The 56,214-nt window shown below is 65.0% G+C and carries 56 protein-coding genes (2 of these 56 only partly in view); 27 read left to right on the forward strand and 29 right to left on the reverse strand.

Translation table 11 applies throughout. The features are described 5' to 3' along the window. From ASE49_RS12445 to ASE49_RS12465, 5 genes are all read left to right on the forward strand, one after another. A protein-coding gene (locus tag ASE49_RS12445; protein WP_056772860.1) for a nitroreductase family protein crosses the window boundary here: on the forward strand, window positions 1-3 show its end. It extends 576 nt beyond the left edge of the window; 3 of the gene's 579 nt are visible here — the last part of the coding sequence; the start codon falls outside the window, past its left edge; it ends in the stop codon at window positions 1-3. A gap of 125 nt (window positions 4-128) precedes the next feature. Then, window positions 129-458, forward strand: coding sequence for a hypothetical protein (locus tag ASE49_RS12450; protein WP_056772862.1), 330 nt, complete (start codon window positions 129-131; stop codon window positions 456-458). A 124-nt stretch (window positions 459-582) separates the two neighbouring features. Beyond that, entirely contained in the window at window positions 583-1,908 is a 1,326-nt protein-coding gene (locus ASE49_RS12455) for a dihydroorotase (protein ID WP_056772864.1), read from the forward strand. A gap of 150 nt (window positions 1,909-2,058) precedes the next feature. Continuing rightward, entirely contained in the window at window positions 2,059-2,487 is a 429-nt protein-coding gene (locus ASE49_RS12460; protein ID WP_056772866.1) for a glycine zipper 2TM domain-containing protein, read from the forward strand. 265 nt (window positions 2,488-2,752) lie between these two features. Further along, window positions 2,753-3,466, forward strand: coding sequence for a hypothetical protein (locus tag ASE49_RS12465; protein ID WP_056772869.1), 714 nt, complete (start codon window positions 2,753-2,755; stop codon window positions 3,464-3,466). Window positions 3,467-3,499: 33 nt separating this feature from the next. On the opposite strand, the gene ASE49_RS12470 is transcribed toward ASE49_RS12465, so the two are convergent. Together ASE49_RS12470 and ASE49_RS12475 are read right to left on the reverse strand one after the other, a co-directional pair. Continuing rightward, complete coding sequence (locus tag ASE49_RS12470) at window positions 3,500-4,969, reverse strand: succinylglutamate-semialdehyde dehydrogenase (protein WP_082456452.1); 1,470 nt, start codon at window positions 4,967-4,969, stop codon at window positions 3,500-3,502. A gap of 97 nt (window positions 4,970-5,066) precedes the next feature. After that, complete coding sequence (locus tag ASE49_RS12475; protein WP_056772873.1) at window positions 5,067-6,458, reverse strand: protein adenylyltransferase SelO family protein; 1,392 nt, start codon at window positions 6,456-6,458, stop codon at window positions 5,067-5,069. Window positions 6,459-6,533: 75 nt separating this feature from the next. Between ASE49_RS12475 and ASE49_RS12480 the strand changes: the two genes are divergently transcribed. The 5 genes from ASE49_RS12480 to ASE49_RS12500 all read left to right on the forward strand — a co-directional run bounded on the left by ASE49_RS12480 (window position 6,534) and on the right by ASE49_RS12500 (window position 12,305). Next, window positions 6,534-7,415 (forward strand): alpha/beta fold hydrolase, encoded by an 882-nt coding sequence (locus tag ASE49_RS12480; protein ID WP_056772875.1) that lies wholly within the window; start codon window positions 6,534-6,536, stop codon window positions 7,413-7,415. Continuing rightward, entirely contained in the window at window positions 7,416-8,546 is a 1,131-nt protein-coding gene (locus ASE49_RS12485) for a glycosyltransferase (RefSeq protein WP_056772877.1), read from the forward strand. Window positions 8,547-8,665: 119 nt separating this feature from the next. Further along, window positions 8,666-9,469, forward strand: a complete 804-nt coding sequence (locus ASE49_RS12490) for a tetratricopeptide repeat protein (RefSeq protein WP_056772879.1) — start codon at window positions 8,666-8,668, stop codon at window positions 9,467-9,469. Between the two features lie 67 nt (window positions 9,470-9,536). Further along, complete coding sequence (locus ASE49_RS12495) at window positions 9,537-10,904, forward strand: outer membrane protein assembly factor BamB family protein (protein ID WP_056772883.1); 1,368 nt, start codon at window positions 9,537-9,539, stop codon at window positions 10,902-10,904. A 63-nt stretch (window positions 10,905-10,967) separates the two neighbouring features. Then, a complete protein-coding gene (locus ASE49_RS12500) occupies window positions 10,968-12,305 on the forward strand; it encodes a methyltransferase family protein (RefSeq protein WP_056772886.1) in 1,338 nt (445 codons plus the stop codon). A gap of 5 nt (window positions 12,306-12,310) precedes the next feature. Here the strand turns inward: ASE49_RS12500 and ASE49_RS12505 are convergent, their stop codons facing one another. Then, on the reverse strand, window positions 12,311-13,411 hold the full coding sequence (locus ASE49_RS12505; RefSeq protein ID WP_056772888.1) for a GGDEF domain-containing protein: 1,101 nt from the start codon (window positions 13,409-13,411) through the stop codon (window positions 12,311-12,313). A gap of 443 nt (window positions 13,412-13,854) precedes the next feature. Between ASE49_RS12505 and ASE49_RS12510 the strand changes: the two genes are divergently transcribed. Next, complete coding sequence (locus tag ASE49_RS12510; protein WP_056772891.1) at window positions 13,855-14,253, forward strand: hypothetical protein; 399 nt, start codon at window positions 13,855-13,857, stop codon at window positions 14,251-14,253. Window positions 14,254-14,376: 123 nt separating this feature from the next. Here the strand turns inward: ASE49_RS12510 and ASE49_RS12515 are convergent, their stop codons facing one another. The 15 genes from ASE49_RS12515 to ASE49_RS12590 form a co-directional block, all read right to left on the reverse strand. Then, complete coding sequence (locus ASE49_RS12515; protein ID WP_156370294.1) at window positions 14,377-15,756, reverse strand: ATP-binding protein; 1,380 nt, start codon at window positions 15,754-15,756, stop codon at window positions 14,377-14,379. Continuing rightward, on the reverse strand, window positions 15,750-16,478 hold the full coding sequence (locus ASE49_RS12520; protein WP_056773252.1) for a response regulator: 729 nt from the start codon (window positions 16,476-16,478) through the stop codon (window positions 15,750-15,752). Before ASE49_RS12520 ends, ASE49_RS12515 begins: the two co-directional genes overlap by 7 nt. Before the next feature lie 698 nt (window positions 16,479-17,176). Beyond that, window positions 17,177-17,584 (reverse strand): RidA family protein, encoded by a 408-nt coding sequence (locus tag ASE49_RS12530; RefSeq protein ID WP_056772900.1) that lies wholly within the window; start codon window positions 17,582-17,584, stop codon window positions 17,177-17,179. A 24-nt stretch (window positions 17,585-17,608) separates the two neighbouring features. Further along, a complete protein-coding gene (locus ASE49_RS12535; protein ID WP_056773256.1) occupies window positions 17,609-18,097 on the reverse strand; it encodes a VOC family protein in 489 nt (162 codons plus the stop codon). A gap of 108 nt (window positions 18,098-18,205) precedes the next feature. Then, window positions 18,206-19,612: an FAD-dependent oxidoreductase gene (locus ASE49_RS12540; RefSeq protein WP_056772904.1), complete on the reverse strand. Its 1,407-nt coding sequence runs from the start codon at window positions 19,610-19,612 to the stop codon at window positions 18,206-18,208. Next, window positions 19,609-19,920: a (2Fe-2S)-binding protein gene (locus ASE49_RS12545; protein WP_056772906.1), complete on the reverse strand. Its 312-nt coding sequence runs from the start codon at window positions 19,918-19,920 to the stop codon at window positions 19,609-19,611. Before ASE49_RS12545 ends, ASE49_RS12540 begins: the two co-directional genes overlap by 4 nt. Next, window positions 19,917-21,128: an NAD(P)/FAD-dependent oxidoreductase gene (locus tag ASE49_RS12550; protein ID WP_056773259.1), complete on the reverse strand. Its 1,212-nt coding sequence runs from the start codon at window positions 21,126-21,128 to the stop codon at window positions 19,917-19,919. The genes ASE49_RS12545 and ASE49_RS12550 overlap by 4 nt, the downstream gene beginning before the upstream one ends. Window positions 21,129-21,130: 2 nt before the next feature. Next, window positions 21,131-22,057: a dihydrodipicolinate synthase family protein gene (locus tag ASE49_RS12555; RefSeq protein ID WP_056772909.1), complete on the reverse strand. Its 927-nt coding sequence runs from the start codon at window positions 22,055-22,057 to the stop codon at window positions 21,131-21,133. 189 nt (window positions 22,058-22,246) lie between these two features. Continuing rightward, on the reverse strand, window positions 22,247-23,701 hold the full coding sequence (locus ASE49_RS12560; protein ID WP_056772912.1) for a sodium:solute symporter family protein: 1,455 nt from the start codon (window positions 23,699-23,701) through the stop codon (window positions 22,247-22,249). Then, complete coding sequence (locus ASE49_RS17840) at window positions 23,698-24,030, reverse strand: DUF3311 domain-containing protein (RefSeq protein ID WP_082456467.1); 333 nt, start codon at window positions 24,028-24,030, stop codon at window positions 23,698-23,700. The genes ASE49_RS12560 and ASE49_RS17840 overlap by 4 nt, the downstream gene beginning before the upstream one ends. Window positions 24,031-24,068: 38 nt before the next feature. Further along, window positions 24,069-24,983: a LysR family transcriptional regulator gene (locus ASE49_RS12570; RefSeq protein WP_235522974.1), complete on the reverse strand. Its 915-nt coding sequence runs from the start codon at window positions 24,981-24,983 to the stop codon at window positions 24,069-24,071. 31 nt (window positions 24,984-25,014) lie between these two features. Continuing rightward, window positions 25,015-27,540 (reverse strand): glycoside hydrolase family 3 protein, encoded by a 2,526-nt coding sequence (locus ASE49_RS12575; protein WP_056772920.1) that lies wholly within the window; start codon window positions 27,538-27,540, stop codon window positions 25,015-25,017. A gap of 101 nt (window positions 27,541-27,641) precedes the next feature. Beyond that, on the reverse strand, window positions 27,642-29,864 hold the full coding sequence (locus ASE49_RS12580) for a TonB-dependent receptor (RefSeq protein ID WP_162234247.1): 2,223 nt from the start codon (window positions 29,862-29,864) through the stop codon (window positions 27,642-27,644). A gap of 191 nt (window positions 29,865-30,055) precedes the next feature. Continuing rightward, a complete protein-coding gene (locus tag ASE49_RS12585; protein ID WP_056772926.1) occupies window positions 30,056-30,697 on the reverse strand; it encodes a flavin reductase family protein in 642 nt (213 codons plus the stop codon). A gap of 5 nt (window positions 30,698-30,702) precedes the next feature. Continuing rightward, window positions 30,703-31,659 carry a carbon-nitrogen hydrolase family protein gene (locus ASE49_RS12590; protein WP_056772929.1) on the reverse strand — a complete coding sequence of 319 codons (957 nt, stop codon included), beginning with the start codon at window positions 31,657-31,659 and terminating at the stop codon, window positions 30,703-30,705. Window positions 31,660-31,781: 122 nt separating this feature from the next. Between ASE49_RS12590 and ASE49_RS12595 the strand changes: the two genes are divergently transcribed. After that, window positions 31,782-32,909 carry a cupin domain-containing protein gene (locus tag ASE49_RS12595; RefSeq protein WP_056772931.1) on the forward strand — a complete coding sequence of 376 codons (1,128 nt, stop codon included), beginning with the start codon at window positions 31,782-31,784 and terminating at the stop codon, window positions 32,907-32,909. A 55-nt stretch (window positions 32,910-32,964) separates the two neighbouring features. Beyond that, window positions 32,965-33,888: a fumarylacetoacetate hydrolase family protein gene (locus tag ASE49_RS12600; RefSeq protein WP_056772934.1), complete on the forward strand. Its 924-nt coding sequence runs from the start codon at window positions 32,965-32,967 to the stop codon at window positions 33,886-33,888. An 88-nt stretch (window positions 33,889-33,976) separates the two neighbouring features. On the opposite strand, the gene ASE49_RS12605 is transcribed toward ASE49_RS12600, so the two are convergent. The 4 genes from ASE49_RS12605 to ASE49_RS12620 form a co-directional block, all read right to left on the reverse strand. Next, window positions 33,977-34,393, reverse strand: a complete 417-nt coding sequence (locus ASE49_RS12605) for an acyl-CoA thioesterase (protein WP_235522975.1) — start codon at window positions 34,391-34,393, stop codon at window positions 33,977-33,979. A 7-nt stretch (window positions 34,394-34,400) separates the two neighbouring features. Then, window positions 34,401-34,871, reverse strand: coding sequence for a MarR family winged helix-turn-helix transcriptional regulator (locus ASE49_RS12610; protein WP_056772936.1), 471 nt, complete (start codon window positions 34,869-34,871; stop codon window positions 34,401-34,403). Window positions 34,872-34,976: 105 nt separating this feature from the next. Continuing rightward, window positions 34,977-37,283: a bifunctional salicylyl-CoA 5-hydroxylase/oxidoreductase gene (locus ASE49_RS12615; RefSeq protein ID WP_056772939.1), complete on the reverse strand. Its 2,307-nt coding sequence runs from the start codon at window positions 37,281-37,283 to the stop codon at window positions 34,977-34,979. 94 nt (window positions 37,284-37,377) lie between these two features. After that, entirely contained in the window at window positions 37,378-37,842 is a 465-nt protein-coding gene (locus tag ASE49_RS12620) for a MarR family winged helix-turn-helix transcriptional regulator (RefSeq protein WP_056772942.1), read from the reverse strand. Between the two features lie 104 nt (window positions 37,843-37,946). On the opposite strand from ASE49_RS12620, the gene ASE49_RS12625 reads away from it, so the two are divergent. The 5 genes from ASE49_RS12625 to ASE49_RS12645 all read left to right on the forward strand — a co-directional run bounded on the left by ASE49_RS12625 (window position 37,947) and on the right by ASE49_RS12645 (window position 44,578). Further along, a complete protein-coding gene (locus ASE49_RS12625; RefSeq protein WP_056772945.1) occupies window positions 37,947-38,720 on the forward strand; it encodes a cyclase family protein in 774 nt (257 codons plus the stop codon). 6 nt (window positions 38,721-38,726) lie between these two features. Then, the gene (locus tag ASE49_RS12630; RefSeq protein WP_056772949.1) at window positions 38,727-40,886 is read left to right on the forward strand and encodes an indolepyruvate ferredoxin oxidoreductase subunit alpha; all 2,160 of its coding nucleotides are present in this window, start codon (window positions 38,727-38,729) and stop codon (window positions 40,884-40,886) included. A gap of 45 nt (window positions 40,887-40,931) precedes the next feature. After that, the gene (locus ASE49_RS12635) at window positions 40,932-42,410 is read left to right on the forward strand and encodes an indolepyruvate oxidoreductase subunit beta family protein (protein ID WP_056772952.1); all 1,479 of its coding nucleotides are present in this window, start codon (window positions 40,932-40,934) and stop codon (window positions 42,408-42,410) included. Between the two features lie 225 nt (window positions 42,411-42,635). Then, window positions 42,636-44,282 (forward strand): FAD-dependent oxidoreductase, encoded by a 1,647-nt coding sequence (locus ASE49_RS12640; protein WP_056772955.1) that lies wholly within the window; start codon window positions 42,636-42,638, stop codon window positions 44,280-44,282. Then, a complete protein-coding gene (locus ASE49_RS12645) occupies window positions 44,279-44,578 on the forward strand; it encodes a UBP-type zinc finger domain-containing protein (RefSeq protein ID WP_056772959.1) in 300 nt (99 codons plus the stop codon). The genes ASE49_RS12640 and ASE49_RS12645 overlap by 4 nt, the downstream gene beginning before the upstream one ends. A 147-nt stretch (window positions 44,579-44,725) precedes the next feature. Here ASE49_RS12645 and ASE49_RS12650 read toward each other — a convergent pair whose 3' ends face one another. After that, window positions 44,726-46,891 carry a putative bifunctional diguanylate cyclase/phosphodiesterase gene (locus tag ASE49_RS12650; protein WP_162234248.1) on the reverse strand — a complete coding sequence of 722 codons (2,166 nt, stop codon included), beginning with the start codon at window positions 46,889-46,891 and terminating at the stop codon, window positions 44,726-44,728. A 433-nt stretch (window positions 46,892-47,324) separates the two neighbouring features. Between ASE49_RS12650 and ASE49_RS12655 the strand changes: the two genes are divergently transcribed. Beyond that, a complete protein-coding gene (locus tag ASE49_RS12655) occupies window positions 47,325-48,041 on the forward strand; it encodes an alpha/beta fold hydrolase (protein ID WP_056773268.1) in 717 nt (238 codons plus the stop codon). Window positions 48,042-48,061: 20 nt separating this feature from the next. On the opposite strand, the gene ASE49_RS12660 is transcribed toward ASE49_RS12655, so the two are convergent. Continuing rightward, window positions 48,062-48,796, reverse strand: a complete 735-nt coding sequence (locus ASE49_RS12660) for a GntR family transcriptional regulator (RefSeq protein ID WP_056772963.1) — start codon at window positions 48,794-48,796, stop codon at window positions 48,062-48,064. 31 nt (window positions 48,797-48,827) lie between these two features. Then, complete coding sequence (locus ASE49_RS12665) at window positions 48,828-49,931, reverse strand: aromatic ring-hydroxylating oxygenase subunit alpha (protein ID WP_056772966.1); 1,104 nt, start codon at window positions 49,929-49,931, stop codon at window positions 48,828-48,830. Between the two features lie 298 nt (window positions 49,932-50,229). Here ASE49_RS12665 and ASE49_RS18270 point away from each other — a divergent pair, with 298 nt between their 5' ends. From ASE49_RS18270 to ASE49_RS17845, 8 genes are all read left to right on the forward strand, one after another. Beyond that, window positions 50,230-50,403 carry a hypothetical protein gene (locus tag ASE49_RS18270; protein WP_156370295.1) on the forward strand — a complete coding sequence of 58 codons (174 nt, stop codon included), beginning with the start codon at window positions 50,230-50,232 and terminating at the stop codon, window positions 50,401-50,403. Between the two features lie 15 nt (window positions 50,404-50,418). Continuing rightward, window positions 50,419-50,928 carry a hypothetical protein gene (locus ASE49_RS18275; protein ID WP_156370296.1) on the forward strand — a complete coding sequence of 170 codons (510 nt, stop codon included), beginning with the start codon at window positions 50,419-50,421 and terminating at the stop codon, window positions 50,926-50,928. Further along, on the forward strand, window positions 50,925-51,254 hold the full coding sequence (locus ASE49_RS18280; RefSeq protein WP_156370297.1) for a hypothetical protein: 330 nt from the start codon (window positions 50,925-50,927) through the stop codon (window positions 51,252-51,254). The genes ASE49_RS18275 and ASE49_RS18280 overlap by 4 nt, the downstream gene beginning before the upstream one ends. A gap of 112 nt (window positions 51,255-51,366) precedes the next feature. Continuing rightward, window positions 51,367-51,594: a hypothetical protein gene (locus tag ASE49_RS12675; protein ID WP_156370298.1), complete on the forward strand. Its 228-nt coding sequence runs from the start codon at window positions 51,367-51,369 to the stop codon at window positions 51,592-51,594. A gap of 72 nt (window positions 51,595-51,666) precedes the next feature. Next, on the forward strand, window positions 51,667-52,869 hold the full coding sequence (locus ASE49_RS18975; protein ID WP_200922033.1) for a hypothetical protein: 1,203 nt from the start codon (window positions 51,667-51,669) through the stop codon (window positions 52,867-52,869). A gap of 390 nt (window positions 52,870-53,259) precedes the next feature. After that, window positions 53,260-53,559: a hypothetical protein gene (locus tag ASE49_RS12685; protein WP_056772975.1), complete on the forward strand. Its 300-nt coding sequence runs from the start codon at window positions 53,260-53,262 to the stop codon at window positions 53,557-53,559. Between the two features lie 33 nt (window positions 53,560-53,592). Beyond that, entirely contained in the window at window positions 53,593-53,874 is a 282-nt protein-coding gene (locus ASE49_RS12690; RefSeq protein WP_056772979.1) for a hypothetical protein, read from the forward strand. Window positions 53,875-54,179: 305 nt separating this feature from the next. Continuing rightward, the gene (locus ASE49_RS17845) at window positions 54,180-54,722 is read left to right on the forward strand and encodes an HNH endonuclease signature motif containing protein (protein ID WP_082456457.1); all 543 of its coding nucleotides are present in this window, start codon (window positions 54,180-54,182) and stop codon (window positions 54,720-54,722) included. 265 nt (window positions 54,723-54,987) lie between these two features. On the opposite strand, the gene ASE49_RS12700 is transcribed toward ASE49_RS17845, so the two are convergent. The 4 genes in view from ASE49_RS12700 to ASE49_RS12715 are tightly spaced (each overlapping or abutting the next) and all read right to left on the reverse strand, a layout consistent with a single transcriptional unit that may run on beyond the window. Further along, complete coding sequence (locus ASE49_RS12700) at window positions 54,988-55,407, reverse strand: hypothetical protein (RefSeq protein ID WP_056772987.1); 420 nt, start codon at window positions 55,405-55,407, stop codon at window positions 54,988-54,990. After that, on the reverse strand, window positions 55,404-55,592 hold the full coding sequence (locus ASE49_RS12705; protein ID WP_056772989.1) for a hypothetical protein: 189 nt from the start codon (window positions 55,590-55,592) through the stop codon (window positions 55,404-55,406). The genes ASE49_RS12700 and ASE49_RS12705 overlap by 4 nt, the downstream gene beginning before the upstream one ends. Next, window positions 55,589-55,924 carry a hypothetical protein gene (locus ASE49_RS12710; RefSeq protein WP_156370299.1) on the reverse strand — a complete coding sequence of 112 codons (336 nt, stop codon included), beginning with the start codon at window positions 55,922-55,924 and terminating at the stop codon, window positions 55,589-55,591. Before ASE49_RS12710 ends, ASE49_RS12705 begins: the two co-directional genes overlap by 4 nt. Beyond that, window positions 55,921-56,214, reverse strand: the end of a protein-coding gene (locus ASE49_RS12715) for a glycoside hydrolase family 19 protein (RefSeq protein WP_056772993.1). The gene runs 300 nt beyond the window's last position; the window shows 294 of its 594 coding nt (coding positions 301-594); the start codon falls outside the window, past its right edge; it ends in the stop codon at window positions 55,921-55,923. The genes ASE49_RS12710 and ASE49_RS12715 overlap by 4 nt, the downstream gene beginning before the upstream one ends.

The raw sequence follows: 56,214 nt of genomic DNA on the forward strand, positions 1-56,214 counted from the left end.
TGACCTCCCTGCCTCAAAGCGCCCGGCCTTTCACGCAAGGGTCGGGCGCGATGAGGTCCATAGCTGGCCCGCCTCGAAATGGCCGCAGTTGTCGGGCCTGATCGGCAATCAGGCTGCTGCGAGGTGCCATGCCGATTGCCGAACCACCCGTGATCGCCGCCTTTCAGGACCTTGCCGCTTTCGATTTGAAGCCGGCGACCGCGTCCGGTGGGATGGACTTGCGGGCCATCAAGCCGCGCTGCGCGCCTGCCGCCGGCGGCGAGATCGTGGTTTGTGCCCCGGACCCGGAAAAAGAGCGGCTGCGCGCGCTGCCCGATACGTTCGTGGCTGACGAGGCGCTGCCGCGCGCCCGCCGCGATCTGGGCGGCGGCGCGGATATCGGCGTTCGCCTGGACCAGCAGCGCCTGGGCGGAGTGCAGAGCAACCGGGTGATGGTGGACCTCAACTTCAAGTTCTGAAACCCCTGCGGTGCCGGGACAGGGTGCGATAACCGCGCTCGCGTGGCCGGCTTGCCTTGAAAGGGCGCGGTGCGGGGGCTAGGTCGTTGGCATCGTCCTGCAAGCCGCCAGAAAGGCCATCACCATGAGCGCACCTGCACCCGAACTGGTCCTGTCCGGCGGCACCGTCCATACGCCCAATGGTCCGGTGGTGGCCGATGTCGCGGTGCGCGATGGCAGGATCGTCGGCGTCGGATCATACCCGGACGCGGCGCGGCGGATCGATTGCACCGGGCTGGATGTGCTGCCCGGCGTGATCGACAGCCAGGTTCATTTTCGCGAGCCGGGGCTTGAGCACAAGGAAGACCTGGAAAGCGGCAGCCGCGCGGCGGTGCTGGGCGGGATCACGGCGGTGTTCGAAATGCCCAACACCAACCCCAACACTGACACCGAAGCGCGAGTGCATGACAAGCTGGCACGCGCGCATCACCGCATGCACTGCGACCATGCGTTCTATGTGGGCGCGACGGCGGACAACGCGGTGGAGCTTGCCGAGCTGGAACGCATCCCCGGAACTGCGGGGGTAAAGATTTTCATGGGGGCATCCACCGGCAGCCTGCTGGTGGCGGAGGACGACCAACTGGCCCGCGTGCTGGCGCATGGCCGTCGCCGCGTGGCGATCCATGCCGAGGACGAGGCACGGATGAACGCGCGCAAGGATTTCCGGGTGGAGGGCGATCCGTCCAGCCATCCCGTCTGGCGCGACGATGAAAGCGCGATGCTGGCCACCCGGCGGATACTGCGCCTGGCGCGTGAGGCGCGCCGGCCGATCCACATCCTGCACATCACCACCCCGGCCGAACTGGAGGTGATCGCCCAGCACCGCGATGTGGCGACCTGCGAAGTCACGCCCCAGCACCTGACGCTTGCCGCCGAGGAAGCCTATCCCCGGATCGGGACGTTCGCGCAGATGAACCCGCCGATCCGTTCGGGCGCCCACCGCGACGGGCTGTGGCACTGGTTGCGCCAGGGCGTGCCCGATGTTCTGGGCTCCGACCATGCGCCGCATACGCTGGAGGAAAAGTCCAAGACCTATCCCGCCAGCCCTTCAGGCATGCCCGGCGTGCAGACGCTGCTGCCGCTCATGCTAGACCATGTGGCCAAGGGCCGCCTTACGCTGGAGCGGCTGATCGACATGACCTCGGGCGGCGTGCAGCGGGTGTTCGGGCTGGTCGGCAAGGGGCGCATCGCCGCCGGATACGACGCCGATTTCACTGTGGTGGATCGCAAAGGCCGTTTTACCGTGACGCAGGACTGGCTGGAAAGCCGCTGCGGATGGTCACCGTTCACCGGCATGGAGCTGGAAGGCCGCGTGGTCGGCACGATCATTCGCGGCCATTCGGCAATGTGGGAAGGACAGCTGGCCGATCAGGCGGTGGGTGAACCGCTGCGTTTTGCGGGCGCCATGTAAGCGCAATTCGTCGCACCCAAGCTCGGTTCGTCGCAAATGTGAATTCTGACACCCGCGTTGCGGGCTGTTCATAATAACTCCTCTAAATATGAATGCGTAGAGCGGATCGACTCGGATGGCCGGTTCGCACAGCATCAGAGGAGACATTCGATGAACGTATTCTTGAAGGCCTCGGCCATCGCCGCCGCAGCTGCCACCCTCGCTGCTGCCGCGCCTGCCATGGCGTATCCCGGGTATGACAATGGCTTCGTCGCGCCGGGCCAGCAGACCTACGAGCATGGCCGCGACCGCTATCGCTACTCGAACGAAGATTACCGTCGCGGCTACGGCAACGACTATCGCAACGATCGTTACCAGCGCAGCGCCTATCGCCAGAATTCGTGGCGCGGCAATGATGGCCGGTATTACTGCCGCCGCAGCAACGGCACCACGGGCCTGCTGGTCGGCGGTGCGGCGGGCGCCCTGCTGGGCCGGGGCATCGATGGCGGGCGTGACCGCACCGTCGGTACCCTGATCGGCGGCGTGGCCGGTGCGCTGCTGGGCCGCGAAGTGGATCGTGGCGGGTCCAGCTGCCGCTAATCCCGACCTTTCACTGACAGCTTTCCCCGTGCGTACGGCGACGTACGGGGGAACCGTTCGGCTGCCATAGCGGCCGGGCGGGAGGGCGTCCGCATTCGTGCGGGCGCCCTCATTCATGCGTGGTAACCGCTTGCCTGCCGGCCTTCCCGAAATGGGACGCGGGGCAGATGTGGCTGGCACAGCGGGCAATTTTGCCGTCTCTGCGTCGTTATCGACATGCCGGCCCGGATACGCTGCAGACCGGTTACCCGAAGGATGATGCCCGATGAACACCGCCGCCCGCCTCGCCATCGTTGGCCTATCCGCGTCGCTGCTGCTGGCGGGGTGCAATTCGGGCAAGAAGCAGCCGGTGGCGGGCGAAACCGATCCCGCGCTGGCCGGCGCGATGGGGGACCAGATGATGGTGGACCCGCAGATGGCCGGGGAAAAGGGCGCCGCCGTAGCGGCGAACGGTAGCCGGATCACGGTGCCCGCGCAGGATCGCACCCCCGAGGCGATCGCGGCGGCCCGGAAGCAGGCCGTGCAGATGGCTGGCGGCGCGATCAAGCCGGTCCCCGCGGCTGTCCAAGGCGGCGCCGCACCCTTGGCGCAAGGCGCAGCTACGGCGGCGCAAGTGGCCGGTCAGGCGAAAATCGCCAAGACCGACTGCTCGGCCAAAGTGCAGTATTCCAACACCTGGGCGGCGAAGCTGCCTGCCGAACTGCCGGTCTATCCGCGCGGCGCGGTGCAGGAAGCCGCCGGGATCGACGGGCAGGGCTGCGATCTGCGCGTGGTCAGCTATGCAACGCCGGTCACCGTGGATGACGTGATCGGCTTTTACTACACCAGGGCCGCTACCGCCGGATACGGCGCGGAGCACCGCGTGGATGGCGGCGATCACGTGCTGGGTGGCCGCAAGGGCAGCAAGGCGTACGTGGTGTATGCCCGCAAGGCCAAGGACGGGCTGACCGAGGTGGACCTCGTCACCAGCGGCAAGTGAGCCCCCTGGCGCCCGGTTGCTTGCGGCGCCCGGCTATTTGAGGCCTACACCGATAACCGCGCGCGGCTGCTCCATTTCGCCCGAGGCGACCGGGTAGGCGCAATAATCCGCCGCGTAAAAACCGGTGGGGCGATGATTGCCCGAGAGGCCGACGCCGCCCATCGGTGCTGCGTGGCTGGGGCCGATGGTGGGTCGGTTCCAGTTGAGGATGCCCGCGCGCACGTTGGCCCAGAATCGGTTGTATTCCTGCGGCGTGCCGCCCACCAGCGAAGCTGCCAGGCCGTAGCGCGTGGCATTGGCCTGGGCGATCGCCTCGTCGAAATCGGAAACGCGGATCACCTGCAGGATCGGGCCGAACAGTTCCACGTCCGGCCGCTGGGCCATTGCCGTCACGTCGATGATCGCGGGCGACAGGAAGGGTAGCGCTTCGTCGGCGCGGACCAGATGCTTGATCGCCTTGCCGCCGTTGCTGAGCAGGTACACGAAGCTTTCGGTCAGCCCGTCTGCCGCCCGGTTGTGGATCACCGGGCCCATGAAGGGCGCGGGTTCGTCGAACGGGCCGCCGCACACCAGCCGCTCGGTCAGCGCCTTAACTTCGCCCAGGATCGCATCGTACATGCTGTCCTTAACGATCAGCCGGCGCGCGGCGGTGCATCGCTGCCCGGCGGTGGCGAAGGCGGACTGGACGATGATCGCAGCCGCGTCCGTCAGCTTGGGCGTATCCCACACCACCATCGCATTGTTGCCGCCCATCTCCAGCGCGACGAGCCGGTCCGGCCGGCCGGCAAGGCGGCGGTTGATGGCGATGCCGTTCGTGGCCGATCCGGTGAACAGTACCCCGTCGATCCCCTCATGCCCTACCAGCGCCGCGCCTGTATCCGGGCCACCGGGAGCGCATTGCATGATTGCGGCGGAAATCCCCGCGCGGTGAAAGCACCGGGCCAGCATTTCGCCGCTGGCGGGCGCATGCTCGCTGGGCTTGAAGATCACCGCGTTGCCGGCGATCAGCGCAGGCACGATATGTGCGTTGGGCAAGTGGGCGGGATAATTGAACGGCCCCAGCACCACGATCACGCCATGTGGCTTGTGGCGCACCGCCATCACCCCCTGCAGCGCCGAATCGAGCTTTCGCTGGGCCGTGCGCTCGGCATAGGAGCGGATCGACACTTCCACCTTGGCGATCACGCTGTCCACTTCGGCGCGCGCTTCCCACAAGGGCTTGCCCACTTCGCGGGCGATAGTGGCGGCCAGCTTGTCCGCGTCCTTGCGCACTTCGTTGGCGAAACGGCGCAGCAGTTCCATGCGGGTGGACAGCGGCTGCGCGGCCCACGCGGGCCAGGCCCGGCGCGCGCGCTCCACCGCCTCGTCCACGTCCGCCGCTTCGCCGCGCCACATTTCGGCGCCGGTCGCGGGTTCGTAGGAGATCAGTTCGCGCGCGCGCACGGCTCTGCCCGGTTCCCCCAGCGGGGTTGATGGCGCCTTGCCGATGACTGCAGCGTCCATTGCGGTTGGAATTCCATTAGCAGTTGCACTTGGATATCGGGTCATCATGCCACAGGTAATCCTACCGGCGTCCTAACGTTCCGGTAGATACCGCCGGTCAGGCTGTTGGCGCAGGGCCAAGCTGCGCGCCCAGCGCGCGGATATCGGCCACTTTGGACAGCAGCGCGGTCCAGTCGTCATGCTGGTCGATCGCGGCCCAGATCCGCTCCACCTCCTCGATCAGCAGGCTGGGCGGGGCAGGCTGCTGCCAGAACGGATCGTCCAGGCTGGCGGTGGGAGCATGGCTGGCGAGCAGCGCGGCGAACGGTCCGTCGCCCGCGTTGCGGCCTGTGCGATGATCGAAAAAGAACTGGTCGGGCGATGCGCCGCTATCCGCCATCGCCTGCTGCGCGGCTTGGGTAAGGGCAAGGTCTGCCTCCGGCCCGCGCGATGCCACGCCCAGCCGCCAGGCAAACCGCGGGCTCATCGCCTGCTGATACAGCGGCGCGAACCGGTCGAGCGCGGCGACCAGCGGCGCGGTCTCGGTCAGCGTCCGCAAGGTGCTGGCAAGCTGACTGCAGTTCCACAGCAGCGCTTCGGGCTGACGACCGAACGCATAAAGCCCCGAATGATCGAAGTAGGCGGCGGTGAAGGCCATGTCCCAGCGGGGCAGCCAGCGCCACGGACCGTAGTCGAAGCTCTCGCCCGAAATGTTCATGTTATCGGTGTTGAGCACGCCGTGGACAAAGCCTGCCACCGTCCACGATGCCGCCAGCACTGCAAGGCGTTCCACCACCTGGTGCAGCAGGATCACCGCCGGCTCATCCCGCCCCGGAGCGTCGACGGGGGGCGGGGGGCCGGGGAAGGTATCGAGGCAATAGCCGACCAGCGCCTCCAGATGGTCCTTTTCCTCAAGCGCGTAGAGCCGCTGGAACGTGCCGATGCGGATGTGCCCGTGCGACAGGCGCACCAACACTGCCGAGCGGGTGGGGGAGGGCTCGTCCCCGCGCCACAGCTCCTCGCCGGTCTCAATCACGGAGAAGGTCTTGCTGGTGTTTACGCCCAGCGCTTCGAGCATTTCCGTCGCCAGGATTTCGCGCACCGCGCCTTTCAGGGTCAGTCGCCCGTCACCGCTGCGGCTCCACGGCGTTTGCCCTGATCCCTTGGTGCCAAGGTCCAGCAGCCGCCCGTTCCCATCGCGCAGCTGGGCGAACAGAAACCCCCGGCCATCGCCCAGGTCCGGGTTGTAGGTGCGGAACTGATGGCCGTGATAGCGCAGCGCCAGCGGGCCGGGCAGGTTACCGGGGAGTGGCTGAAACCGCCCGAAATGCGACGTCCATTGCGCATCGTCCAGCTCGCCCAGCCCTACGGCGCGCGCCCAGCGATCGTTTCGCCAGCGTAGATCGGTGCACGGAAAGGGCGCCGCCTCCACCGGATCGCCGATCCAGTCCGCAATGGTGGCGATGCGCGGGTCGGGCGTGTAGGGGGCGGCTTGCGGTTCACTGGACATCAGGCGATAGTGGGCACCGCGATGCCGCCAATCAAGCTGCGGCGTTTTTCAGGTTAGCAAGGACGCCATCACGGCATGCAGGTTTTCGAAGATCGTTTCTGGTCCAGCCGTGATGGCCTGAAGCTGCACTTTCGCGATTATCCGGGCGGAACAGATACCGGCGCAACGGGCAGCAACGCGCTGCCGGTGCTGTGCCTGCACGGGCTGACGCGCAACGCCCGCGATTTCGAGACGCTGGCCGAGCGGCTGTCGGCGGCGGGGCGGCGGGTGCTCTGCCCGGACCTGCGCGGACGGGGCGACAGCGAATACGCGCGCGATTCGGCCACGTATGCGCCGCCGCAGTATGTCGAGGATGTGCTGGCACTGATCGAGCAGGAGACGCTTGACCGCTTCGTGATCGTCGGCACGTCGCTGGGCGGGTTGATGGCGATGGGCATGGCCGCGGCGATGCCGGGCCGGATCGCCGGCATGGTCCTGAATGATGTGGGCCCGGTGCTGGAGCGTGTCGGGCTGGCGCGGATCAAGGATTACGTTGGGCAGGGCCGCACGTTTCCCACCTGGGTTCATGCCGCGCGCGGTCTGGAACAGTCGCAAGGCACGGCGCACCCCGGGCAGCCGCTTGATTTCTGGATCGGCATGGCAAAGCGGGTGATGACGGTGGCGGGAAACGGGCGGATCGTGTTCGATTACGACATGAAGATCGCAGAGCCGCTGCTGGCGATGGATCCCGATGCGCAACTGGATATCTGGCCGGTGTGGCAGGCGCTGGATGCCGTGCCCGTGACGGTGCTGCGCGGTGCATTGTCGGATCTGCTGTCGCAGGAAACGCTGGCCGAAATGCTAAGGCGTAATCCGTCGGCTGAGGGTGTCGTCATTCCCGGCGTGGGCCATGCGCCGACGCTTGATGAACCCGAATCGATTGCGGCGGTGGACCGGCTGCTGGAACGCGCCGCCTGAATGACGCGGTTTCTGCACCTGCATTCCAGCTTCGCTGCCGGCGGCAAGGAACTGCGCGCGGCGCGGTTGATAAACGTGTTCGGTCCTGCCATCGCCCATAGGGTCGTTTCGGCACAGCCCGGCGCATATGGCGCGATGATGGCGCTCGATCCGAGTACCGACGTGAATATCGCCAGCGATTTTCCGTCGCTGCAGGGACGGCCTTGGCCGGCGCGGCTGTGGCGCATCGCCAAGGCCATGAAGCCTTTCGATCTGGTGCTGACCTATAACTGGGGCGCGATGGATGCGGTGCTGGCGCATCGCCTGTTCGGCGCGGCATTGCGCCTGCCGCCGCTGGTGCATCACGAGGATGGCTTCAACGAGGACGAGGCCGCAGGGCTGAAACCCGCGCGCAACCTGTTTCGCCGCGTGGCGCTGGGCGGGGCGCATGCGCTGGTCGTGCCGTCTCAGCGGCTGGCCCGGATTGCGCGGGAAGACTGGGCGCAGCCGCCGCGGCGCGTCCGGCTGATCATCAACGGCATCGCCACGCGGGCCTATCGCGATCCGCCGCCCGCCGACGCTATCCCTGGCCTTCATAAGCATGCCGGCGACAAGTGGGTGGGCACGCTGGCCGGGCTACGCGCGGTCAAGAACCTGCCCCGGCTGGTGCGCGCTTTCGCATCGCTGCCGGCGGACTGGCATCTGGTGATCCTGGGCGAAGGGCCTGAGCGCGCCAGCATTCGAGCCGAGGCCGAGGCGCATGGCATTGGTCTGCGGGTGCATCTGCCGGGCTTCGTGCCTGACCCGTCGCGCGCGGTGGGCCTGTTCGATATGTTCGCGCTGTCGTCCGATAGCGAGCAGTTTCCGATCTCGGTGATCGAGGCGATGGCGGCAGGTCTGGCGGTGGCCGCGCCCGCCGTAGGTGATGTGGCGGACATGGTGGCGGGCCCCAATCGGCCCTACATCGTGCCAGCGGGGGACGAAGCCGCGCTGGCGGACGCACTGCGCGAACTGGCCCAGGACCCTGCCCTGCGCGCCCGGATCGGAGCGGCGAACAGGACCTTTGCAGACGCGCAATATGATGAAAATACAATGATTTGTGCCTACCGCGAGGTGTATGGGCAGGCCATGGGCAGGGCCACGCTTGGCTGAGCGGCTGTGTTCAGCCATGCTTAACGGCGGGGCCTTCACCGATCATCCCCGTTGAAAAGCCCCCACCATCCGCTAAACAGCCCGCAACCGTCCCGATTTTCCGCTAGAAAGCGTCCAACTTGGCTTTGCCTCCCACCTCCAAATCTTCTCCTCCGTCACCGCTCGCAGCGCGCAATGCCGCGCAGCAGGATGTTTTCCTGCGCGAGGTGGACGAGGCCGTGCGCCAGGATCAGCTCGAAGGCTTCATGAGCCGGTACGGCAAACCGATTCTTGCGGTTATCGTGGTGGCGCTGCTGGCGTTCGCTGCATGGATCTACTGGGATCACCGCCAGACCAAGCAGCGCGAAGAAAGGTCGGAAGCCTACACGCAGGCGCTGGACAGCCTGCAGACCGACAATCTGGACGCCGCCAAGGCCAAGCTGACGCCGATCGTCGCCGTCGATGCGTCGGACGCCACGGCAACGTCGGCGCGGCTGCTGCTGGCCGGCATCGCGCTGCGGCAGGACCGCAAGGCCGACGCCCTGAAGCTGTACGCCCAGGTAGCCGGCGATACCAAGGCCCCGCAGGCACAGCGCGATCTGGCGCTGGTGCGCCAGGTTGCGGCCGATTTTGATGCGATGAAGCCGCAGGACGTCATCGACCGCCTGAAGGCGCTGGCCGTTCCCGGCAACCCGTGGTTCGGGCCTGCCGGCGAACTGGTGGGCATGGCCTACCTCAAGCAGGGCCGCAACGATCAGGCCGGGCCGCTGTTTGCGGCGATCGCCAAGGACGAAGGCGTGGACGATGGCCTGCGCAGCCGCGCTCGCCAGCTCGCCGCCGTGCTCGGCGTGGATGCGGTGGACGATGTGGTCGATGACAAGGGCCAGCCTTTCGGCAAGCCCGTCGTCAAGCTGGTGCCTGCTACCCCGCCGGCCCAACAATGACCCGCGGCAGTGAAGCGTGCACAACAATGAATATGGCGACCGATCAATCGCTGGTGAGGACATTCGCATGACATCCGGCTCGACCAATTCGCCGCGCAATCGCGCCCATGCCCGCAAAGTCGTGCCGCTTATCGCGCTGGCGCTGTTGGCAGGACTATCGGGGTGCAAGGTGTTCGGCGGCAAGGGTGGTCCCAAAACCCCGACCGTGGGTGATCGCGTGCCGATCCTCTCGCGCATCGAAAACGGCGCCAAGGTTGACCCGACACTGGGCGCGGTCTCCGTGATCCTGCCACCCGCCGAAGTGAACGCCACGTGGGCGCAGGGCGGCAACACCGCCAACAAGGCCTACGGGCATCTGGCGCTGGCCGACAATCCCACCCGCGCGTGGAGCGTGGACATCGCCGGTTCCACCAACCGCAGGCGCCTGGCCGCGGCGCCAGTCATCGGTGGCGGCAAGCTGTTCGTGATGGACACCAGCGGCGTCGTTCACGCGTTCGATGCGCAAACCGGCGCGCCGGTGTGGACCAAGAACTTCACGGTATCCGGCGAGCATGAAAACTCGGTGTTCGGCGGCGGCGTCACGTTCGATGGCGATAATGTGTACGTCACCACCGGCCTTGGCGAAGTGGCCGCGCTGAAGGCGGCGGACGGCACCAAGATCTGGACCAAGAAGCCCGCCGGCCCCCTGCGTGGATCGCCGACGCTGGGCTTCAACCAGGTCTTCGTGATGACGCAGGACAACCAGATCGTAGCGATGAACGCTGCCGATGGCGCCACGATCTGGCAGGAGTCCGCCTCGCTTACCCAGTCCGGCGTGTTCGGCGTCGCCAGTCCCGCCCTTGGGCAGGGCACGGTGATCGCCGGGTTCTCATCGGGCGAACTGGTTGCCTACCGCTACGAAAACGGCCGGCAGGTGTGGTCGGACGCGCTGTCGCGCACGTCGATCTCCACCGAAGTGGGCAGCATCACTGACGTGGACGCCGATCCGATCATTGATCGCGGCCGCGTCTATGCGCTGGGTCAGGGCGGACGCATGGCCGCGTACGAACTGATCACCGGCCAGCGCATCTGGGAACTGAACCTGGCCGGGATTTCCACCCCCACCGTGGTGGGTGACTGGGTGTTCACGCTGGACGATCACGCGCAAGCGCTCGCGATCGCGCGCGCTACCGGCAAGGTCCGGTGGCTGACCGAACTGGGGCGCTACAAGAACGAGAAGAAGCGCAAGAACCCGATCTTCTGGGTCGGCCCGGTGCTGGCCGGCAACAAGCTGTGGATCGCCAATTCGCGCGGCCTGGTCGCCACGATCGATCCGGGCACCGGCGTGATGACGCCGTTCACCGAACTCAAGTCGTCCGTGTCGCTGGCCCCGGTGGTCGCCAACCAGACGCTCTATATCCTCGACGATTCGGGCCGCATCACCGCGTATCGCTGACACCGCGCCTGCATGTGCCATGCCTTCGCCGGCTTTTAACCAATTGCGGTTAGGCCGGCGGGCATGAACGCCATCAGCACCCCCAAGCCTGAGCCTGTGCCGAGCGACGTGTCGGCAGGCGTGGGCCTTGCCGGCCTGGCCGCGCTGATCGCCTGGCTGCTGGTCTGCCGCAACTGGGCGGGCCTTGCGCAGGTCCTGGACCTGCCCGGCCCGCGCGCGCCGATGAGCGGTCCTTACGCTGCGCTCGCTACGGTGGCGTTCACCGGCCTGGCGATGACCGTGTGGTCCCTGCTGGTCGACAAGGTGCATCGCCGTGCGTCAACCGGGATAGACTGGGCGCGGCTCCGGCCACTGAGCGAAACCGCCGAGATTTCCATCACCAAGATCACTGGTCTGTGGGCGACGTGGGCGGCGATCGCCTGCTTCTATTGCCTGTGCCGGTGGTACTGGGACGGGCAATACGTTTTTGCGATGCAGGTGCTGGGCGTGGCGGCGGTGCCGCTGTTCGTGCTGTCGGTGCCGTACGTGCTGTGGCTGGACCGGGTGCTGGTGGCCCCGCGCGACGCGGCCTGGCACATGGGTGCCTGGCTGACCGGCGGCGCGGGATGGGACGGGCACGAGGTCAAAAAGCACTGGCGGGCCTGGGCGATCAAGGGCTTTTTCGGCGCGTTCATGATCTCGATCCTGCCGGGCGGTTTCGCCCATATCGTGGAGGCGGATTTCAGCGCGATGGCCCACAGCCCGGTGGATCTGGGCACGATGCTGATCGAAGGGCTGTTCCTGATCGACGTGCAGATCGGCACGGTGGGCTACCTCTTCACTTTCCGCCCGCTCGACGCGCATATCCGCAGCGGCAACCCGCTGCTGGCGGGCTGGGTGGCGGCGCTGCTGTGCTACCCGCCGTTCGTGTGGGGCACGATGGGCCGGGCCGACGTGCTGGGTTACGAGGTGGCGACAGGCGGCTGGGCCCACTGGATGGCCCGTTACGACGCGCTGGCGTGGGGGTGGGCCGCGTTGCTGGTGGCGCTCACCGCCGTCTACGCCTGGGCCACGTTCGCCTTCGGGCTGCGGTTTTCCAACCTCACCTATCGCGGGGTGCTGACCAACGGCCCTTACCGCTTCACGCGGCATCCCGCCTACTTGTCCAAGAACCTGTTCTGGTGGGCCTCCACCCTGCCGTTTCTGGTGACCAACGGGTCCCTGCTGGACGCAGCGCGCAACACCGTGCTGCTGGGGGTGGTCAGCGGCATATACTATTGGCGCGCCCGCACGGAAGAAGCGCATCTGCTGGCCGAAGACCCCAAGTATCGCGCTTATCATGCCTGGATGGGCGAACATGCCTGGATCACGCGCACGCTCAGCCGTGTCGGCGCCAGGCCAAGGCCTAGGCAGCAGCCTTAACGCGGTTAGCCTTGCGACGAGCGGGCGGAGCGCCGGCCTCGTTTCACCGCGTAAAGCCGCGTATCCGCTTCGCGCAGTAGGCCATCAAGATCCTTGGTGCTATCGCTGGAGATCACCGTGCCGACGCTGGTGCTGATCTGCACGGCTTCGCCATCGATCTGAAACGGCTGGTCGATCGCCGCCGCGATCCGGCGGGCCAGCAGGTCCGCTTCCTCGGTGCGGCCAAGGCCGAGCTGGACGATGCCGAACTCGTCTCCGCCCAGGCGCGCCACGATGTCGCCGCTGCGCACCGCACCGCGCAGGCGGTCCGCCACGGCTGCCAGCAGTTCGTCCCCGGCGGCATGGCCGAACTGGTCGTTCACCGGCTTGAACCCGTCCAGATCGAGATAATGCACCGCGATCACGCTGCCCGTGCCGAACAGGGCGGCGTTTTCCTCGAAGTATTCCTGCAAGGCGAGCCGGTTGGGCAGCGCGGTCAGCCCGTCGCGTCGCGCCAGGGACACTGACGCCATGCGCATCCCGATCTCTGCGCTGGCGGTGCGGTACAGTTGCATGACGGTTTGCGACCCCCCTGCCAGGAACGCACAGGCGATCAGGCTCATCCCGATGTGCATCGCCTCCAGGCTGATCGCAGAGGCCAGGATGGCGGGACCGATGGCCATCACCATGCTGGGAATGGCGATGCGCGGGCGTCGGCCCGTCCCGGTGGCGGCGCCCGCGCAATACCCCGTGAGCACGCCGATCGTCATCATCTGGGCAGGAGGGTCCGGCAGCAGGAACAGCAACCCGCCGAACAGACCCAGGAGCGCCGCATAACAGTAGTACGGCCACGCGAAGGCCAGTTCCAACTGCTGGGCCTGCGGGCGATCCAGCACCGCCGTCATCGCATGGTCCCGCAGGCGCAGGCACAGCACCACCCGCACGATACAAGCCAGCACCATCAGCGCGCCGAGTGCCCAGACCACCACGCTGCCGGCACTCTCGCCCACGAGGGCGACATACACCGCGGTGATCGCCAGCATGATCTGCGAAGGAAGCACGTTGACGTAAAGGCTGCGAACCAGTTCGACGTAGACTTTATCAGCCAGTGCTTCGGGTTGTGACATAGAGACCTGCAGCTAGGTGTATCTGCTTGGGTTTACACAAAACTGGTTAACAAGCGAGTATTTGCAAATTTCGTGCTTTTTTATGGCCATGCTTTGCCCATCCGCTGTTCGCGAAGCGCATAATCACGACTAGGCGCAGGGAACCGTCTTCCTATCGTGTCGTTTTACAGCTGAGAGGATGCCGTCAGGCGCAATACAATGGAAAAACGATGATCGACACGCGGAGTGCGAAAATAGAGGTTCCCGAATTCGATCTTCGGATCATCCTGGCGTTCAACGCTGCGCTATGGGCGATTATCGTGGCGGCAGTTTTCGCGATTTTTTGAAAATCTTCTAGCGCGCAATTGCACGCGGAACTGATGGGTAAGCGCTGCGCTGCATGTAGCTGATAATGCTAACGCAAAGCGCTTGCCGTCCAAGGTGTTTCGGTGCCAAGTGCGCCGATGCTATCACACACTCGCGCCATGGTGGCCGCAACCGCGTACGCACTCGTTACAGGAAACAAGGTAGCGGGTCTTCACGACCATGCCTCGCATCAGGATCTGGATATCGCTGCTGAACGACGCGGCGCTGAACTTCAGGGCCATGACGCGCAGCGCGACGTACGCTTTGGTGGGGCATTTCCCGAAATCTACGATGCCGGAGACAAGGTATTCGTATCGTTCGAGGCGGATGGCGCGATCGTCAAAGGGTATGATCGGGGCAGCGAGACTTTTTACGAAGCGCGCGTGACCGACAAGCGGGTCCAGCTTTACGATCACGGCGCGGGCGCGTGGTTCACTTTCGATGTTCAGGATACGGATGCGGCGGGCAATGATCTGGCCAGCAGCCAATCCGGCTGATCCGGCCAAGAAAATCGCGGCGAAAGCACCCTCTTTCAGGAGTTCCGGAACGTCGAGAGAGCGTTCCTAGTCACGGTGATTTTTTGGTGATTGAAGAGCGGCGGGCGAGATGAACGCCCGCGTTCACAAGGCTTGCCGATAGGGCAGGTTGACAATGGCCTCCACCCCGCCCCCCGCGCGGTTTGCGAGAACCACCTCCGCCCCGATGTGCCGGGCGAGGATGCGCGTGATCGTGAGGCCAAGGCCTGAACCCCGATCGTGTGAGCGCGCGGTGTCGAGTTGCCGGAACGGCTCGAACACCCGGTCGAGTTCGGCCTCGGGAATGCCCGGCCCGCGATCCGCGATGCAGATCCTTACCGCGCCGGGAATGGCGCTGACCTTCACACATGCGCTGCCGCCGTGCAGCAGCGCATTGTCGAGCAGGTTGTTGAGGATGCGGCGTAAGGCGTCCATCTGGGTGGGGATGACCAGCTTTGACGCGGCGGTGCAGGACACCTCGTGCCCGGCCTCCTGCGCATCCTCGCACACGGTAAAAACGAGCGCGCCTACATCAACCGCCATCACCGCGCCGCCGCTCCCACGGGCCAGCCGCGCCAGCTCCAGCCCTTCCTCGATTAGCGCCGCCATCGCCGCCGTATCGGCGATCAGCCGCTCGCGCAGCGCGGTGTCGGGTATCGCATCCATGCGCAGGCGCAGGCGGGTCAACGGCGTGCGCAGATCGTGCGATATGGCTGCGAGCATGAAGGTGCGCTCTTCCACGGTCTGGCGCAGGCGTGCCTGCATGTCGTTGAAGGCGGCGATGGCATCGCGCACGTCGCTGGGCCCCTGTTTAGCGATCGGCGGTCGATCCAGGTCGTCTCCCAGGCTGCGGGCGGCGATCGCCAGCCGGGCGATAGGCCGGGCCGCCATGCGCGCCACGATGAGCGCCAGCGCCAGCACTGCCAGAGCCAGCGCGACCAGGAACGAGGTGCTGGCAACAGGCTCAACCGCCTTCGCGCCGGGCGGCGCATCGACCGCCAGCATAATCGTCCGCCCCGATCCATCGGACAGGCGCACCGCGTAGCACAGCGAGCGCGGCGCGCCGGGGTCTGCCACAGGCGGTGGAGGCGGCGGCACCGGCGGGGCGTTTGTGGCTGGCCTGGCATCTGGATCCGGCATCGGGGGCGGAGGCGGGGCAGCGGCACACGTCGCGGCATCGACTGTCGACACTGTGATCTTGCGCCATTGCGGCAGGCGCTGCGCAATCCGCACCTGCAGCGCAGGCACGCTTTGCCCGGCCGGAAAATGGCCGATTCGGTGCGTACCGGGCGGCGGGGGATCGGTGGCCAGCGCCGTCACGATGCGATCGACCACACGGTCAGCGCGTTCGGCGGTGACGTCCGCGCTGCGCTGCAGGCCTGCCAGCAACGATGCCGCCAGCGCCGCGGCTGCGATGCCCAGCACCAGCACGCTGAAGATGCGCCCGGCCATCGAATCGATGAACCCGCGAAGCGCGCCTAACACGGCGTTACCGCCTCGCTGAACACATAGCCGCGTCCGCGCACGGTCTTGATGATGGGTGACCCGTCCAGATCGTCACCCAGCTTCGCGCGCAGTCTGCTGACGCGCAGGTCGATCGAGCGATCGAGGGCGACATCGTCCGCGCCGCCGGTCAGCCGGTGCAGCACCTCGCGCGGCAGCACTTCGCCGCGGTGGGCGATCAGGGTAGCCAGGAGGCGGTACTCGCTGCCCGAAAGCGCGACGACGGTGTCGTTCGCGTCGATCAGGTGACGGCGGCGATGGTCCAGCCGCCAGGCACCGAAGCGCACCTCTTGCGCGTCCTCGGCCATTGGAGGCTCACCCAGGGGAATCGCGGCGGTACGGCGAAGGACGCTGCGGATGCGGGCCAGCAATTCGCGCGGCTCGAAGGGCTTGGCCAGGTAATCGTCCGCGCCGATCTCCAGCCCGATCACCCGGTCAATCGGATCGCCGCGCGCAGTCAGGATGATCACCGGCAGGGTGCCGGTGCGGCGCAGCCAGCGGCAGATATCCAGCCCGCTTTCACCTGGCAGGTTGAGGTCCAGCACCACCAGCGCGATATCGCTGCTCCGGCCCAGCAGCGTGCGCAGCGCCGCGCCGTCGGCAGCGGTACTGGCCCGGTAGCCGTTTGCCTGCAGCATGGTGGCGACCATCGCGGCGATATCCGGATCGTCTTCCACCACGGCGATGTGTGCGTTGTCGTGCATCGTGCCCTTGTGCATGAAATCCGGCACCGGAGGACGGATAAATCGTGTCGAACCCGCTCGTTCCGCATCGTTCGGTACATTTCGACATACGAGCGGGCGATTATGGATACGCTGCGACACGCAGCGCACAGATCCCGCCACATTTCGGCCCGATCTCTTTGCTTGCGCCCGCCGAAGGGCGATGTTGATAGGACAGACCAATGAGAAACCTCCTGACCGGCCTGACGATCATGACCGTCAGCGCTTTGGGCTTCGCGGGATCGGCCATCGCCCAGGTGCCCGTGCCGCCGGCCGCCATGGGGAATCGCGGTGACATGCCGCCGCCCCCGCCGCCGCGTGATGACCAGTGCCGCGTCGGACCTGGACGCGGGATGGGGCCACGCTCCGGCCCGCGCGGTGACCTGCCCCCGCCACCCCCGCCGCCTCCAGGCGCACGTGGCGATGCACCCCCGCCCCCGCCACCCCCGCCGCCTCCAGGCGCACGTGGCGACGCACCGCCACCCCCACCGCCCCCGCCGCCGGGTGCGCGTGGTGACGCACCGCCCCCACCGCCCCCGGCCCCATGCGATGCGCCGCCACCGCCGCCTGCTGCTCCGCCTGAGGCATAAAACGACAAATGGGCGCCCGGTCTTATGACTGGGCACCCACTGCTATGTTGATGGCGTGAGGCGCGCGACGCGCGGGCCAAGCCCCGGCGATCAGGTGCGCGTGGTTGCGATCGCTTCGATCTCGATCAGGAAATCGGGCAGGGCCAGTGTCTGCACGCCAACGATGGTGTTGGCCGCCGGCACCGCATCGCCATAGAATGCGGCAAGCTCCGCGCCGATGGGGCCAAGCATCGACGGCTCGTAATTGACCACGAACGTGCGCAGCCGCAGTACCTGCTCGGGCCCGATGTTCAGCGCGGCGAGCACCTGCCCGATGTTGGCCAGCGCCTGGCGGGCCTGCAGGCCTATGTCATTGCCGCCAACCACGGTGTAATCCTTGTCCCAAGCCACCTGCCCGGACAAGTGGACCGTGCCGGACGCCTCATCCACGGTGGCGTGCGAGAAGCCGTACTGGACGCTGCCGTACAGCGTTTCGGGATTGATGCGGGTGCTGGTCATGCTGTGGCGCTCCGATGGAAAGGGTCAGTCGACGATCTCAAGCTGGTGGCCCCAGGGATCGAGGATGTAGAGGTTCTTCTTGCCGGCCAGCGGCCCCTCGGTGATCTCGATAACCTCCAAGGGCGTGCAGCCATGCGCTGCCAGATAAGCCGAGGCCTGATCGACATCGGCGACTCGCAGGCCCAGATGGTGACCACCTAGATCGCAGTTGCGCGGCAAGGTAGCGGTGCGGTCCGCCGGCTTGTCGTACTGCACGAGCTGGAAATTCAGCGTACTGGTCAGCTTGAGCATGATGAGGGTGAGGCAGGCGCCGGGCACGTTGACGTGCGTGTCCATCCAGTCGCGCCCGTCCGCGCCCACCGGAATGTCCGCCGCATCCAGCGGCCCCATGCGAAACAGTTCGGTCGCGCCGAACACGTCGATGTAGAACTGCGCCACCGCGTTGGCATCGTTGACGGTCCAGGAAACGTGGTCAGCCTCGAAAACGGGACGGTCAGCGGCGGGGTCGGACATCGGCGGTTCTTTCGTGCTGGATTCGCGACGCAGCCTACGCCGCCCATCGGGCTCGGCAATGGCGTGCTTCGCGCCGCTTCGTTGCAGCTGGCGCAACATTGCGGCGCGTCATTCCGCGTGATCGAGCAGGTCGGCGATGGACACGGCGCGGGCCGGGAAGCGCGGGCGAAACCCGGCCACCACCGCTTCCGGGCAGCCGCGCCGGGCGGCGATGCGGCGAATGACCGCGTGTTCGCACGTCCGGCCCTGACACAGGCCCATACCCACCCGGCAGCGCAACTTGATCGCGCTGGCGCCGAAGCTGTCACCCAGCGCGGCGGCATCGGCGATGGCCCGGTCCACATCGGCGGCGGCGATATCCTCGCAGCGGCACAGCAGCGTATCGGCGGCGGCTTTCGGCAGCCAGGGTCGCGGGTTTGCCACCGCGCGCAGAAGGTCGATGAAGCCCTGCATCGCGGCGCGTGCGCGGCGCGGCGCGCGCATGGCGGCGTGCGCCTGGCTCGGTGTGAGTGCGCCGGCATCCTGCGCGGCGGCAAGGCCCGCGATCGCCCCTTGCGCCATCGCCGCATCGCTGCCGGCAACGCCCGTCGTTTCACCCGCAACATACAGCCCCGGCACCGAGGCGCGCATCGCATCGTCGTGCACGGCTTCCCAGCCGCCGGCAGGGTCCGACCAGCGCATTGTTGCGCCAACTTGGCGTGGCAGGTCGGCCTGCGGCAGAAAGCCGTAGCACATGGCCGCAACTTCGCACGGCAGCGCGGTGCCGTCCGCCAGCCGCACGTGGGTGACGGCATCGGCGCCCTCGCAGGCGATGACCGGACTGGCGTAGCGCACCGGCACACCGTGGCGGCGCAGCGCTGCCATGCCCGCCGCAGCCGCCGCCAGCGGGCCGGGCGTGCGCACCGCGCGGGGCAGGTGCGCCAGCGCCGCCTTTGCCATGGCGGCGAAGGGCTGTGCAAAGCACACCGCCTCCACCTGGCCACCGGCCGCCACGATCTGCTGCGCCAGCACGATCATCAGCGGATGGGTGCCGAACAGGACGATGCGCTGGCCGGGCAGCACCTGCTGCGCCTTGATCAGCGTCTGCACCGATCCCGCGCTCATGACGCCGGGCAAAGTCCAGCCCGGCAGCGCAACCGGCATGTCGTAGCAGCCGCCCGCGATGATGACGCGCGCCGCCGCGATGTGCTCTAACCCGCCGCCGGTGCCGGACAGGGTCAGCCCAAAGCCGTCGGCCTGTGCGCAGGGCGTAATGCCCAGGACCGAGCGGCAACCCAGCCAGTGCAGGCGCGGGTCGGCCTCCACCCGGCGGAGCAGGGCGCGCCCCGTGCGATACGGCGCACCGCTCAACCAGCCGGGCACTGAAAAACCGGTAGGCGGCTGGCGCAGGATCTGGCCGCCCGGGCGCTGCTGCTCGTCGATCACGCAGGTGTTCAGGCCCGCCGCGATCGTGCGCTCGGCAGCGGCAAGACCGGCGGGGCCGCCGCCGACGATAGCGATATCGTAGCCGGTCACGTCATCGCCTCCGGCGCTGGTTGAGGCGGCCGCGTGCGAACCTGCATGCCGGGCTCCACCGGGATCAGGCAGGCGCGCAGGCGGCGCCATGCGCCATCATCGCGTGCCACCCACACCGTGCATTCGCTGCAGGTGCCCATGTTGCAGAACATGCCCCGCGCCTGGCCCGCCCGGTCGTCTCGAAAGCGGCGGGAAACGGCAAGGACGGCAACGGCCAGCGTTTCGCCGGGGTGGACCTGCACCGCGGCACCGTCGATCGTGATGGCGATGGGGGCAGGGCGGGTGACGCCCGCTTCGATACGCTTCACGGCAGCACCGCAAAGGCATCAAGGTGGGCAAAGCGGCGCGGCGTGAACATCGCCAGTTCCTCAGGCGCGGCGCCGTCCGCGATAGTCTGGGCCAGCAGCCGCGCCAGCGTTGGCCCCAGTGTAAACAGCGAGCCGCCAGCGGCCACGAACAGGCCAGGCGCTGCCGGCACTTCGCCAACGATAGGCAACTGGTCGGCAGAGATACACGTCATGCCTGTCCAGGTGCGCAGCAGGGCCTGACCGGCGATCGCGGGCATGACCCGGCGCGCGACTTCAAGATTGGCGCGCAGATTGGCCGGTTCGACCAGCGGCGGCGAATCGAGATCGGGAGACCCGTCAGCCCGGCGGGCCAGACGCGAAGGCCAACCTCCGCCGATCAGGAAGTTGCCGTCCTCGGTCTGCTTCATCGACAAGCGCTTGCCGCCATGCTGGATGAGGAACGGCAGGGTCGGCGCGGCGCGGTCGGTCACGCTCATCATCAGCGGGGCGGGATACAGCGGCACGTTGAGGCCAAGCAGGCCAGCCAGCCGGGGCACCCAATGGCCCGCCGCCAGCAGGATGCGCGGAACCCGAACCCGTGTTTCGCCGTCAGGTCCGTCCAGCACCGCCTGATACGTGCCGTCACGCGCCATGGTGAGGGCTTTGAGGGCGGTGCCGACGCGGATCACTGCACCCCGGCCTTGCGCGCCGGTGGCGAAGGCGTCCACCAGAATGCGCGGGTTCGCGTGGCCTTCCCCCGCCAGCCACGCCGCGCCTGCCAGCGCCGGTGAGAGGCAGGGTGCGCGCTCGCGCAGGGCTGCGCCGTCCAGCATCTGCGAGGGCAGGCCCAGCGCATTTTCCCGCTCTACCTTGAAGGCGAGGAGCGCCATGTCCGCCTCGGTCTCGGCAACCATCAGGCCGCCGTGCATCGCGATGTCGAGCGGGCGGGCCAGCAGGTCTTCAAGCCCGCGCCAATCGGCGATCGCCAGCCGGTTGAGCGAGACGATCCGCGCGCCGTCGGCTGCCGCCTGCTCGCCTTGTTCCAGGAAGCGGCGCTCGATCTGGAAATGGAGCGAGCCCGCGTTCTGGCCCGATGCGCCCGCGTTCAGGTGCCCGCGCTCGATCAGCAGCACCTTGAGGCCAAGGCGGGCAAGGTGCCACGCAGCCGCGCTGCCGACGAGACCTCCGCCAACGATCAGGATATCGAATTGGGACGTCTCGCCGTGCATCATCACAGCATATCGAGTTTCCGCAGCGTCTCGGCAATGCTTTCGCGATCCGCATCGCCAACCGCCCGCAACGGCTTGCGCACCGGGCCACCGGGAACGCCCATCGCATCCAGCGCGGCCTTGAGGATGGCGGGGCCGGAACCGAACTTGCCCACGAGGTCGGGCGTGTACCATTCTTCCATCAGCACGCGGTCCTTGGCGCCGCATTCGCGTGCGCCTTCGATGTCGCCAGCCCACAACTTGTCATAAAAGCCGGTCTGGTTACGGCCCAGCACGCCGCCGGCACCCATCGTGCCATCGCCGCCGTGGACGCGCAGCATCGTCAAACCCAGTTCGTCCATCGGATAGCCGAACACGCGCACTTGTTCGCCCAGCGCGAACACGGTTTCCATGAAATGGGTGAAGCGCGGCGTCGATTGCTTGATGGCGACCACGGCGTCGATGTCGGCAAGGCGCTGCAGCAGGTCCAGCGGCATGTCGATCCCGGTGCCCGGAGGCCAGTTGTAAACGCAGATCGGCAGGTCGATCGCCGCGCCCACTTCCTCGTAAAAGCCTACGATCTCGTCGGGCAGCGGGCGCACATAGGGTGGCGGCGTGATCAGCACGCCTTCGAACCCGGCATCGGCGGCGGCCTGCGCATAGCCGATCGTCTCGCGCGCGGTAAAGCTGGAGCAGCCGGCGATCAGCGGCACGCGCTTGCTCATCTGGTCACCCGCCAGCTGGAACAGGCGCTTGCGCTCGTCGGGGCGCATGCTGGTCCATTCCCCGGTCGTGCCGGCGATCACCAGACCATGCATGCCCTGATCGACAAGCCATTCGAGCAGCAGGCCAAGCCCGCGCTCGTCCAGCGTATCCTCGTCGACGAACGGGGTGGTGATGGCGGGAATGTAGCCCTGCCAGCTGACCCGCGACCGTTTGCTGACTGCCATAGATTTTCCTTAGTTCCTGACCTGACGAACGGTGCAGGAGCAGCGCGATCTCAGCCGCGATTGCCTCCCACCGCACAGCGTTGCCAGTGCGCAAGTTTTCCAACAATGGCGCTGATTGACCCAAAACGTTGCGCCGCCTGCAACATCGGCGTCGCCGTCGATGGCCCGGAAATGTCGCCGGTCATCTGCTCAGGATGCGCGTAAAGGTGTGGCTCGTGCAGGGATCAGCAGGGTGAGGCTGACCGCCACCAGCGCGTTTGCGAGCAGGGCGACGAGGCCGATTTCCCAATGCACAAACAGCGCCGCCGCCGCTGCCGTCAGTGCCGGAACCCACAAGATCGCATAGCCGGTGACCAGGCCCGCCAGGATGGCCCAGGGCTGGGTCCGACGCAGCAGGAACGCGCAATACACGCCGGGCGCCAGCATGCCGATCGCAGCGTAGGCCGACAAGCCGACCTCGACCAGCGAGCCGCTGGCGCCCAGTGTCAGGTACAGCGCGATAGCGGCGAATCCGATCATCGCAAGGCGTGAGGCCAGCAGTTCGCGGCGATCGTCCATCGCGGGAAACAGCGGGCGCAGCACGTTGCGTCCGAAGATCGACCCGCAGGTGAGCAGCAACACCGATCCGGGCACCAGCGCGAGCAGCGATGCGGTTCCCGCGAGCAGGCCCAGCACCCAGGCCGGATAGCGCTGCCCCACGAAGGCCAGCAGCAGCGCATTGGGATCACCGCCCGGCGCGGCGGTGCCGGCCAGCAATGCCGCAAACCCCAGCAGGATGATGAAGAAATACGAGAGGGAGTAGATCGGCTGCAACACCGCATTGCGGCGGATGGTGTCACCGCTGCCAGCGGAATAGCAAAGCTGGAACATGTGCGGAAAGATGTAGGTGCCAAGCGCCACGTTGATGGCAGAGGTGACCAGCCACGTGACGTCAAGGCCCAAAGCGGGCTTGAGGCCCGGAAACCGCGTGGCTTCGGGAAAGCGCTGCGCCACGCCATGGAACACGTCCAGCACGGAGGCTTCGCCCACCAGGCCCGCCACCGTCCATGCCAGCACGATCACCACGATCAACATCAGCACGTCCTTGACGCCCGCTGCAAACGCGGCCGAGCGCAGACCGGCGAGAAACACGAACAGCAGCATCGAGACCACGGAAACGAAGGCCGCAGCCTCTTGGCTCACGGCGGGGCCGGCGGCCAGCCGCACCACCAGCGTGAGCGCGGTGACCTGGATCTGGACGTAGACGACCAGCGCCACCAGACCCGCTACGGCAACGCAGATGCCCAGCCAGGGGGCTTGATAGCGGTGCGCGAAAAAGTCCGCCTGGGTTACTAGGCCATGCCGGCGTCCGTAGGCGTGGATCAGCGGGGTCAGCCAGTACCCCACCGCCGCGGCCAGCGACACCGAACAGAACGCCAGATACGCTGGCGCGCCGTAAGCCCATGCGAAGCCGGAAATGCCCAGCACCGCGAAAGTGGTGTAGATTTCGCCTGCGTTGAGGAACCAGAACACCAGCGTGCCCAGCTTGCGCCCGCCCAGCGCCCACTCTTCCATGTTGCGCGCGGCCTGCTGGCGGCGGCGACCGTACAGCATCGAGCCAGCCACGGTGCCGCCCACGATCAGCAGGATGATGGTGAGGATCATGCCGCGTTCTCAGCGGCGCGGCGCGCGCGGTCCAGCCTGTAGCGCAGCGCCAGGATGCCGGTTGCGAACACGATCCCGGCCATCTGCCACACCATCGGGAAGGGCAGGCCCAAAGGCGCCCATGCCACGCCGTTCGCCCACGAAGCAAAACCCAGTTGCCATATGAACGGCAGCACCAGCAGCAGGTCGGCCTTTTTCAGGCCGCCGGGACTTTCGGGGTAAGGCGGGCGGTCTAGGGGCTCGGTCACGATCGGGCTTTCGCTCTTCCACAATAGGGCTGAGGCCGCAGCCTGTCCGCACCGCGCGTTGCGTGCAATGACGATTGCCATCCGCTTTCGTTGCGTCTGGCGGAACACTGGGCCGGCGATCAGTCGCGGCGGATCGGGCGGTTCCACTGGCGAAGCTGGAACTCGATACGCTTGAGCAGGCGCAGCGGCGCGCCTTCCAGCTGACGGCCCGCGCGCAGCACGAGGCTGGAGGTGGTCTCCTCGATCGTGTCGTCGGCGATCGGCACGCTGACCATCGTGCCTTCCATCAATTCGGACCAGACCGATATCTGCGGCAGGATCGTCAGCGCCACGCCGGCCCGCACCGCATCTTGCATCACATGGATCGAATTCGACGTGATCGAGGGCTGGAAATACGTTTTCGAATTGGTTTCGGCGGTGCTCAGGATCTGGCGGATGCGAAAGTTGGCGGGCGGCAGGCACAGCGGCTCGCGCGCCAGTTCCGCGATCGTGACTTGCGCTTTGCGGGCGATCGGGTGGGCGGGCGGCACGATCGCCATGAGCGGCTGGTTGATGACGGCGCGCACGTGGATCTTCACATCGCTCGGCGTCTGGAAAACGAGCCCGAAGTGCGCTTCATCATCGATGATCATGCGCAGGATATCCTGCGTGGCCCCGGTCAGGATTTCCAGCCGGATCAGCGGATTGTCCTGCGAGAACTGGCTGACCAGATCAGTGAACGCCTTGCCCGCAAAGCCTTCGCCGATCGCGGCGGTCACCTGCCCGGTGCGCACCGAGCGCAGTTCTTCCAGCTTGGAGCGCAGCGCCTCGCGGTCTGCCAACTGGTTGCGATAATGGGCGATAACGATCTCGCCGGCATGCGTCAGCCGCACCCCGCGCCGCCCCTTCTCGATCAGGGCAAGGCCGTACTGGCTTTCCAGCTGCGCTATCTGCCGGCTGATCGATGAGGGCGCCACGTTGAGCCGGTCGCCCGCCGCACGCATCGAACCGGCGCTGAGCGCTTCCAGCAGATATCGCATTCCGGCTTCGGACAACGCCTTCTCCTTTGCCGGTCAGCCTAGCATGTCAGCGGGAGGGATCGAAGCGCGTTGCCAACGGCAGATCGCGTGAGCTTGGGCCGACATGCACGCCGTAGCTGCCGGGTGCCATCCGCCAGCCGTGGCGCCCTTCGTCCCAGTAGGACAAGGCGTGGCTGTCCAGCGCGAACGTCACCTTGGTGGACTGGCCGGGCAGCAGCGCCACGCGTTCGAAACCCTTGAGTTGTAGCGGCGGCTCTCCTGCGGCAGCGGGCATGGAAAGATACAGCTGCGCCACATCTTCGCCGGCAACCTTGCCGACGTTGGCCACGGTGGCCTGCACGCTCCAGCCCTGGCCGGCCTTGGTCAGCGTCAGGCCGCTATAGGCGAAGCGCGTGTAGGACAGGCCGTGGCCGAACGGATAGAGCGGCGCGATGCCTTTGGCGTCGTACCAGCGATAGCCCACCAGCACGCCTTCGTCATAGTGCGCCGCCGTGCCTATGCCGGGATAGCGCGAAGGCTGGTCGGTGGGCCCGTGGATCTCGTCTGCCGGGAAGGTTACGGGGAGCTTGCCGGACGGATTAGCCTTGCCGGTCAGCAGCGCGGCGATGGAATCGGCGGCCTGCTCACCGGGATACCAGGCGGCGAGAATTCCGGCCACCTTGTCATGCCAGGGCATCAACACCGGGCCAACCGTGTGTAGCACGACCACGGTGTTCGGGTTGGCGGCGGCGACGGCGGCGATCAGCGCGTCCTGATCGCCGGGGAGCTTGAGATCGGTGCGATCCGCCCCTTCCGAAACATGGTCTGCGGCGAACACCACGGCGACTTGTGCCTTGCGCGCGGCAGCAACAGCTTCGTCGATCAGCGCAGGGTCCGGGGCCTGCCAGCCCAGCCGCACTTCGGTGGGGGACAGCGTGGGCGCATTGGAATAGGCAAGTTCCAGCGCGACAGGCTTGCCGGCCTGCAGATAGGCCGTGCCGTGAACCGGCAGGCGGAAGCTTTGCTTGGGAATGTAGGCCACGCGTTTACCGGCGATCGTCAGCGCCATTTCCCCGCCGCCGTGAAGCGAGAAACGGTAGACGCCGGTTCTGGGCGGCGTGAACCGTGCGGTCCAGCGGGCAGACCACAAGGCGGGAAGGCCGGTGACGCCGCTCTTGGCGCCGGCCTCGGCATAATCGATCTGCGCTTCCTTGCGGGTGACCACCGGCGTACCCGACCAGTCGGGCGAGGGGTAGTAGCGCGCGGTCAAGTCCTGCAACGCAGAGGCCGGCATGGCGGGCAACGGCCCGATGCCCAGAGTGCCGCGCGCGTAGGTGACCGCAACGGTGTCGCCCAGCGCGGCCTTGATGGCGGCCAGCGGCGCTTTGACCGCGCCGATGTCCTCGGTTTTCACGAAACCGCCGTAGCGCTCCGACGTCTGGACGTTGGCGCCCGCATCGTCGCCGATGATGGCAACGCTGGCGACCTTGTCCGGCAGCAGCGGCAGCACGCCGCGTTCGTTGCGCAGCAATACGGTGCCGCGTTCCGCGATCCGTTCGGACAGCGCCAGGTGCGCGGGGCTGCGCACATCGGCGGTGGCGTTGCCGGTCACTGGACGATCGACGAGGCCGAGCCGGAATATCGGCGTCACGATCCGGGCCACCATGCCGTCGATGTCGGTCTGCGTGATCAGGCCCTTGGCGCGTGCGGCCTTGAGCGCGTCCACGCCATAGAACTGCGCGAACCCGAAGGGGCTGACGCCGCCGGGCATCGAAATGTCGAGGCCGGCTTTCACCGACGGGGCGGTGCTGCGGTGGGCGAAGTACCAGTCCGCCACCACGAAGCCGTCAAAGCCCCAGGCTTTCAGATTGCCCAGCGTCTGCGGATTTTCGCAGGCATAGTGGCCGTTGACGCGGTTGTACGCGCACATGATCGCGCCGGCCTTGCCGGCGCCGACCACGGCCTTGAAAGCAGGGTAGTAGATTTCCTGCAGCGCGCGCTCTGGCACGATGGCGTCGATCGCCGCGTAGGCCGGGCCATCGCCCAGGCGCAGCCATTCCTGATTGTTGGCGGCAAAGTGCTTGGGCGTGGCGATCAGCCCCAGCGACTGGATGCCCTGCGTGATCGCGGTGCCCAGCTGCGCAGTCAGATACGGGTCTTCGCTCAGCGTCTCGGCGGCGCGGCCCCACTTGGGGGTGCGGATGATGTTGATGGTGGGCGCCAGCACCACATTGCGCCCCTTGCCTGCATGTTCGGCCCCCAGCGCCTTGCCGTACTGTTCCATCAGGCTGCGGTCGAAAGTGGCCGCGCCCATGATCGGCGCGGGGAACTGGGTCACGTCCTTCATGCCGTTGCCGACACCAGCCGGGCCATCGCCCATGCACAGCGCGGGCAGACCAAGGCGCGCGATGCCGCTGATATGGCCGACGCATGCGTTCACGCCGGTGCCGTTGGCATCAAGCGCGGTGTCGCCTTGCAGCAACCGCAGTTTTTCCTCGTCCGTCATTGCCGCGACGATCTGCGCGGCCCGTTCCTGCGGGGCACGTGCGGGATCGAGCCAGGGCCTGGCGGGTTCGGCACCGTACGCCGGCATGCTCCCTGCCATTACACTAGCAATCCCGCAGAGCAAGGCTCTGCGGGATGCTGCGCGCAGCGGCGACGGCAGGGAGGGCTTCGTCGTCGCAGACCGCACGATCAGAACTTGACCGAGCCCGAGAGGCTGAACGTGCGTGGCCGGTTGGTGTAATAGCCCAGCGGATACAGGCCCGGCACGATCTCGTTGTAGTTGATCGTCGTGCGGTCGTTGAACAGGTTGGTGACGTTGAGGTTCACGGCCCAGGGTCCCTTGTTGATCCCGGCGCGCAGGCCGACCAACCAGTAAGAGTCCAGCTTCTGGTAATTGTCGATCGTAGAGTTGAACTTCGTCGCCGACGAGCCCTGATACGATGCGTTGGCGCCGAACGAGGCTTCCACGCCCCATGCGTCGATCGGGGTGCTGTAGTCAATGCTGGCCGAACCGGTCAGCTTGGGCACGTAGGGAATACGATCGCCCTTCATGCCGGTGGCCGGGATCGGGTTGTCCTGGGTCAGCTTGGCGGTGTTGTAGTTGCCCGAAAGGTTGATATCGAGGCCCGGAACGGGACGCGCTTCCAGCGTCACTTCAACACCCTTGACGGCGGCCTTGCCCCCGTTTCCGGTATAGCCGAATGACACCGTGCCGTTGGACGCCTGCTGCGAAACCTGGATGTCCGACCAGTCGATGTAATACAACGCGCCGTTCAGGAACAGCTTGCGGTCCATCAGCGTGGTCTTGACGCCCCACTCGTAGCTCCACAGCGAATCCGAGCCATAGCCTTCCGGAATGGTGACGCCGGCGATTTCCGCGGCGGTCTGGTCGTTGACACCGCCTGAGCGGTAGCCTTGCGCGACCTGGACATAGGTGTTGACCTGATCGTTCACCTTCCATGCCAGGTTGAAGCGGCCTATCAGGCCGTTGTCGCTGGTGTGCAGCGGATTACCCGCACCGGAGCCGGCGCCGCCACCGGCTGCGACCAGCGATTGCGATGTCTGGTCGAGCTTGAAGTCGAACAGGCGGCCACCGGCTGTGAAGGTCAGGCCAGGCACGAATTCGTAGCTGATTTCGCCGAACAGCGCGCGTTCCTTGATCGTGGTGTTGACCGTGCGGTCAAGCAGCAGATCGGATGCGGACGTGATGTTGCCTGAAGCATCGGCGGTAGGCCAGGAACTGTGGAAGAAGCGGTTTTCGTTCTGGAAGAATCCGCCCACCAGAACCTGGATGGGCCCGTCGAAGCTGGAGGCGAAGCGCAATTCGCCGCTGTCCACCCGGCGGTGCTTGTCCTGCACCAGCGCGCTGCGGCCCGCGCCATCGTAGGCAAGGCCGAAGAACGCGTCGGCAGCCAGACTGGCGTCGCGGTTGAAAGCGGTGTCGCGCACGAAGCGTGAAACGGTGCCGGTGAACGTCCCGAAGGACTGCTTGTAGTTCACGGTGGCGTTGTAGATCTCGCTCTTGTCGCTGTAGGGCGAGCGGACCTGATCGGCCTGATAGTTCTTGGGCAAGGCAACACCGGCGTAATCGACCAGGTTGTAGTAGTTCTTCGCGTCCTGATGGACGTCCTGGTACATCGCGGTCACGTCGATCGTCAGGTCGGGCGTGGCCTGCAGGCGCGCTGTCAGGCGGCCGGCCTTGCTCTTTTCAGCGTTGGCGCCGTTCTGAAACCGGTTGTCGATCCAGCCCGGCAGATCGGCGTAGAATCCCGATGCCCGCACAGCCAGGACGCCGGGGATGACCGGCAGGTTTACCGCGCCGTCGGTCTGCATGCCCAGCGATGCGCCGTCCGTGGCGCGCAGTGCCGACTGGACGTAGCCCTTGACGCCGCCGTCCGGGTCGGCCTTGTTGGTGATGTAGCGGATCGTGCCCGCCATCGAACTGGCGCCGAAGGTGGTGCCCTGCGGACCCTTGAGCACTTCCACGCGGTCGATGTCGAACAGCTTGATGTCCGGGGCCTGGCCGCCGCCGTCCTGCGAGTTTTCACCGGTGATCACGGTCTCGTCAAGGTAAAGGCCAACGGTGCCCGCGCCCGCCGCGTTGATGCCGCGGATCACATAGCGCTTGTCGCCCGGGCCTTCGTCCTGAACCGAGAGGGCAGGGATGGAATGATAAAAGTCGGCAAAGTCCAGCGCGCCCTTTTCCTTGAGGGCATCGCCACCAAGGGCCTGCACCGCGATCGGCGTGTCCTGAATGGTGGAGGATGTGCGCTTGGTGGCGGTAACGACGATTTCGCTCGACCCCTGGTCGGCGGCGGCGTCCTGCGCCAGTGCTGATACGCTGCAAAGCGCGGTTCCGGCCATCATGCCGGAAACCAAAAGCGCCAGCGACCCGTTAAGAGCGTGTCTCATGTTACCCCTTTTCACATGTGCTTTTTGCCGGCGCGACATACACGTTCCCGCATCCACCGGATGAGCGAACGTCCCACGCGCTTGCGTGCAGAACAATGTCGCCAAGCTGTCATGTTTGTTGCGATGACCGCAACGCTGAGGCAGGACTTAGTGCGTGGTCAGGGCCATTACCGACATGAATCGAAAGGCAATCAGTCTGCCTCGACCTCTGCCTTGCCCAGCCACTGCTCGTAGGTAGGCCGTGTCATCTGGAACATGTCGGTGGTGCGTGTGTACCACCCGGCCCCATGCATGCGGCCTACCAGTTCCATCGCCGGGGTATCGACATGCAGCCGTTCGGGGTCGACGAAGGCATCGTTGATATGCAGGCGCAGCACTTCGCCCAGCGCGATGGTGGTCTTGGCCACTTCGATCGGCTGGTAGAGGCGGCACTCGATCGATACCGGCGCACTGGCAATGCGCGGCGCGCCCACGACGCTGGAAGGCACGGTGGCAATGCCCGCTGCGGCCAGTTCGTCGAACTCCGGCGGGCCGTCGATGCAGGTGAAATTCATGGCGGCGCTGTCAGCCTCGCTGACAAGGTTCACCACGAACTCCCCGGTTTCCAGGATATTGGCGGCGCTGTCCTTGTGTGTGCCGTCAGCTTTGCGCATCATGCCCAGCACCACCAGCGTGGGATCGGCGCTGATCATATTGAAGAAGCTGTAAGGCGCTGCATTGCCTATTCCGGCGCCCGAAATCGTGGTCACCCAGGCAATCGGGCGGGGGGTGACGCTGGCGCTGAGCAGTTTGTAGCGATCGGGCGTTGCCAGCTTCGAGAAATCGAATTCCACCAGAGTTACTCCGCGCCCGTGCGATGGACCGCGCGCCGGGGCGCGACGTTGACCTGCAGCTCAAACACGTCGGGCCGGGCATAGTGCCCCACCACATCGAAATCGTACTTGCCGCGCACGACCTGTGCCGGCTCGATATCGGCATACAGGATGGTCTCACCCGAAAAGTCCGGCCCCGCCAGAACCTGGCCAAGCGGGTCCACGATCATCGAGCCGCCGCGCATCAGGACGGTGTTGGGATCATCACCAAGCGCGCAGTCATAGTCCGGGGCATACGCGCCGCGCGTGATGTGCTGGCAGGCGGAAAGCACGAAGCAGCGCCCTTCCAGCGCTACGTGCTGCATCGTGCTGGCCCAGCTGTCACGATCGTCCGCAGTGGGCGCGCAATACAAGGTGATGCCTTGGTCATACATCGCCATGCGCATCATCGGCATGTAGTTTTCCCAGCAGATCACCGCGCCAATCCGGCCCATCGGCGTATCGAACACTGGCAGGGTAGACCCATCGCCAAAGCCCCAGATCAGCCGCTCCGCCCCGGTCGGCATCAGCTTGCGATGCTTGCCCACCAAGCCCTTGGCCCCATCAAGGAACAGCGCCGTGCAATAGACCGTCCCGCCATCCCGCTCGATCACCCCGATGACCACGAACGCGCCGGTTTCCGCCGTGGCTTCGGCCAGCAGCGCGATTTCCGGGCCGTCCAGGCAGATCGCCGCTTCGTGATAGGCGCGAAAATCCTCGCGGCCTTGAGGCTTGCGCATGCCCACCGGCGTTCCGAACGATGCCCCCTTGGGATAGCCGCCCAGGAACGCCTCGGGAAATACCAGCATGCTGGCGCCTGCGTTGGACGCGGTGCGGATCAGCCCGGCGGCTTTTTGTGCAGCGGCCAGCGAATCGGCGGGGATCGACGCGGCCTGGATAACCGCGGCCTTGAACGTTGTGAGCGGGGACGAGGGGGTGGGCATGGGGCACTCCGGTCAAGGAAAACAGCGCAGGAATACCGCGCCTTGCAGATCTGATAATAGTTGCATTTGACACTTTTTTCAAATTGTTTTAAGCCTGTAATATCTCGAAACGGAGACGCTTTATGGCGACGCAAAGCTACGATCAGCACCGTGAGGACATGATCGGCCGGGCCAACGTGGCCGACACGCCCGAACTGCTCGCCTATTACAAGCGTCTGGAGACGCTGGGCACTGGCGCGCTGTGGACCGTCGCCAACAAGATCGAGCCGTGGGAGCCGGCATCTACCTCGGTGCCCTACTTGTGGCGATACCGCGATCTGCGCGACGATGTGATGAAGGCGCTGGAGCTGGTCACACCCGAGCAGGCGGGCCGCCGCGTGGTCTATCTGGAAAATCCGGGGCGGGCCGATGTAGTGGCCGCCGTAGGCTGGCTCTACTCCGGTCTTCAGGTGATGGGGCCGGGCGAACTGGCATCCAGCCACCGCCACTCCGCGTCCGCGCTGCGCTTCATCATGGAAGGGCAAGGCGCGTTCACCAATGTCGATGGGCACAAGATGACGCTGGGCGCGGGCGATTTCGTGCTCACGCCCAACGGCACTTGGCACGAACACGGCGTGGCTGAGGACGGCACCCCCTGCATCTGGCAGGACGGCCTCGACATTCCGCTTATGAATGCGCTGGAAGCCAATTTCTACGAAGTGCACCCCGACCTGCAGCAGGCGGTGTCCTACGCGGTAGACGATTCGACCGCGACGTGGGCGGGAACCGGCTTGCGCCCGGCCGGCACCGCGTGGCACAAGCCGTATTCGCCGCTGTTCAAGTACGAATGGGCGCCCACCTACGAAGCGCTGACCCGCTATGCGGCGGTTACCGACGGTTCGCCGTTCGACGGGGTGATGATGGAATACGTCAATCCGCATACCGGTGGCCCGGTGATGCAGACGATCGGCGCCTCCATGCAGTTGCTGCGCCCCGGCGAACGGACCCGAGCGCATCGCCAGACCGGCAGTTTCGTCTACCAGTGTGCCAAGGGGAAGGGCTGGTCGATCATCAACGGCCAGCGCTTTGACTGGCAGGAGCGTGACATCTTCGTGGTGCCAGCTTGGATGTATCACGAGCATGCCAATGCCTCCGAAGCCGAGGACGCATGCCTGTTCACCTTCAACGACCTGCCGGTGATGCGCGCGCTGGGCCTCTACCGCGAGGAAGCGCTGGGCGAAAACGGCGGGCACCAGCCCATTCTCTCCTGAACGGCAGGCTCGTCCGCCGTCCCCATCTTTTCAAAGCCATAGGGAAACACCCAAGATGCGTCTTGTAACCTACCGCGCCAACGTCGAAGCCGAAGCCCGCCTTGGCGCGCTCGTGTCCGGCGTCGGAGGCGATCTCGTCCTCGATCTCGAAGTGTTCGGCGAGGAAATCGGCGTGCCGTTTCCGGCCACCATGCTGGAATTCATCGACCTTGGCCCGCAGGCCGTGGCGCTTGCAACGCAGGCGATCGACGAGGCGGAGGGCCTGTTTCCCCTCGGCGCGGCGACCCCGCTCGCCAACGTCACCCTGCTTGCGCCGATACCGCGCCCGCGCAAGAACATCTTCGGGATCGGCCTGAACTACACCGAGCACGTGGCCGAAAGCGCGAAGTCGCTGGACACGTCGGCAGAGCTGCCGCGTCAGCCCGTCATTTTCTCCAAGCCGCCGACCAGCGTGGTCGGTCCGGGCGAACCGATCCGCCACAACGCCAACATCACCCAGCAGCTTGACTGGGAAGTCGAACTGGCCGCGATCATCGGCACCAGAGCCAAGGGCGTCACCCGCGACAACGCGCTGGCCTATGTGTTCGGCTATACCGTGTGCATCGACATGAGCGCGCGCGATTGCCGCCGCGCCGGGCAGTGGATCTATTCCAAGGGCCAGGACACGTTCGCGCCGATGGGCCCGGTCATCGTCACTGCCGACGAGATCCCAGACCCGCAGACGCTGGATCTCAGCCTGACCGTGAACGGGGTGACCAAGCAGTCCAGCAACACCGCCTTCATGCTGTTCAAGGTGGACGAGCTGATCGCCGATATCTCGCAGGGGATCACGCTGGAGCCGGGCGACATCATCGCCACCGGCACGCCAGCCGGCGTTGGCGCCGGGATGGATCCGCAGGAGTGGGTCTGGCCGGGCGACACCATCGTCGCCACGGTCGAAAAGATCGGCACGCTGACCCACCCTATCGTCAAAGCCTGAGCTTCCCGAAAGGAAGAAACACCTACCCTGACTCTATAGGGGGCCTTAGCAGGCCCCCTTTTTTGTGCGGTGCTGAAGCGGTTGGCGGCTACGAAACCAGCTGCGCCGCGATCGCTGCGCGGACACTTTCGGGCCACGCGATGGACGAATGGTTCACCAGGTTCATGCACACCAGCACCACGTCGGCCCGCAGCCGCTCTCGCCCGTCGCCGGCAAAGACGATGGTCACCGCGCAACTGCTGCGGCCCAGTTTTACCGGAGTTATGGTGATGTCCAGCAGATCACCAAGGCGGCTAGGCGACGTGAACGCGACGTCGAGCTTTACGGTCGGCACGCCGATGTGATGATCTAGGTGCATCGTCGCAAAATCCAGGCCCAGATCCTGCGCGAACCAGTCCTCCACCGCGGCATTCAGCATCTCGAAGTAGCGCGGGTAAAAGACGATGCCGGCCGGGTCGACCTGCGAGAAACGGACTTTGGTGGTGGTGGTGAAGGGCATCGGCATGGGTTCTTTAGATGATGGAGGTCTTGAGCTGGGTCAGCAGTTCCAGAAGGATGCGCTGCCGGTCCTCGGGAAAATCGGCGAGAGCTTCGCGAACCCACCCGTGATGGGCCTGCGCCAGCGCGCGGAACTGGTCGGTGCCCTCCGGCGTCAGCGCCACGATCGCCGAGCGGCGATCATCGGGGTCGGGCTGGACGGTGACGAGGCCGTGGTCCTGCAACTGGCGCACCACGGCGGTGACGTTGCCGTTGGAGACCAGCAGCGCGCGCGACAATTCGCCCATGCGCAGGCCATGCGGCGCGCGCGACAGGCTGGCCAGCACATCGAAGCGCGGTAGGGTGGTGCCGAACTGCTCCTCGAAATTGCGGCGCAGGCGCTTCTCGATGATCTTCGCGCAATCGAGCAGTCGCACCCAGATGCGCAAGTCCAGCCCGCCGGCGGCGGTCAGCTGGTCCTTGGCGCGTTCGTCAGTGGCGACCATTTCGTTGCATGCTCCCGGTCAATGGCAGCCTCCATAGCGTCTGGCGGCACCGTGTCGATTCCTCGGAGGCGAACTGCCAAAGCGTCAGCCGCACAAAAGCCAAGCTCAGGCGCGCGCGCCCTCGGTTTGCTTGTGCGCGGCGCGCAGGGCCATCGCCTGCCCGATGCGATAGGGTTCGGGCACGGCCTGCTCTGCGAAACCGGCCTGGGCGGCAGCGCGCAGGGTCCAGACGGGGTCGAACAGGTGGGTGCGGCCCAGTGCCACAAGGTCTGCGCGCCCCGCTGTCAGGATTGAATTGACCTGATCGGCGTCGGCGATGTTGCCCACTGCGATCGTGGGTACGTGCGCCTCGTTACGGATCTGGTCTGCGAACGGGGTCTGGAACATGCGGCCGTAGACCGGGCGCGCACCGGGCGCGGTTTCGCCTGCGGACACGTCGATGATATCCACGCCGATGCCGCGCAGCATGCGCGCGATGTCCACTGCCTGCGCGGGGGTGATGCCGGCATCGCCGATCCAGTCGTTCGCCGAAATGCGCACCGCCAGCGGCTTGTCCTGCGGCCACGCGGCGCGCACCGCCTCCACCACGCGCAAAGGAAAGCGCATGCGGTTTTCAAGGCTGCCGCCAAATGCGTCGGCGCGCGTATTCATGGCCGGGGTGATGAAGCTGGACAGCAGGCCGCCGTGGCCCGCCTGGATCTCGATCATGTCGAAGCCAGCGGCATCGGCGCGGCGCGCGGTGGCAACGAACTGGTCGACGATGCCGTCCATCTCCGCCGCTTCCAGCGCGCGCGGAACGATGCCGCCGGGACGCCACGGCTGGTCGCTGGCCGAGACGATCGGCCACGGCGCATCGAGCGGCACGTCGTAGCCGGTGTCGCCGCCGGGCACCTTGCAAGCCGCGCGGGCGCCCGAATGGCCGATCTGCGCGCAGGTCCGGACAGCGGAATGCTGGTGCGCGAACGTGTTGAAAGCACGCCAGCGGTCCTGCTGGCCATCCTCCCACAAGCCCGGACAGGCGGGCGTAGCACGGCCTTGCGGCGAGGCGGCCAGCGTTTCGGTGATGATCAGGCCCACCCCGCCCAGCGCCCGCGCGCCGTAGTGGACGGAATGGAACTCGGTCGCATAGCCGCGGTCATCGGCGGAATAAGTCAGCATGGCGGGCATCACCACGCGGTTGGGCACGGTCATGCCGCGCAGGGTGAATGGCGTGAACATCGGCTGGACGGGCACGTTGCGGCCCGCGTTGCCGTTCCAGAACCACCGCTCCAGCCCCTCCAGCCATTGGCGGTCGCGCAGGCGCAGGTTCTCATGGCTGACGCGCTGCGAGCGCGTCATCAGCGAATAGGCGAACTGCGGCAGGTCAAAGCCCAGATAGCGGTCAAGCGTCTCGAACCATTCGGTCGAATTGCGGGCGCTGTTCTGGATCTTGAGCACCTCGACCTGGCGCTCCTCCTGGTATTCGGCGAGGGCTGTGGCCAGGCTTTCGCGGTTGGCGATGCCGGGGCGATCCAGCACCTGCGCCAGCTTGATCGCGTCTTCCAGCGCCAGCTTGGTGCCAGACCCGATGGAAAAGTGCGCGGTGTGGGCGGCATCGCCCAACAGCACCACGTTATCGAACGACCATTGGCGGCACAGCACCCGGCGAAAGTTGATCCACGCCGCCGAGCCGCGCAGATGCGTGGCGTTGGAAATCAGCGGATGTCCGTCCAGATGGCGGGCGAAGATCTTTTCGCACAGGGCGATGGAGTCCGCCTGCTCCATCCGGTCAAAGCCGATCGCCTCCCAGGTTTCGGGCGAGCATTCCACGATGAAGGTGGAATGGGTCTGGTCGAAGCGATAGGCGTGCGCCCAGATCCAGCCGTGTTCGGTCTGCTCGAAGGTAAAGGCGAAGGCGTCGAACAGCTTGGTCGTGCCAAGCCACGAGAACTTGTTGCGCTTGACCTGGATGTCGACCGCAAACTTGTCCTCATGCGCGGTGCGCACTACCGAATTGACGCCGTCCGCCGCAACGATGAGGTCGAAGTCGGCGAACTGTGACAGGTCGGGATCGAACTGCGTTTCGAAATGCATCACCACGCCAAGCTGAGCCGCGCGGGCCTGCAGGATCTGCAGCAGGTGCTTGCGCCCGATGCCGATAAAGCCGTGCCCCGAGGAGGTTACGGTCTTGTCGCCGACCGATACGTCGATATCGTCCCAATGCGCGAAGCTGCGGGCGATGGTGGCCGCGCTTACCGGATCGTTGGCCTCCAGGTTCGCCAGTGTCTGGTCGGAAAAGACCACGCCCCAGCCGAACGTGTCGCCAGAGCGGTTGCGCTCGAACACGTGCACGTCGTGGCCGGGATCGCGCAGCTTCATCGAAATCGCGAAATAGATACCGGCGGGTCCGCCACCGAGGCAGGCGATACGCATAAGGACTGCTCCTGAATTTGTTTCAGGCTTAAACTAATATGGTTGCATGTGCAAGTTCGTCGTCGCGCCTGCCCAAGCGCTCGTCCGTCCGCCGTCAATCCAGGTTGTCGTACAGCCTGCCCAGCATCACGAGCATGCGGGAAAAGTCCGTCGCAGAAAAACCGCGCACGATCTTTTCGTAGATCGGGGCGGTGATCGCGCGGGCGGCGGCGAGCTTTTCGCGGCCCTGGGGGGTGAGGGCGATCTGCGTGACCCGGCCATCCGATTCGCTGGGACTGGTGCGAATCAATTCGGCCTTGGTCATCCGCTCGACGATCCGCATCATCGTCGACAAGTTGATGACCGCAGACTTCGCCACCTGGCCCACGGCCAGCGGCTCATGCTCGCCCAGGATCATCAGCACGCGCCAGGTTGGAATGTCGATCCCGATGCGGCGCAGTTCGGTTTCTATGACGATGTTGTACCGGCTGGCGGCGCGATTGAGCAGATAGAACGGATAGGCGTCGAGCCGAAAGTCTTCCGATCCCGGATTGCCGAACGGCCTCAAATCCTCGCTCATTCCCTGTCCCCCCTCACGCGCAGCGCCCGCGATGACATTTTAGTTGCACATGCAAGTTTATGCGATACTCTCGTGCCTAATGGTCCCAAAGGGAGTCCAAGTCCATGACAGACGCGCTTTCCGCTTTCGCTGCCGCCATCGCCACAGGCGACATCGCCGTGATCGATCTGACCCAGGAATTGAGCGAGGACACCCCGCTGCTGGTGCTGCCCGATCCCTTCGGCCAGACGGCGGCGTTCTCCCGGCAGGAAATCTCGCGCTACGACGAGCGCGGCGTTGCCTGGCATTGGAACAACTTCACCGTGGGCGAACATACCGGCACCCACTTCGATGCGCCGGTGCATTGGGTTTCGGGCAAGGACCTGCCTGACAACACGGTAGACAAGGTGCCGCCGCAAAAGCTGGTGGCTCCGGCTGTCGTGCTGGATTTTTCCGCCGAGTGCGCTGCCGATCCTGATTTTCTGCTGAAAGCCGATCACATCCGCGCCTGGGAAGCCGAGCATGGGGAGATCCCCGCCGGCGCCTGGGTGCTGTTTCGCACCGACTGGTCCAAGCGCGACGCGCAAGGTTACACCAACCGGCGCGAAGACGGTGCACACACGCCGGGCCCGGACGCCGACGCGGTCGAATATCTGATCGCGCGCGATGTGCTGGGCTTGGGGGTGGAGACGATCGGCACCGATGCCGGGCAGGCGCATCTGCTGGAGCCGATGTACCCCGCGCACACGCTGATGCACGGGGCCGGCAAGTACGGCCTGCAGTGCCTGGAAAATCTTGACCAGTTGCCCACCACCGGCGCGGTGGTGATCGCCTCGCCCCTCAAGATCCGCGATGGTTCGGGCAGCCCGCTGCGCGTCCTGGCCCTGGTTGCCCGGTAAACGATAATGGCCGAGCGTTCGTTCAAGTCCGAAGTCAAAAAGCTCACCGCCGGCGCGGGCGAGGTGTTCACCGGTGAGGGTATCCTTGCGGTCACCAAGGCGCTGCTGCAGTCCGGCGTCGCGTATGTGGGCGGCTATCAGGGATCGCCGATCAGCCACCTGATGGACGTCTTTGCCGATGCCAACGACCTGCTGGAAAGCCTGGGCGTCCATTTCGAGGCCAGCGCCTCGGAAGCAACGGCGGCGGCGATGCTGGCGGCCTCGGTGAATTACCCTTTGCGCGGCGCTGTCGCCTGGAAGTCGGTCGTAGGCACCAATGTCGCCTCCGATGCGCTGTCCAACGTGGCGTCGGGCGGCGTGACGGGCGGCGCGCTGGTGATCGTGGGTGAGGACTACGGCGAAGGCTCCTCGATCATGCAGGAGCGCACGCATGCCTTCGCGATGAAATCGCAGATGTGGCTGCTGGACCCGCGCCCCAACCTGCCCAGCATCGTTGCGGCGGTGGAGCAGGGCTTCCAGCTTTCGGAAGCCTCGAACACTCCGGTCATGCTCCAACTGCGCGTGCGTTCGTGCCACATGACCGGATCGTTCGTCGCGAAGGACAACGTGCGCCCGCCGATGACGGTGGGCGATGCCGCCGCCAACCCGGTGCGGGATACCAACCGCATCGTGTTGCCGCCCGCCAACTTCCTGCACGAAGTGGAAAAGATCGAACGGCGCTGGCCCGCCGGCATCGCACACGTGCGGGACAACAAGCTCAATGAATGGTTCGGGGCCCACGATGGCGAGGATGCGATAGGCATCATTGTTCAGGGCGGCCTTTACAACAACCTCAACCGCGCGATGGAGCTTATCGGGCTGGCGGACGCCTATGGTGACAGCAGGCTGCCGATCTACTGCCTGAACGTGGTGTACCCGCTGATCCCCGAAGAGGTTGCCGCGTTCTGCCAGGGCAAGCGCGCGGTGCTGATCATCGAGGAAGGGCAGCCCGAATTCATCGAGCACGAGCTTAACACGCTGGTGCGCCGGGCCGGGCTGGATACGTGCGTGGTAGGCAAGGACATGCTGCCGCGCTCGGGCGAATATACCGCCGATGTGATCCGCAAGGGGCTGGCGCAATTCCTGGGTGCCCATGCCCCCGCGCTGGCACCGCAGCTGGCGCCCGCCGATCCACTGCCTGCGCCGGTCGCGGCTGAGATCCCCGGTCGCCCGGCAGGCTTCTGCACCGGTTGCCCGGAACGCCCGATCTTCGCCGCGATGAAACTGGTGGAGCGCGAATTGGGGCCCACGCATGTCTCGGCGGACATCGGCTGCCACCTGTTCTCGATCCTGCCGCCGTTCGACCTTGGCAACACCACGATGGGCTATGGCCTTGGCAGCGCGGGCGCTTCGGCGTTCAAGCCCCGCGAAGGCGAACTGGGCGTGAAGGGCGGCGCCAAGCGCTCGATCGCGATCATGGGCGATGGCGGATTCTGGCACAACGGCCTGACCTCCGGCATCGGCAACGCGGTGTTCAACAAGGACGACACCGTCACCCTGATCATCGACAACGGCTATTCCGCAGCCACCGGGGGGCAGGATATCCTGTCCTCACGCGCGGACAACGCCAACCGCGCCACCAAGAACCCGATCACCAAGGCGGTGCGCGGCGTTGGCGCCAAGTGGGTGCGCGAAACCCAGAACACATACGATATCGCCGGCATGCGCGACATGCTGCACGACGCACTGACGACGCCCGAAAAAGGCCCCAAGGTCATCGTCGCGCAGTCGGAATGCATGCTCAACAAGCAGCGGCGCGAAAAGAAGCAGACCTCGGCGCGGCTGAAGGCGGGCGAACGCGTGGTGCGTGAGCGGTTCGGCGTGGACAGCGATACCTGCACCGGCGATCACAGCTGCATCCGCTTGTCTGGCTGCCCGTCGCTGACGATCAAGCCCAATCCCGATCCGCTGCGGCAGGATCCTGTGGCGCATGTCGAAAACAGCTGCGTGGGCTGCGGCCTGTGCGGTGAAGTCAGCCATGCAGCGGTGCTGTGCCCCAGCTTCTACCGCGCGCACATCGTCACCAACCCCACCCGGTTCGAACGGATCAAGGCCCGGATCAGCGGCGCGATCATTGCCCGCTGGCTGGCCGGCGCGGAACGCCAGCGCGCTGCCCGCGCATTCTGACCCCGCCCGATCCCGCCCCCGATTTCCAGCCTGAGAGACCCGTTCATGGCCGATAGCTCCAACACCCGCCTGACCATTGCCATCCTTGCCCTTGGCGGGCAGGGCGGCGGCGTGCTGGCAGACTGGATCCAGGACGTGGCGCGCGCCGAGGGCTGGCTGGCGCAGGGCACATCGGTGCCCGGTGTCGCCCAGCGCACCGGCTCCACCGTCTATTACGTCGAACTGGCCAAGGACGATGGATCGGGCCGCCTGCCGGTGATGGCGCAGATGCCGATGCCCGGCGACGTTGACGTGGTGGTGGCGTCTGAACTGATGGAGACGGGCCGGGCCTTGCTGCGCGGCTTCTCCACTGCGGGGCGCACTACCCTGATCGGCTCCACACACCGCATCTACGCCATCGGCGAAAAGCAGGCGATGGGGGACGGGCGCGGCAACGGTGACAAGATCCTGGACGCCGCGCAGACCCGCTCGAAGCGGTTCATCGGCTTTGACATGGAAGCGGCGACCGAGCGCGCCGGCAGCGTGATCAGCGCCACCATGTTCGGCGCACTGGCCGGTAGCGGGGCCCTGCCGTTTCCGACCGAGACGTTCCGCAAGGCGATCGAGCACAGCGGCATCGCGGTTCCCAGCAACCTCAAAGGCTTTGCGGAAGGCTTTGCGTGCGCCCAGCAGACCGCCGTCACCAAGCCGGTCGAGGCCGTCCATGCCGTGCCGGTGCCTACCACTGCGCGCGGGCGCGAACTGGCGCAGCGTATCGCCGCCGCCCTGCCGCAGCCCGCCCATGTCCACGCCCTGCATGGGGTAGCGCGGCTGATGGATTATCAGGACGGCGATTACGCCGCGCTGTATCTCGATCGGCTTGAAACCGTGGCCGCGCTCGATGCCGCGCCTTTCGACCTGACTGTAGAGGCGGCCCGTCATCTGGCCTTGTGGATGAGCTACGAGGACACCATCCGCGTGGCCGATCTCAAGACCCGCACCGCCCGCATCGATCGCGTGCGCGGCGAAGTGAAGGCGCAGGATGATCAGATCCTGTCCATCACCGAATTCATGCACCCGCGCCTGCGCGAAGTGTGTGAGACGCTGCCGGCCGGGATCGGTAGCCGGATCCTGGCCAGCCCCGGCCTGACGCGGCAACTGGGCCGCTTCTTCACCAAGGGGCGCCATGTGGAAACCACCGGCCTGCGCTGGTTTCTGGCGCTGCGCATGCTGGCCAGAATGCGCGCCCTGCGCCGCCGTTCGCTGCGCTATAGCGAGGAGCAGGCGCGCATCGAAACCTGGCTCGACCTTGTCCGCGCCGAAGCGCTGCGCGACCGCGCGGTGGCGCTGGAACTGGTCAAGTGCCAGCGTCTCATCAAAGGCTATGGCGACACGTTCGAACGCGGTTTGGCGAATTACGAGCGGATCGCCGCCGCGCATCGCCAGCAAACGCTCCCAGCCAGCCGGATTGCCGCGTTGCGCGATCTGGCGCTGGCCGACGACAAGTCTGCCGCCCTCGACGCGGCTCTGGCAAAGACGGGCTGAGCAGCCGCTCGCTAGGCGTCCACGCCGCCTAACCTCTTTGGCCCGCCGCTGGTCCGGTACGGCCCGATCACGGCGCAAGCTAATGACAAACCCGGGGCCCGGGCCCAAGCGGCGTCTGTGTTCCCGCGCTTGAGAAGCTGCCTGATTTGCATGATATAGGCGCATGATGGACAAAGGTTGCGCGGATGCAGGATGAGCATTCACGTAAGTCTTGCGGAGTTTACCATGAGCACGATCGACCCGCGCGAACATCAGCGATTTCCGGTCCTGGATGCCGTACAGGTAGCAACCGCGCGCCGCTTTGCCAGCGGGCCGGAGGTGCACTTCGCACCGGGGCAGACGCTGTATGCGATTGGTGACAGGCATGCGCCCGCGTGGCTGGTGCTGGCAGGGTCGATAGAAGTGCTGCGGCGCGACGGATTGAGCCACGAAGCGCTCATTACCGTTCACCGCGTCGGTCAGTTCTCCGGCGAAGTGAACCAGCTTGCCGGGCGCGCCTCGATAGCGGCCGGCCGGGCGGGGCCGGATGGCTGCACCGCCTTGCCGTTCGATGCCGCCCATTTGCGCGCGCTGATGGTCGGGTCCGCGGACATCGGCGAAGTGGTGATGCGCGCGCTGATCCTGCGCCGCGTCAGCCTGATCGAGGAAGGCGGCGCCGGCACGATCCTGATCGGCATCCCGGGCAGCCCCGATGTCGTGCGGCTGCAGGGCTTCCTGAGCCGTGGCGGGCTGCCGAACCTGGTCCTCGATGTCCGCTCCGACGAAGAAGGCAAGGCGCTGGTCGAGCGTACCGGCGTTCTGACAGAAGACCTGCCGCTGGTGGTGTGCCCCAGCGGGCCGGTGCTCAAACGCCCCAGCAACGAGGAACTCGCCGCGTGCCTTGGCATCCTGCCCCACATCGATCCTGACCGGCTTTACGACGTTGCGGTCGTCGGCGCAGGCCCGGCGGGTCTGGCCACAGCGGTCTATGCGGCAAGCGAGGGGCTCTCCGTCATCGTCCTCGATTCCCGCGCGATGGGTGGCCAGGCAGGCGCGTCGGCCAGGATCGAGAATTACCTGGGTTTTCCAACCGGCATTTCCGGACAGGCGCTGGCGGGTCGCGCGTTCAACCAGGCGTTGAAGTTCGGTGCCGAGATCGCAATCCCCGTTGCTGTCGAGCGGATGGAATGTGATGGCGGCCCACTGACCCTGGTCTTTGCGAAGGACCGGCGCATCACGGCGCGCACGGTCGTCATCGCCTCGGGCGCGCGCTATCGCCGTCCCGACGTGCCCCGGCTGGCGGAGTTCGAAGGCGCCGGGATAGCCTACTGGGCATCGCCGATCGAGGCGCGCATGTGCGCAGGCGAAGAGGTCGTGCTCGTTGGCGGCGGCAACTCTGCCGGTCAGGCGGTGGTATTCCTCGCCCCGCAGGTCAAGAAACTGCATCTCGTCGTGCGCCGCGATCTTGGTGAAACGATGTCGCGCTATCTCATCGACCGCATCGCCGCCCTGCCCAATGTCGAAGTGCATGTGGGGGTTGAAATCGAGAGCCTGGAAGGGGACCGCGCGAACGGTCTTTCGGCGGTGAATTTTCGGAACCGGATGGATGGTTCGTCCTATCGCCGGGCGCTGCGGCATATGTTCCTGTTCATCGGCGCCGATCCCAATGCCGATTGGGTGCAGGGGTGCGTGGACACGGATGCCAAGGGCTTTGTCATCACCGGTACCGGGGCGCTGCCCCTGGAAACGAGCATGCGCGGCGTCTTTGCGATCGGAGACGTGCGCGCAGGTTCCACCAAGCGTGTCGCCGCCGCGGTTGGCGAAGGTGCTGCGGTTGTCGCGCAGATACATAGCCTGCTGGCAGAGCGAGCGATGAAGGAGGCGCAAGAATGACCTGTTCCCATCTCAGCACGATAGACGATGTCAGCCCCAGCGCGCGCGGGTGCGAGGAATGCCTGGAGATCGGCAGCGAATGGGTGCATCTGCGCTTGTGCCGGGAATGCGGGCATGTCGGCTGTTGCGACCAGTCGCCACATCGCCACGCACAGGCCCATTTCAACGCCACCCGTCATCCCATCATCGAAGGCTATGATCCGCCCGAAGGCTGGGGCTGGTGCTACATCGACGACGAGGAGGTGGACCTTCCCGACCAGACGCCGCAGGACGGGCCGATTCCGCGTTTCTTTTGACGACAGGAACGCAGGGCGGAAATGATCCGCCCTGCCGCGCCGTCGCAGCGCGCCTGGACCGGTTGCGGACGGAGGCGATCAACACATCACCAATTCAAAGCCGACTGTCGCGAACGTCCCGGTCGCGGCACATTTTCTTTACGATCATCAACCCTGTTTACGGGAGGAAAGATCGACGATTTCTGGCGAGCAACAGGACGAAAGGTCTGCGAAGACTACAGGATCCAGCGGGTAACTGAAGAGATATCCTTGCATGAGGTCGCATCCGATGCCCTGCAACTTGGTTGCCTGCGCGATAGTCTCGACCCCCTCTACGATACAGGCCAGTCCAAGCGAATTGCAAAGACCGACCACGGCGTGGACGATGGACATGCTGTAGGCATTATCGAGATCCCAGGCGAAGCTGCGATCGATCTTGACCTTGTCCAGTGGCAAGCGGTGGAGATTGCTGAGGCTGGAGTATCCCGTGCCGAAATCATCGAGCGCGATCTCCAAGCCCATTGCCCGAAACCGGGCGAGCGCATCGATCGCAGCGTCAAGGTTTCGCATCACCGCTGTCTCGGTCACTTCGATACACAGGCGACGGTGATCGACCCGCGAGCGGCCGACCATGTCGAGAAGGGCATTTACGGTCTCAGCGCAGTGCAGATCGCACGCGGACACGTTCACGGCAAGGGTTCGGTCAGCCGGCAGAACGTCCAGCAGTTCCAGCGCGCTACGCATCGCGTTGCGCGTCAGCTTATGAATCAGGGTGCTGCGTTCCGCTATTTCGACGAACCGCTGTGGTTCAACGACGCCAAGTCGCGCACTCGTCCAGCGCGCCAGAAGTTCCCCGCCGACGATCGCGCCGGTTCGCATCGAAACGATGGGCTGCACGTCAAATCGCAACTCGCTTTCGAGTTCGCACGATTGCAGCTCTGCCTCGATGATGTGATCGTCGGTTACCCGCCGTTCGAGTTGCGGGCTGAATTGGACAGCCTGGCCAGGCTTCTCACGTTTTGCATGGTACAGCGCATGGTCCGCACGTTTGGCAAGTTCCGTCGGGCTCAGTTGCGCATCGCTATAAGCGGCAAGCCCGATTGAGGCCCCCACACTGACCTGCCGGTCGCAAATCCGCATAGGGGCTGCCACGACCGCGCACATCGTCTCGGCGAGCCGCAATGCTGCTTCTGCATCGAGGCGGACGATCATGCCGAACTCGTCCCCGCCGATGCGATAGAGCGTGGCATCAGGCCCTGCGGTGTCGCGAAGCAACCGGGCGACCTCAACGAGCAGGCGATCCCCGACCGGGTGGCCAAACGTATCGTTCACCGGCTTGAAGCGATCCAGGTCAACCAACCCCACGGTCATCGCATTGAGGGTAGCAGGCGTGGCCGCACTCTCCAGATCGGCGTAGAACCGTCGCCGGTTATACAGGCCCGTCAGACCGTCGCTGTCAGCGAGCAAGCGCGCCTCGCGTTCATGCCGGCCAGCCTCCGCCGCGGTTTGGGAGTGAGCGGTAATTTCGCGACTGAGACTGCGCACCCGGCGCGCGATCATTGCTGCCACCGCCAGGAACAAGGCGATGCACAAGCCGATCATCGGCAGTAATTCACGCAACGCCAAAGAGCCCGGCGCAAGGCGTTTCCAGGCGATCGTGCCGATCAGCCCGCCTGACCAGTCCCGAACGTCGGTCGAGGCTTCGTCAGGCGAGACAGCGCCGTTGGCGAGCCATCGAAGATCCTGCAGGCCGAAGCCTTTTTCCCATTCGTCCAGCACGGTATGGTCGAGCAAACGGATGTCGACGAAGATGCGATAGGAGGACCTGTCCAGGGTAGCAGGGCCTTTTTCCCGCACGATGGGTGAAAACGCAATCAAAGCCGGCGTTTTGCCGACCTTCCCGATCAGTACGACTGCGTCACGCCGCCGCCTTACGGCCGCTTCGTTTTCGGGCACGCTGGCCAGCAAAGCGGCCAGCGTTCGCGACCCGATCAATTGGTCAAGCGGGGGCTCGCGCCCGCCCGGAAGATGCGCGTACAACGTGCGTCCGTGTGCATCGATGACATAGCTAAGCCCAATGGGAGTTCCCCATTGGGACTCTATCCACGGATCCTGCATGGAGCCGTAAGCGTGCGCGAACGCATCGTCCCAGTGTGCATTGATGTATGCTTCGTTGCTTATACGGGATCGCTCGCGATCGATGGCCCCAGCTATTGCAACCGCCGCCAGACGATCGGCATTTGTATTGGCATGCGAAACAAGAAAACTTACGATGAGTCCTGAGGTAAGTACTGATAGAAAGACTAACACGGTCAGCAAGGCAGTGTTGGACATGCTTCCGGCTCGCGATACGCGTAGCGCGCCGCGATATACTTTCTTAAGCGCAGCGTAGAAATTTGCCATCATCCTATATTGGGCGAAGCGGATTAAGGGCGAGTAAATTGTTTTCGCCGAATTGCAGGCGTAATATGACCTCCAGAAAAACGCGATGATTTCGAGAGCGCCTACTGTCGTCCGGCAAGTCGGCAGGTGTTTGATCGATCCGCCTGGGGCCGCCAGCGTGGCGCTGGCGACAGGCGGCAAGGAATTGCATCTGAGCGTCGATCTTGTCCCGCCGGTCGCTATCGTGCAGAGCAACAGAGTTGCGTAAGGATACGAGCGTGTTTCAGAGTGCCAACGCGTGGACCAGACCGCGGAGGCCGGCGCCAGCGCCGGTCAGGCAGCTGGTATGCGGCGCTTTCGCCATCAACACCGTGAGCCGATTTTGATGAACGAAGCTGAACGCAAAACCCTGTATCTGGTCCCCGGTTTGCTGTGCGATGACGTTGTATGGGCGCATCAGACCGCAGCGCTGGCCCGGTACTGCGATGTTCGTATTCCGGACCTGACCGCCTGTGCGCGCATATCCGACATGGCGGCAGGGATTTTGGCCGGCGCTCCGCCGCGCTTCGCGGTTGCCGGGCATTCCATGGGCGCGCGTGTTGCGCTGGAGATGTTCGCGCAGGCCCCCGAGCGGATCGAGCGCATTGCGCTGCTGGATACCGGCGTGCATCCGCCCGCGCCCAATGAGGCGACCACGCGCGCCGCGATGCTGGACATCAGCGCCAGCCGGGGCATGCGCGCTCTTGCCGATCATTGGTTGCCGCCGATGGTGGCGGAAGGGGCCTTCGATCGCGATCCGGCGTTGCGTGCGACGCTGTATGCCATGGTCGAACGCATGTCGCCCGCGATTCACCGCAACCAGATCAATGCCCTTCTCCACCGACCCGATGCCCGACCGCTGTTACAGACGATCACATGCCCCACACTGGTAGGTGTTGGTGAACATGATCGATGGAGCCCGCCCGAACAGCATCATGCGATAGCTGCGGCCATTGCGCACGCCCGCTATGTTCTGTTTCCCGATTGCGGGCATATGGCCCCGATGGAAAATCCCGAAGCGGTGACCGATGCGCTTGTTGCATGGATGCATGCCAAGGCATGATGCGGTCGATACGCTGTCCGTTATCCTGCCGGTCGGCTGGCTGAGATCCGCTCAAACACCTTTTCTCCCCTGACCGCCGCCCAGGCATGCTCGCGCATCAACCGCTCGGCCGCATCGTCATCACGCCGCGCGATTGCATCGACCACGTTGCAATGATCGCGATGCGCGCTGAGCAGGTGTTCATATTCCGAAGGGCGATCGCTCCAATCCAGCGCCAGGGCGGCGGCTGAGGCGAAGGGCAGTTGATTGTTGCGCGTCAGCGCTGCGCCGATGGAAGGGTTGCCGCTCGCGTCGACCAGCAGGGCGTGAAACGCCAGATTGTAAGTGTAGAAAAGGTCGAGCGCACCATTGCCGAATGCACCGTCGGCAAATATCGCTTCGCCTTGTGAAAGGCAGGTCCTGAATTCACGTTCCTCGCTGGCTGTCAGGCCGCGCCTGGCCAGACGATGGGCGGCAAGCCCTTCGAGCACGCCGCGCACTTCGATCGCGCCATGTATTTCGGAAGCGGTGATCGCCCGGGCCGCATAGCCGCGCGCGCCCAGCCTGACCACTAGGCCCTCGGTCTCCAGCGTGCGCAACGCAGTACGCACAGGCATGCGCGACACCCCCAGCGCCTCGGCTGTCGCCACTTCGCCGATCCGTTCGCCCGGCTTTAACCGTCCTTCGGCAATCATCCGGCGTAGCGAGATGATGACGTACTGGCCGGGCTTGATGCGCGTCTTCGTGGGGTGATCAGCAGGTGCGTGTTCGTCCATGAGTCGCTTTTTTGCGCGCCCGGCGATCTTGTCAAATGGCGGCCATATCCAGGCCGGCCCTGTCCGATGAGGCGACAGAGCCTGATTCTGCCATGATCGCCCGTTCGATCATCATGCGCGACCGAACGCCGCCCGCGTCGATGTTCAGCTTCAGGAGCTTGCGATCCGGGTGCCGGCTGAGATTGGCCTGCTGCCGCTCCAGCATTTCCAGATCTTCGCCGAATATCTTTCCCTGGCCCTCGCGGATCGTATCGGTCAACGCGGCGTCATCCACGGCGAAGCGGCGTGCCATGCCCCAGAAATAATGATGCGACGTTTCCGTCTCCGGGGTGATGAAATCCACCACGATGCTCGATGCCTTGGCCGTGTCGTCCGCATCATAGCCACCGTGACCCTGTAACGCCACGCCGACTTCAATCATGACATGACTTGGCAAACCGAACCGGCAGATTTGCCAGCGATCCACGCGGTCTTGATCGGGCAGGCCAGCGCCGCGCAGGGCCATCTGCCAGAACGGCGGTGCGACGACGTTGTCCATAAAGCGGCTGGTGACCACCTCATCCTCGGTCGCGCGCGTCTTGACCGGCGCTTCGTCGATCTCCTTCTGCCCGATGCTGTTCGCATGAACATAGGTTTCGTGAGTCAGATCCATCAGATTGTCGATCATCAGGCGATAATCGCAGTCGATATGATAATAGCCGCCGCCGTAGGCCCATTGCGGGCTCTCTGCCCATTCCAGATGCCGCAGCAGCGCGGCATCCGCTGCTTCCGCGTTGCCGGGCCATACCCAGATGAAGCCATACCGTTCCATGGTTGGATAGCGGCGCGCCGGGGGAAAGCCCCCCACACGCTGGCCCGGCATACCCGAGACCTTGCCGCGACAATCAACCGCGAGGCCATGGTAACCACAGACCAGTGCCCCGTCGCGCACGAAGCCGAGCGAGAGGGGCGCCCCGCGGTGGGGACAGAAATCGTCCAGCGCGGATACTTCGCCGTTCTGCCCCCGGAAAAACACCATGCGCTCGCCGCATATGGTTCGCGCCAGCGGGCGATCTACAACTTCGTCAGCCATAAAGGCGACATACCACGCGTTGCGCGGCCATGTTTGATCGTTAGGCACGTCACCAAGGTCCATCACCGCTTCTCCATTGGATCCATTAAGTTCAATTTATGGATCCAATGTCAAGAGTGTAAACTTGGAGACTCCCGGTACAGCAGCGGACCTGAGTTGTGCCTTATGTCCTGATCATCAGAAATCCTGCCGAATTCCTGGCGCACGCTTCGTCATCCACCCACGCAGATATGGTGATCACGATGGCGACCGGAAGCGCACGCCGGTTTTGGGACAACGCTACACGTTGCCGCAGCGTCCGGTACCGTGGATCGTTTCGGCGCACATCAGGACGTGTGCGATTGGGCCGTACTGGGTGACCATGAGCGTCGTCAGCGCCGCGAATATCGCGAACGGGATCAAAGCCAATTCGCGCGGTGGCGACCGCCTACCGGAAGACCGTGCCAGCGAATTGGAGCGGGTGAAGGGAATCGAACCCTCGTATTCAGCTTGGGAAGCATACGACGCCCCGCCCGAATCGGTAGAAATCTCCTAACACAGGAGGTTTCAAGTGCGAGAACATTCACCGAACGAGGCGGGAACATCGGCTATCGATGCCGCCGTTTTACCGCGCAGCCGAAACAGCGATCGACCGGCTAACGGTGAGTTCCGCTCTCAGCATCGCCATAAGCAGCTGATTGGCTCGATTGTCGGCGCAACGGGCGCAGAGACGAAGTGCTTTTGGCGATCCATTCGAGAACTCACCACGGAAGAGGGATGGTGGGATGCGCCGCGAGAACAGCCATTTCGGCCTGACGCTTTCAAGATCGACCGCCATGCCCGCACAGTCGAAATTCATGAAGCTGTCGTAACACATCCTCCTTCGCGCAAAACGCTCCTGTCCATGGGCGCGTTCTGGTTCGCCATGGATTGCGAGGAGTGGGACGTACTGCTGTTTCTACATCGACCCGATCAGACACGCCCTGCTGAAATCAACTTGGGCAACTGGTATTACGAGGCGCTGCGAGAACATGCCGCTGCGCCCGTCTCTGCGGAAGCCGGGGAGGGCGCTGTGTCATGAGCGAAGACCTCTACCGCATACGCCCGTTCTGCGACTGGCACGAGGATCACGGCGACGTGCTCTGGTGGCGCATCCCGATCTGCGAATCGCCCTATGTCGGGTCGCCATTGGACTGTGGTCGCGACATGCTGATCAATGTATCCATCGGTTTCGAGCACCACGCACTGCCGATTCAACAGGTTGGGGCTGGCCGTTCACTAAGGACGATTGCCGCCACCTCCTCAACGCCGTACCCGCCATCCTCGCAATGGCAGAGCAGAATGCGCGGCTGCGGGAGGCGTTGGAGCGCTGCCACGAAACGCTTCACGAATGCACCGCCGTGCTGACGGCAAATGACTGCAAGACGGTGGCCGAGGTGATGACCCTTGCCCGCCGCGCCCTCGCCAACAAGGACAACGCCGATCCCGTTCGGGGAGCGGATCAACATAAGGGCCTGATATGTACTCGCTTTCCAATCTGGGTCTTGGTTTGGCAGCTATGGCTGCTGCTGAGGCATCCGAAGCCAGTGCCATCACCGGAGCATTCGGCTTCGGTGACAAGGCCCTAATGAATCTCAACTGGGGCTACGCCCGAGCCAAGAAGGCTCAGACTCCCAAGAAGTCGGCTGCTGTGCTGAAGCGTCGCAAGGCGAACAAGCAGGCCAGCAAGCAGCGTCGGTCGAAATGATAGGGCTATTGATTGCTGCCTATGCAGTTGGCAGCGTAGTTTGCTGCCCACTCGAAGTAAAAAGGATAAACCATGACCAACGAAACCCATGCCGACCGTGAGGCGGTGCCCGCATTTGCCCTTGGTGATCGTGTCACCACGATAAGGGGCAGCAAGTGGACCGGACATGTTGTCGGTTTTTCCAAAACCGGCTACGCGGTCGAAAGCGAAATGGAGGAGGGTAGCGTCCAGATTCACCCGGAGGCGGCGCTTTGTCTTGCCCCTCCCGCGCAGGCAGAGGCTTCCACGTTGCCGGGGGAGGTTGTGGCGTTCCAATTAGACGTTGATCGCTGGATGGATGCCTGCTTCGGGGAGGCGATCAAGGCTGATCAGCTGGAACGAGCGGACCGCTTCACCGAGGAGGCGCTTGAATTGGCGCAGACCTTCCCTGCGTTCACAGCAGAGCGCGCTCACGCCTTGGTCGATTATGTGTTCGGAAGGCCAGTCGGCGAGCCAACGCAAGAAGTCGGTGGCGTCATGGTCACGCTTGCCGCGCTCTGCAACACGGCAGGCTTGAGCATTTCCGATGCAGCGAACACCGAACTTGCCCGCATTTGGACGAAGGTGGAGGCCATCCGAGCCAAGCAGAAGGCCAAGCCGACTGGCAGTGCGCTACCGATAGCCACCCTTCCCACAACGCCCGCCGTGGAAAGCGGGGAGGATGCAGCCGCGCTACGTGACCCTGTGGCCATCTGGAAAGAGGCGTGCATCGGGCGAGAGGGCTATTGTAGTCCAGACCTGCAAGACGCGGCCAAGCAGGCGATACGGATTGCGCAGGCCGAAGCGTCGGGCTGGTCAGGTCAACTCACTCGCTCGGCCAGTATCGACACCCCGGGCGAAGATGACCACGAGTTTCTCGCAGCTTGGCGCTTGATGGAGGCGAAGGGCTACCAGTGGTCCGAAGGCAACATTGAGAAGGCTCACCTCGGATGGCTGATGGCGCGCACCGCTCAACCCGTAACGCCCGACTTATATGCTGCAGCCAAAGCAATCCACGAAGGCCGATCAGACATCCCTTGGGAAGCCACGATCAATCAGGACTTGGCCTACCGTGATGCCCGCGCCGCCCTATCCGCCGCCGAGACCGCCATCAGGGCCAAACGGGATGCGGAGATCGTGGGGTGGTTGCGAGAAAAAGAAGGAGCGTGGCGGATGATCGTCAGCAATCACCCCGAGGTCGGCGGTCCACACTTGCCTCGTGTCCTTGCCGACGCCATCGAGCGCGGGGAAATATGATGGTCCAATTTACCTCCCTTCCTCCAGAGGAAATTGAGCGCCGCCGCCTGCTCTCGGTCGGTGTGCGCGATGATCAAAGGAAGGGCGATTGGCAGCGAGAATATCAGAAGCGCTGCGATACGTTCTTCTGGAAGCGCGGCCCCTGTTGCGCCGGTTGTGATCATTGGGCCAGTGAGGCCGGCGACATAGGGGAGTGCACCTCTGCGCCACCAGTGTCCGGCGCTCAGGTTCTCAAGAGCCTTGGAGTTGATTGGTCCAGCTACACGCCGCCGCCGGGACAGCCGTTCACAAGCCGGGATCATAGATGCGGTGCATTCCAAGACACGTTCGATTGGTCCTCGCTCGATAGCGATTATCTGCAGGCCATAGGATGGCGCGGGGACGCCGACCATGGATGAGATCGACAGGGTGATTGCGGGGCTGACGAAGGCGCAGTTGACGGCGTTGCACAACCTCGCGGTTTGTCACGAGCGGAAACCTTGGGATTGGCACGAGGCTCCGCACGACGGATGGAGAAGGGCGGGGGCAGCATGCAATGGACTCTGGCGCCTCGATCTGGCTGCAATTGGCGGTCGGCGAAAAGGTTTGACGCTCTACCGCCTCACCTTGCTTGGCCTCGAAGTCAGCGCCCGCCTGAACGCCCACCACCAACCCACAGAAAAAGAACACACCCAGAACGTAACCGATTGACCCGACTCGCCCCGCCATAGCCATGCTCTCGCCATGCCTTATGGTTCCCTCGATACAGTCGGCATCCTCGACAACGTTCTGCGCACCGGGCGCGGTATCCAGGTGGAGTGCACCGGATGTCCGGGGTTGCACCGCTTCACGCACGACGAGATCGCCGCGCTGGCTGACAAGGTGGGGCGTGATTACAACCTGCTCAACCGCCGATGCAAGTGCCGATTGACGCCGGGGTGCGAGGGCTGGAACCGGTTCTTCTTCCTGTCGGGCGTCTACAGGCCGCTTTTTACGCCGGAGCATTCGGTTCGGTGGGGTCGGTAAAGGCTTGCACCGGGAATCGTGATTTGCGATTCTGCTTGGGCAACGCAAGTCTCGGATGCACCGTCATTCGGAACTTAGACGATCAGCCTCCACCCACGGTGAAGTGCAATCGGCGGTAGGTGGAAGCCCTACTCCCCACAATCCACCGGCATCCCCAACGCCCGCTCATACCGGCAAATCCGCACCCCGGCAGCGCGTAGTCGCTTGTGGGGCTTGAGAACAAATCAAGATTCTGATACAAAACGGGCCGGAAACGCTGCTTGCAACAGCGCCCGGCCCTAACCACCACGCAAGGAATCTGCGCTATGACTAAAGCCCAATTACCCTCCATCGAATACCTCCGTCAACGTCTCTCCTATAACCCCGTCACTGGCGATATGGTCTGGCGGGAAGCCTATCCAAGTGACTTCAAGCAGGATTGGGTGTGCAGGGACTGGAATCGTCGCTGGGCCGGCGGGAAAGCGGGTTCAGACAACGGCAGGGGCTATTTAGTTCTTGGAATTGCTGGCTTTAACCTGCGAGTACATCGCGTCGCTTGGGCAATGTATACTGGGTCTTGGCCGGAGCATTCCATCGATCACATCAACGGCAATAAAAACGACAACCGGATATCCAATTTGCGGGATGTTCCGCATGAGATGAACACTAGAAATTCACCGATAAGCAGACGAAACACAACGGGGCGCGTAGGCGTACAACAACTACGGGATGCCTGGCGCGTTGAAATTGGAAGCGGAACAAATAAGATTTATTTAGGTAAGTTCACAACTTTTGCAGACGCAGTGACGGCACGTAGAACTGCAGAAGAAAAGTTAGGATATCACCCGAATCATGGCCGAAAATCCTAGTCACATGTCAGCCCACGCATCCCCATGGATTTGTGGAACTGGCATAGCCTGACGGCGGCTGAGTGGACGCGGTCAAGCGTCGCCTCAATCGCCGCCGAATACCGATCGCTCGCAGCCGGGTCCGTCAGTATCTCAACGGGAGGTTTCGGCTTTGCCTCGATCACGGCGGCTATGTCCGCAGCCGGGGGATACGCGGGGGAGGTGGTTTTGCAGGCGGTGAGGGTGAGCGTAAAGGCAACTTGTAACGCCAGCTTACATGTTCGCATCACAAGCACCTTTCTTTGTAAGCCGCCACCTTCACCAGTTCCGCCGCGCTATACGCCTGCCGCATCCGCGCGCAATTCAGCGCCACGGTGGTAGGCGGCAAGGCGGCGCGCTGCTCGACAGGCTTGGCAGCTTCCACCGCTTCGGCCTTGGTAATCGCATCGTCGCGTTCGGATCGCAGCTGGGCGTTCTCCAAGGCGTCTGCGGCGCGGTCCTCTGCAGCCACTTGTGAGGCAGGGGCGGCAGCTTGGTTGATTGCAGCCTCGTGCTGGTCGATCACCTTGGCGTCGTGCGTGTGCAGCCAGATGGCCCATGCAGCCCATAGGAGCGCGAGGAGGGCGATTGCGGCCAGAGCCAGCTTCACGCCACGTGGGAGCGCTGAGAGCCAGGCGCGGGCGGACAGGAGGGCGGCGGCGATCATGCGTCGCCCCACACAAAGCCGATGGGGTTGGGCGCGCGCCAGATCGTGTTGCCGTCGCTGTCCAGCAAGCCGGTATCGGTGGCCTCATGATCGCTGACGGTCGGCATGTGCGTCATGGGCTCATCCCACACTTCGTCTGCAATCCATGCCTTGATAGGGCGCGGCTTGGTGAAATATCGACTCATGGCTTCAATTCCTCCGCTACGTCCTGTGCGGCGCTGGCAGCGGCTTGGGCGCCAAGGGCCGGACCCGAACCTGTCGCGGCTACCACGGCGTCAGCCAGCTTGCCGGTGTTGTCGGCGCGCTTCTCGTCCAGAGCGTCCTGACCGGCGCGGTTCGTGAAGTAGTGCCCCAGCGCCATCAGGGCCATGCCGGACAACTGCCCGACCATGTACGTGATGATGTCCTTGTTGCTGGCAGGCAGGTTCTTGAACAGGAAGAACGGCAGCATCCCGATGAACGCGCCGGTGAGCATGAACGCCAAGCGGTTGCGCATGAGGTCCGGGGAGGAGGTCACAACATCCACCCTTTGATCTGGGCAAGCCGGGCCTTGCGGTCGTTGAGCCCGTTCGTGCCCCCGTTGATCCGCTTGGTGATGCCCACCACGTCGTCCTTGTCGGCCAGCGCATTGAGGTTGCGAGACCGCCAGTATTCCAACGCGATTAACAGCCCGACCGCAGGCGTGGCAGCGAGCGCGGGATTGCCCTCAAGGTCGAGCCCCAGGCGTTTGCCATAGTCGCGATAGTTGGCGCGGCCTGTCAGCTGCAAAGGCCCGCGACCCTTGTACCGGAGGCCATCGCCGGGCTG

The sequence above is a fragment of the Novosphingobium sp. Leaf2 genome, assembly GCF_001421325.1.
Lineage (GTDB): Bacteria > Pseudomonadota > Alphaproteobacteria > Sphingomonadales > Sphingomonadaceae > Novosphingobium.

Excerpts from the sequence above, each read along its gene's own strand:
- ASE49_RS12450 (WP_056772862.1), top strand. The coding sequence starts at position 129 with ATGCCGATTGCCGAACCACCCGTGATCGCCGCCTTTCAGGACCTTGCC.
- ASE49_RS12455 (WP_056772864.1), top strand. The coding sequence starts at position 583 with ATGAGCGCACCTGCACCCGAACTGGTCCTGTCCGGCGGCACCGTCCAT.
- ASE49_RS12460 (WP_056772866.1), top strand. The coding sequence starts at position 2,059 with ATGAACGTATTCTTGAAGGCCTCGGCCATCGCCGCCGCAGCTGCCACC.
- ASE49_RS12465 (WP_056772869.1), top strand. The coding sequence starts at position 2,753 with ATGAACACCGCCGCCCGCCTCGCCATCGTTGGCCTATCCGCGTCGCTG.
- ASE49_RS12470 (WP_082456452.1), bottom strand. The coding sequence starts at position 4,969 with ATGGACGCTGCAGTCATCGGCAAGGCGCCATCAACCCCGCTGGGGGAA.
- ASE49_RS12475 (WP_056772873.1), bottom strand. The coding sequence starts at position 6,458 with ATGTCCAGTGAACCGCAAGCCGCCCCCTACACGCCCGACCCGCGCATC.
- ASE49_RS12480 (WP_056772875.1), top strand. The coding sequence starts at position 6,534 with ATGCAGGTTTTCGAAGATCGTTTCTGGTCCAGCCGTGATGGCCTGAAG.
- ASE49_RS12485 (WP_056772877.1), top strand. The coding sequence starts at position 7,416 with ATGACGCGGTTTCTGCACCTGCATTCCAGCTTCGCTGCCGGCGGCAAG.
- ASE49_RS12495 (WP_056772883.1), top strand. The coding sequence starts at position 9,537 with ATGACATCCGGCTCGACCAATTCGCCGCGCAATCGCGCCCATGCCCGC.
- ASE49_RS12500 (WP_056772886.1), top strand. The coding sequence starts at position 10,968 with ATGAACGCCATCAGCACCCCCAAGCCTGAGCCTGTGCCGAGCGACGTG.
- ASE49_RS12505 (WP_056772888.1), bottom strand. The coding sequence starts at position 13,411 with ATGTCACAACCCGAAGCACTGGCTGATAAAGTCTACGTCGAACTGGTT.
- ASE49_RS12510 (WP_056772891.1), top strand. The coding sequence starts at position 13,855 with ATGCTATCACACACTCGCGCCATGGTGGCCGCAACCGCGTACGCACTC.
- ASE49_RS12520 (WP_056773252.1), bottom strand. The coding sequence starts at position 16,478 with ATGCACGACAACGCACACATCGCCGTGGTGGAAGACGATCCGGATATC.
- ASE49_RS12530 (WP_056772900.1), bottom strand. The coding sequence starts at position 17,584 with ATGACCAGCACCCGCATCAATCCCGAAACGCTGTACGGCAGCGTCCAG.
- ASE49_RS12535 (WP_056773256.1), bottom strand. The coding sequence starts at position 18,097 with ATGTCCGACCCCGCCGCTGACCGTCCCGTTTTCGAGGCTGACCACGTT.
- ASE49_RS12550 (WP_056773259.1), bottom strand. The coding sequence starts at position 21,128 with ATGCACGGCGAGACGTCCCAATTCGATATCCTGATCGTTGGCGGAGGT.
- ASE49_RS12555 (WP_056772909.1), bottom strand. The coding sequence starts at position 22,057 with ATGGCAGTCAGCAAACGGTCGCGGGTCAGCTGGCAGGGCTACATTCCC.
- ASE49_RS12560 (WP_056772912.1), bottom strand. The coding sequence starts at position 23,701 with ATGATCCTCACCATCATCCTGCTGATCGTGGGCGGCACCGTGGCTGGC.
- ASE49_RS17840 (WP_082456467.1), bottom strand. The coding sequence starts at position 24,030 with ATGGCAATCGTCATTGCACGCAACGCGCGGTGCGGACAGGCTGCGGCC.
- ASE49_RS12575 (WP_056772920.1), bottom strand. The coding sequence starts at position 27,540 with ATGCCGGCGTACGGTGCCGAACCCGCCAGGCCCTGGCTCGATCCCGCA.
- ASE49_RS12580 (WP_162234247.1), bottom strand. The coding sequence starts at position 29,864 with ATGAGACACGCTCTTAACGGGTCGCTGGCGCTTTTGGTTTCCGGCATG.
- ASE49_RS12590 (WP_056772929.1), bottom strand. The coding sequence starts at position 31,659 with ATGCCCACCCCCTCGTCCCCGCTCACAACGTTCAAGGCCGCGGTTATC.
- ASE49_RS12595 (WP_056772931.1), top strand. The coding sequence starts at position 31,782 with ATGGCGACGCAAAGCTACGATCAGCACCGTGAGGACATGATCGGCCGG.
- ASE49_RS12600 (WP_056772934.1), top strand. The coding sequence starts at position 32,965 with ATGCGTCTTGTAACCTACCGCGCCAACGTCGAAGCCGAAGCCCGCCTT.
- ASE49_RS12605 (WP_235522975.1), bottom strand. The coding sequence starts at position 34,393 with ATGCCGATGCCCTTCACCACCACCACCAAAGTCCGTTTCTCGCAGGTC.
- ASE49_RS12610 (WP_056772936.1), bottom strand. The coding sequence starts at position 34,871 with ATGGTCGCCACTGACGAACGCGCCAAGGACCAGCTGACCGCCGCCGGC.
- ASE49_RS12615 (WP_056772939.1), bottom strand. The coding sequence starts at position 37,283 with ATGCGTATCGCCTGCCTCGGTGGCGGACCCGCCGGTATCTATTTCGCG.
- ASE49_RS12620 (WP_056772942.1), bottom strand. The coding sequence starts at position 37,842 with ATGAGCGAGGATTTGAGGCCGTTCGGCAATCCGGGATCGGAAGACTTT.
- ASE49_RS12625 (WP_056772945.1), top strand. The coding sequence starts at position 37,947 with ATGACAGACGCGCTTTCCGCTTTCGCTGCCGCCATCGCCACAGGCGAC.
- ASE49_RS12630 (WP_056772949.1), top strand. The coding sequence starts at position 38,727 with ATGGCCGAGCGTTCGTTCAAGTCCGAAGTCAAAAAGCTCACCGCCGGC.
- ASE49_RS12635 (WP_056772952.1), top strand. The coding sequence starts at position 40,932 with ATGGCCGATAGCTCCAACACCCGCCTGACCATTGCCATCCTTGCCCTT.
- ASE49_RS12640 (WP_056772955.1), top strand. The coding sequence starts at position 42,636 with ATGAGCACGATCGACCCGCGCGAACATCAGCGATTTCCGGTCCTGGAT.
- ASE49_RS12645 (WP_056772959.1), top strand. The coding sequence starts at position 44,279 with ATGACCTGTTCCCATCTCAGCACGATAGACGATGTCAGCCCCAGCGCG.
- ASE49_RS12650 (WP_162234248.1), bottom strand. The coding sequence starts at position 46,891 with ATGTCCAACACTGCCTTGCTGACCGTGTTAGTCTTTCTATCAGTACTT.
- ASE49_RS12655 (WP_056773268.1), top strand. The coding sequence starts at position 47,325 with ATGAACGAAGCTGAACGCAAAACCCTGTATCTGGTCCCCGGTTTGCTG.
- ASE49_RS12660 (WP_056772963.1), bottom strand. The coding sequence starts at position 48,796 with ATGGACGAACACGCACCTGCTGATCACCCCACGAAGACGCGCATCAAG.
- ASE49_RS12665 (WP_056772966.1), bottom strand. The coding sequence starts at position 49,931 with ATGGACCTTGGTGACGTGCCTAACGATCAAACATGGCCGCGCAACGCG.
- ASE49_RS18270 (WP_156370295.1), top strand. The coding sequence starts at position 50,230 with ATGAGCGTCGTCAGCGCCGCGAATATCGCGAACGGGATCAAAGCCAAT.
- ASE49_RS18280 (WP_156370297.1), top strand. The coding sequence starts at position 50,925 with ATGAGCGAAGACCTCTACCGCATACGCCCGTTCTGCGACTGGCACGAG.
- ASE49_RS12675 (WP_156370298.1), top strand. The coding sequence starts at position 51,367 with ATGTACTCGCTTTCCAATCTGGGTCTTGGTTTGGCAGCTATGGCTGCT.
- ASE49_RS18975 (WP_200922033.1), top strand. The coding sequence starts at position 51,667 with ATGACCAACGAAACCCATGCCGACCGTGAGGCGGTGCCCGCATTTGCC.
- ASE49_RS12685 (WP_056772975.1), top strand. The coding sequence starts at position 53,260 with ATGGATGAGATCGACAGGGTGATTGCGGGGCTGACGAAGGCGCAGTTG.
- ASE49_RS12690 (WP_056772979.1), top strand. The coding sequence starts at position 53,593 with ATGCCTTATGGTTCCCTCGATACAGTCGGCATCCTCGACAACGTTCTG.
- ASE49_RS17845 (WP_082456457.1), top strand. The coding sequence starts at position 54,180 with ATGACTAAAGCCCAATTACCCTCCATCGAATACCTCCGTCAACGTCTC.
- ASE49_RS12700 (WP_056772987.1), bottom strand. The coding sequence starts at position 55,407 with ATGATCGCCGCCGCCCTCCTGTCCGCCCGCGCCTGGCTCTCAGCGCTC.
- ASE49_RS12705 (WP_056772989.1), bottom strand. The coding sequence starts at position 55,592 with ATGAGTCGATATTTCACCAAGCCGCGCCCTATCAAGGCATGGATTGCA.